Origin of the sequence: Luteibacter flocculans (assembly GCF_023612255.1) — a bacterium.
In the GTDB taxonomy this organism is placed as follows: Bacteria; Pseudomonadota; Gammaproteobacteria; order Xanthomonadales; family Rhodanobacteraceae; genus Luteibacter; species Luteibacter flocculans.
In genome coordinates, this window is the sequence record NZ_CP063231.1 from 2,458,384 (window position 1) to 2,516,054 (window position 57,671).

Below are 57,671 nucleotides of genomic sequence, written 5' to 3' on the forward strand. Positions count from 1 at the left end.
GAATCGCCCGAGTGCACGCCGGCTTCCTCGATGTGCTCCATGATGCCGCCGACGAGCACGTTGCCCTCGGCGTCGGCGACGATGTCCACGTCCACCTCGACCGCGTGGTCGAGGAAGCGATCGAGCAGCACCGGCGACTCGTTGGACACCTGCACGGCCTCGCGGATGTAGCGCGACAGATCGGCATCGGCGTAGACGATTTCCATGGCGCGACCGCCGAGCACGTAGCTCGGACGGACGACCAGCGGGTAGCCGATCTCGCGGGCGAGCGCGAGCGCCTCGTCCGCGTTGCGCGCGGTACGGTTCGGCGGCTGCTTCAGCTCGAGCTTCTGGATCATCTTCTGGAAGCGCTCGCGATCCTCGGCGAGGTCGATCGAGTCGGCGCTGGTACCGATCACGGGCACGCCTGCCGCTTCCAGCGCGCGCGCCAGCTTGAGCGGCGTCTGGCCGCCGTACTGCACGATCACGCCCTTCGGCTTTTCGAGATCGACGATTTCCAGCACGTCTTCAAGCGTCAGCGGCTCGAAGTACAGGCGATCGGACGTGTCGTAGTCGGTCGAAACGGTTTCCGGGTTGCAGTTGACCATGATGGTCTCGAAACCATCCTCGCGCAGGGCGAGCGCCGCGTGCACGCAGCAGTAGTCGAACTCGATGCCCTGGCCGATGCGGTTCGGACCGCCACCCAGCACGACGATCTTGTCGCGGTTGGTCGGGTTGGCCTCGCACTCTTCCTCGTAGGTCGAGTACATGTACGCCGTGGTGGTCGCGAACTCGGCGGCGCAGGAATCCACGCGCTTGTAGACCGGACGCACGCCGAGCGTGCGGCGCAGGTGGCGCACGGCGCCCTCGTCGGTACCGACCAGTTCGGCCAGGCGCGCATCGGAGAAGCCCATGCGCTTGAGTTCGCGCATGCGCGGCTCGTCCAGCGCCGTGAGACCCTGGCGCTGCACTTCGCCCTCGGTCATCACGATGTCCTCGAACGCGGCGAGGAACCATGGATCGATGTGCGTGAGATCGTGCACTTCTTCCAGCGACAAGCCGGCTCGGAACGCATCGGCCACATGGAAGACGCGGTCCGGACGCGGCTCGCGCAGTTCGCGCTTGAGCGTGAGGAAGCCTTCCTCGCTGCCGATGTCCAGGCCCGTCGGATTCAAGCCGGTCTTGCCGATCTCAAGACCGCGCAAGGCCTTCTGCATCGACTCGTGGAAGGTACGACCCATCGCCATCACCTCGCCCACCGACTTCATCTGCGTGGTGAGGCGTGCGTCAGCGGCCGGGAATTTCTCGAAGGCGAAGCGCGGGATCTTCGTCACGACGTAATCGATGGACGGTTCGAACGACGCCGGCGTGAGACCGCCGGTGATGTCGTTCTTGAGTTCGTCCAGCGTGTAGCCGACGGCGAGCTTGGCTGCGACCTTCGCGATCGGGAAACCGGTAGCCTTCGAGGCCAGCGCCGACGAGCGCGACACGCGCGGGTTCATCTCGATGACGACGACGCGACCGTCTTCGGCGTTGATGCCGAACTGCACGTTGGAACCGCCGGTGTCCACGCCGATCTTGCGCAGCACCGCAATGGACGCGTTACGCAGGCGCTGGTATTCCTTGTCGGTGAGCGTCTGTGCCGGCGCGACGGTGATCGAGTCGCCGGTGTGCACGCCCATCGGATCGAAGTTCTCGATCGAGCACACGATGATGCAGTTGTCCGCCTTGTCGCGGACGACTTCCATCTCGAATTCCTTCCAGCCGAGCACCGACTCTTCGACCAGCACTTCGTGCACGGGCGAGAGTTCGAGGCCGCGACCTACGATCTCGACGAATTCTTCCTTGTTGTAGGCGATGCCGCCGCCCGAACCACCGAGCGTGAAGCTCGGACGGATGATGGTCGGGAAGCCCACCGTCGTCTGGATTTCGAGCGCCTGCTCCATGGAGCGCGCCACTTCCGCCTTGGGGCATTCCAGGCCGATCTCGGCCATCGCCTTGCGGAACAGGTCGCGGTCTTCCGCCATGCGGATGGCGTCGCGCGTGGCACCGATCAGCTCGACGCCGTACTTCTCGAGCACGCCGTTGTCGGCCAGGTCGAGCGCGCAATTCAGGCCGGTCTGGCCGCCCATCGTCGGCAGCACCGCATCCGGGCGCTCCTTGGCGATGATGCGCTCCACCGTCTGCCAGTTGATCGGCTCGATGTAGACGGCATGCGCCGTCTCGGGGTCGGTCATGATCGTCGCCGGGTTCGAATTGACCAGGACGACGCGGTAGCCCTCTTCCTTGAGCGCCTTGCACGCCTGCGCGCCGGAGTAGTCGAACTCGCAGGCCTGGCCGATGACGATCGGGCCGGCGCCGATGACGAGGATGGTCTTGATGTCGCTGCGCTTTGGCATGGTTTCTCTCGCGAATCGATGGCGGATGGATGGGCGGTGGCGGGCGTCAGGACGCCTGCTTCACCTTGTGCGCTTCCATCGCGGCAATGAACGTGTCGAACAGGTAGCCGACGTCTTCCGGGCCCGGGCTCGCTTCCGGGTGTCCCTGGAAGCAGAACGCGGGGCGGTCGGTCAGGGCGAAGCCCTGCAGCGAGCCGTCGAACAGCGAGGTGTGGGTGATGCGGACATTCGCCGGCAACGTGGCCGGATCGACCGCGAACCCGTGATTCTGCGAGCTGATGAGCACGCGGCCGGTGTCGTGATCCTTCACGGGGTGGTTCGCACCGTGATGGCCGAACTTCATCTTCAGCGTCTTCGCGCCGATCGCCAGCGCCATGATCTGGTGCCCGAGGCAGATGCCGAAGGTGGGGATCCTGGTATCTAGAATCTGGCGGGTCGACTCGATGGCGTAGTCGCACGCCGCCGGGTCACCCGGGCCGTTGGCGAGGAACACACCGTCAGGATTCATGGCGAGGACTTCGGACGCGGGCGTTTGCGCAGGCACGACCGTGATGTCGACACCGCGGCCGGCGAGCAGGCGCAGGATGTTCTGCTTGACGCCGAAGTCGTACGCCACCACGCGGAATTTCTTCGGCGCGTTGTAGAACGCCTGCTTGTCGAGGTCGTACACGCCCTCGTTCCACTGGTAGGTGGCCGTCGTGCTGACGACCTTGGCTAGGTCCATGCCGTTGAGGCCGGGGAACGCCTTGGCCTTGGCCACTGCGGCATCGGCTTCGATCGCCTCGCCCGCGACGATGCAGCCATTCAGCGCGCCCTTCTCGCGAAGGATGCGCGTGAGACGACGCGTGTCGATACCGGCGATGGCGACGATGCCATGACGCTGCAGGTACTGCGGCAGCGGTTCCACGCTGCGCCAGTTGCTGGCGAGGCGCGGCACGTCGCGAACGATGAGGCCCGCCGCGTGAACGCGGTCGGCTTCGACGTCGACGTCGTTGGTACCGGTATTGCCGATGTGCGGGTACGTCAGCGTGACGATCTGGCGGGAGTACGACGGGTCGGTCAGGATTTCCTGGTAACCGGTCATGGCGGTGTTGAACACCACCTCGCCAACCGTCTCACCGCGGGCACCGACAGAGTGGCCGTGAAAAATGCTGCCGTCTTCGAGAGCAAGCAGAGCAGGAGTACGCATGGGATGGCCGCCTTCAGGTGCAGCAAAGCCCGCAAGCCTGCGTGAAGCGGCTCGTGGGCCTTGGGGATAAGGATCGTAGGGCGGGTAAGAATGATAGGCGCGAAAGGCCTTACTGTCCACCTCATCCGATGAATGAACGCGTAGGAAAATGCCGCGAGGGAACGTGGTCCGACACGATACAATGCTCGGCAAGGTACCCCTGAACCGAGATCGCCTGCATGCTGCTCGACCCCGCCCGCCTGGAACGTCCCGACACAGACATCAGGCACGAGCCTTTCTCGTTCATGATCGCCCACGGGCAACTGCCGGACGAGGCGCGCAGCGACCTGGAGCGCGACTTCCCCCAGTACAGCAGCGCCGGGTTCTTTCCGTACGACGCCAGCGATTGCGGCCCGTCGGTGAACGAGCTGGTGGAACAGATGACCTCGCGCGCGTTTTCCGCCGCGATCGGCCGCCATCTGGGCATCGAAGGCCTGGAGAACTACCCCACCCTGGTCACGCTATGCCGGCTGCTCAACCGCCGCCACGGCACCATTCATACCGACAGCAAGTCCAAGATCGCCACGGCGCTGATCTATCTCAATCCGATGTGGCCGGACACCAGCGACGGCTGCCTGCGTTTCCTTCGCTCGATCAACGACATCGACGACATGGTTGCGCCGGAGTTGAAGCCGCTCTACGGCGAGTTCGCGGTCTTTCGCCGAGCGGAAAACTCCTTCCACGGCCATCTGCCGTACGAAGGCGAACGCCGGGTCATCCAGGTGGCCTGGCTCACCTCGGAAGAAGAAAAGGCCCGCAAGACCAAGCGCGGCAAGTTCTCGCGAGCCTTCAAGAAGATCTTCGGCAAGCTCGACCGTAAGGTCGGCGCCGACCGCGACCGCAACGCCTCTCACCCCGACTGAGCCGTATAGGAGCCGCATGGCGGTTCCTACGAAGCAGAGGTAGGAGACATCCTGGTAGCGATAAGCCAAAAGCACGGTGGGAGCCAGCCTGCTGGCGAAAAACCAACGAAGCGATGAAGCGGCGAGGCAAGATCCCATCGCCAGCAGGCTGGCTCCCACCCGCAGGTCCCGATCGCCAGCAGGCTGGCTTCCACCGGCAAGTTCTGGAGCGAAGTTGTGGGAGCCGCCATGGCGGCGAGAAGCCCACAGAGCGGCGACGCGGGAAACCTGCGGGAAGCGGTAAGGCAGGTTTCAGCGGTGAAACAAGCTTCCCTCGCCGCCATGGCGGCTCCTACAAGGGGAATGGCGGCCCCTAGGGGGATTGGTGAACCCTCACCGCCCCCCGAACCACCACGCCACGAACAGGGCGAACACACCGTAGAGCGCTCCGATTGGCATCAGCCAGCGGGCTTCGACCGCGCCCCGGCGGAACATGGCCCAGAGCACGATGATGGCGACAGCAGTGATGACGCCCGCCACCACCAGCGGCGTATCGAACAGCCACGGCGTGGCAAACAGCGCCAGCGAACTGGGAATAGTCGCCTGGATCATCATGGCGCCCGAGATGTTGGCCAGTGCCAGCCGCTCCTTGCCCTGACGTACCCAGATCAAAGCGTTCACCGTTTCGGGCAGTTCCGTCGCGACCGGACTCAGCACCAGCGCGACGATGTGTGGCGATAAGTTGAAGAAGGTACCGAGCGACTCCAACTGCCAGACGAAGGTGCGCGACGCGACCGCGATCACGAGCAGCGCCAGCCCGGTCTGCAATACCACCCAGCCCATCGCCGGATCGGCCTCGTGCCGGCGGAATGTGAGCGGTTCGAGTTCCTCGTCTTCCGGGCCGCTGGTGTCGTCGCGCATTTCCCGCCACACGTAGAAGGCATACGCGGCCAGGAACAGCACGCCCAGCCACGGCTTCCACGCGAAGGCCACTAGGCCGAGGCCCAGCTTCACGAGAAAGATCGCGAGGAACCAGGACTGATCACGGGCAAGCCGCCGGTGGTCCACACGAATCCGTGTGTCCTGTCGCTTCAGGCGCTTGCGACCTGCATATAAAGCGAATCCGACGACCGCATAGGCGATGGTAGCCAGCACCAGTGGGCCGCCGAGCGCCGCACCGACGCCGATGTCGCGGGCCTCGGGACTCTTCCCGAACATGACGGCCACAAAGGTCACGGCGCTTTCCGGCAAGGCCGTACCGAAGGCGGCCAGCACCGTACCGGTGGTGGTCGAGCCGAGGTTGAGCTTGCGCCCAAACCATTCGACACCGTTGACGAAGTATTCGCAGGCGAAATAGATGGCCCCGGCAGACACCAGGAACAGGAAGCACGTCAGCAGCATGATTGACTTACGGCCGGGCGAGCGCAAGAAACCGATGGCACAACGACACCGCTCGCCCGGCCGGGTGAGCATGTCGATGGCCAAAGGTCTCGCCGGGCCGACAGCGCACTCTCCATGCGCCGCTACCGTTCGCGCCATGGGGCCGAAAACGACCGCCAAGTCTGTTGACGCGAACTCCTCAGGGGGAACGAGGATGGCTACTCCCCAATGACATCGGCGCGGATGTTAACACGGCTTCGAGGTTCGGGTAGCCACCCGGCGGCGGCTGGCGACGGGAACCTGCTGGTGGGAGCCAGCCTGCTGGCGATGGAAGCTTGCCTCGCGGCTACACCGCTTCGTTGGCTTTTCGCCAGCAGGCTGGCTCCCACCCGTGCCCTTTCAGCTTTTCGCCAGCAGGCTGGCTCCCACCGGCACCTTTTGGCTTGTCGCCTCCGGGTTGGCTCCGACCTGTGCCTTTGGACTTTCGCCGCAACAGCGGCTCCGGCAGTCGGCATTACACCTTCGCTGCGATCACATCCTCGATAGTCCACGCGCCGGGCGCGCGGCCGGTGATCCAGGCGGCCGCTTCGAGCGCACCACGTGCGAAGATCGAGCGATCCGTGGCTCGGTGACCAAGCTCGATGCGCTCGCCCTGGCCCATCAGCAGTGCCTGATGCTCGCCGACGATGTCGCCGCCGCGCACTACCGCAAAACCGATCGTGCCAGCCTTGCGCGGACCAGTGCGCCCCTCGCGCGCATAGACGGCCAGTTCATCCAGCGTGGCGCCGCGTCCCGCAGCCGCCGCGTGGCCCAGCGCGAGCGCCGTGCCGGAGGGAGCGTCTTCCTTGCGATCGTGATGCGCCTCGACGATATCGAGGTCCCAGCCCGGCAGTGCCGCGGCCGCTTCGCGCAGCAGGCGCGTAAGCACGGCGACACCGAGGCTGAAATTCGCCGCGCGCAGCACCGCGATGCTTTCCCCGGCCTTGGCGAGGCGCTCCTCAATGGCCGGCGACAAGCCGGTAGTTCCGGTGACGAGGGCCGCGCCGCTCGCCTCGCAACGCTCGATTGCGGCGAGCAAGCCGTCCGGACCACTGAAGTCGATGACCACGTCCACATCGCCGTCGCCGGACCAGTCCGCGAAGCGCATGGGGGAAACGTCGCCATACACCGCTTTGCCCAAACGACCCGACGACGGCGAGACAATGGCACGCACAAGTTCGAAACGTTTGTCATCGCGCGCAAGGTCCAACAGTGCAAGCCCCATGCGGCCGGAGGCGCCGCTGATCGCGAGACGGACGGGTCGGGACATGTGTTGAACCTCTGAGGACTTCTGGACCGCGAATCCTAGACTACTGTGCAACCGTGTGGCAGTTGCCTGAGCGGTAAAGAGCCAGAGCAGGCTGGAACCAGCCTGCTGGCAAAAAGCCAAAAAGGTACGGTGGGAGCCAGCCTGCTGGCGAAAAGCTAAAAGGGCACGGGTGGGAGCCAGCCTGCTGGCGAAAGCCAAAACGGCACGGGTGGGAGCCAGCCTGCTGGCGAAAAGCCAACGAAGCGGTGTAGCAGCCAGGCAAGCTCCCATCGCCAGCAGGCTGGCTCCCACCGGCAAGCTCCCATCCACCAGGCTGGCTTCGACCAGTAGGCCCCATCACAACCAGGGTGGCTACCGAAGGCAGGGCCCGATCGCCGGTCTAGCCGGCTCCCACACGATCAGAGCGGCGAACCGCGACATCGGTCACGCGTCGGCTTACGACGTCACGCGCGACCAGAACTCTTTCACGCCATCCATGAACGTGTTGGAGCGCGGCGTGTGCTTCGCGGCGTCCTCGCCGACGAACGTAACTTCCAACTGCTGCAGCAGGTCGCGTTGCTCCTTGGTCAGGCGAACCGGCGTCTCGACGACCACGGTGCAAATGAGATCGCCCGTGCGCCCGCCGCGCACCGACTTCACGCCGCGCCCGCGCAGGCGGAACTGCTGACCTGTCTGCGTTTCCGGCGGCACGCTCACCGGCACCTCGCCTTCCAGCGTCGGCACCATCAGCTCCGTCCCAAGCGCGGCCTGAGCGAAGCGGATCGGCATCTCGCAGTACAGGTCGGAACCGTCGCGCTGGAAGATCGGATGCTCGCGCACGCGCACTTCTACGTAGAGATCTCCCGCCGGCGCACCAGCCGGACCGGCTTCGCCCTGCCCGGTAAGACGGATGCGATCGCCGTTATCCACGCCCGCCGGAATACGCACCGACAGGGTGCGTTCTTCTTCGAGGCGCCCTTCGCCGTGGCACTTCTTGCACGGCTTGTCGACCTTCTGACCGGAGCCGTGACAGGTCGGGCACGCCTGCTGGATGGAGAAGATGCCGTTCTGCATGCGCACACGGCCATGGCCGTTGCACGTCGTACAGGTGGAGACTTTGCCGTCTTCCGAACCCGTGCCGTTGCAATGGTGGCAGTTCACCTGGGTGGGAATGTCGATCTTCTTCTCGATGCCGAACACGGCTTCCTCGAGATCGAGATCCATCATGTAGCGCAGGTCGGCGCCACGGCGCGCACGCTGGCGACCGCCGCCACCGCCAAAGATGTCGCCAAAGATGTCGCCGAAGATATCCCCCACGTCGCCGAACCCGGCGCCATGGCCGCGGCCGAAGCCACCGCCTTCGAAGGCGGCGTGTCCGTACTGGTCGTACGCGGCGCGCTTCTGCGCGTCGGACAGGACGTCGTAGGCTTCCTTGGCTTCCTTGAATTTCTCGAGCGCCTCCGGTTCCGGATTGCGATCGGGGTGATACTTCATCGCGACGCGACGAAAGGTCTTCTTGAGGTCACCCTCGGTCACGGTGCGTTCGACACCGAGAATTTCGTAGTAGTCGCGCTTGCTGCTGCTCATTGCACGCTTGCTTTCCCTTGACGGACGATCGCGCCGACGGGTTTCCCCTCGGCGCGATCGATCGCTTCAACCGTTGGAAACACGCCACGGGCGTGAACCCGCGGCGTATCGCTTGCTCAACAAGGCGACTTACTTCTTGTCGTCCTTGACTTCGGTGAACTCGGCGTCGACCACGTCGTCCGGCTGGGCCGAACCGCCGCCCGGTGCCGACTGACCCGAAGCGTCCTGCGCACCGCCGGCCTGGGCCGCCGCGGCGAGCGACTGGGCGACCTGCTCGAGGTTGGCGATCTTGGCTTCGATGGCGCCCTTGTCGTCGCCGTCCTTCACCTTCTCCAGATCGGAGACGGCGCTGTCGATGCTGGCCAACTGCTCGGCCGGGATCTTGCCGCCGTGCTCCTTCAGCTGGCTGCGCGTGGCATGGACGAGCTGATCGGCCTTGTTGCGCACCTGCACGAGTTCGTGGAACTTGCGGTCGTCCTCGCGATTGGCTTCGGCGTCGGCCACCATGCGCTGGATCTCGTCGTCCGAGAGGCCGGAGCCGGCCTTGATCTCGATCTTCTGTTCCTTGCCGGTGTCCTTGTCCTTCGCCGACACATGCAGGATGCCGTTGGCGTCGATGTCAAAGGTGACCTCGATCTGCGGCGTGCCGCGCGGTGCCGGACGAATGCCCTGCAGATCGAACTTGCCGAGCGACTTGTTGGCGCTGGCGCGCTCGCGCTCGCCCTGCAGTACGTGCACGGTGACCGCGGTCTGGTTGTCGTCGGCGGTGGAGAACACCTGCGACGCCTTGGTCGGCACGGTGGTGTTCTTCTCGATCAGCTTGGTCATCACACCGCCCATCGTCTCGATACCGAGCGACAGCGGGGTCACGTCGAGCAGCAGCACGTCCTTCACCGAACCACCCAGCACGCCGCCCTGGATCGCGGCGCCCACGGCGACGGCTTCATCCGGGTTGACGTCCTTGCGCGCTTCCTTGCCGAAGAAGTCCTTCACGGCTTCCTGCACCTTCGGCATGCGGGTCTGACCACCGACGAGGATCACCTCGTTGATGTCCGACACACGCAGGCCGGCGTCGTTGAGCGCGGTGCGGCACGGATCGATCGTGCGCTTGACCAGGTCTTCCACCAGCGACTCGAGCTTGGCGCGGGTCAGCTTGATGTTGAGGTGCTTCGGACCCGAGGCGTCGGCAGTGACGTACGGCAGGTTCACGTCGGTCTGATGCGAGGACGAGAGTTCGATCTTCGCGCGCTCGGCGGCGTCCTTCAGACGCTGCAGCGCGAGCTGGTCCTGGCGCAGGTCGATGCCCTGCTCCTTCTTGAACTCTTCGACGAGATAGTCGATGACGCGGTTGTCGAAGTCTTCGCCACCCAGGAAGGTGTCGCCGTTGGTCGCCAGCACTTCGAACTGCTTCTCGCCGTCGACGTTGGCGATCTCGATGATCGACACGTCAAAGGTGCCGCCGCCGAGGTCGTACACGGCGATCTTGCGGTCGCCCGTGGCGGTCTTGTCGAGGCCATAGGCCAGCGCGGCCGCCGTCGGCTCGTTGATGATGCGCTTGACGTCGAGACCGGCGATCTTGCCGGCGTCCTTCGTGGCCTGACGCTGGCTGTCGTTGAAGTAGGCCGGCACAGTGATGACCGCTTCGGTCACCGGCTCGCCCAGGAAGTCCTCGGCCGTCTTCTTCATCTTCATGAGGACCTTCGCGGAGACTTCCTGCGGGGCCATCTTCTTGCCGTCAGCGGTCTGCACCCACGCGTCGCCGTTATCGTGCGCGACGATGCCGTAGGGGACGATCTTGATGTCCTTCTGGACTTCCGCGTCGGTGAACTTGCGGCCGATGAGGCGCTTCACCGCGTAGAAGGTGTTCTTGGGATTGGTGACGCTCTGACGCTTGGCCGGCGCGCCGACCAGAACCTCGTTGTCCTTGGTGAACGCGACGATGGACGGCGTAGTGCGATCGCCCTCCGCGTTCTCGATGACGCGCGCGGTCGAACCTTCCATCACTGCAACGCAGGAGTTGGTCGTACCGAGGTCGATGCCGATGATCTTGGCCATTGAAGTTGCTCCGGAATGCTAAGCGGCCCCCGCGGCCGCGACTGTTGTGAAAGTGGGGCTCTGCCCCATTGATTCAATGCCTGGTGAGACGCCCCGGCGGCCTCGAGACCGCACCGCGCGGGGTTTTCGTTCAGTTGTCGCGCACCACGGCGACGAGCGCCGGACGCAGCAGACGATCGTTGAGCACGAAGCCCTTCTGCACCACGGCCACGACGGTGCCCGGCGCATGCTCGTTCGACTCGACCGAGCTGATGGCCTGGTGGTGGTCCGGGTTGAACGGCTGATGCAGCGGATCGACCACGCTCAGGCCGTTGGCCTGGGTGACCTTCTCCAACTGCTTGAGTGTGAGTTCGAGGCCTTCGCGCAAGGTCTTCGCATCGGCCGATTCATTGGCCAGGCCCAGAACGATGCCGTCGTAGACCGGGAGCAGGTCGCCGAGCAACTTCTCGTTGGCGAAACGGCGAGCCTGATCGAGGTCACGCTGCAGGCGGCGGCGCTGGTTCTCAATTTCGGCGCGCTCGCGCAGCACCGTCTCGCGCGCCTGCGCCAGCTCGTTCTCGAGGGCGCCCAGCTTCGCGGTAAGGGCGTCGAGGTCGGCGTTCACGCCGTGCTCCGCCGTACCATCCTGCGCCGGATCCGGCACATGGGGATCGTTGTTCTGCATGCTTGCTCCAAATGTCAGCCAACCGGCCCGCTCGATCGAGGGGCCGAACATTCGCGGGAAATTAGTAAACCCGCCTCCCGGGGCGGTTTATGAGGTCGCCGCGGCGCGATTCAAGGCGTCGCTGAGCAATCCGGCCGTGGCTTGGACCACGGGGATCACCCGCTCATATGCCATACGCGTCGGTCCAATAACTCCGACAGCGCCGAGCATGCGGCCGTTGGTGCCGTAGGTGGCGGTGACGATGCTGCAGCCGTCCAGGGCCGAGAATCCGGATTCCTCTCCGATGAACAGGCGCACGCCGGGCGCCTTGACGCACATTTCCATCAACTGAAGCAGATCGCGCTTCTGCTGGAAGGCGTCGAAGAGGTCGCGCAGCCGGTCGATATCGGCCAGTTCGGCGTACCCCATGAGGTTGGTCTGGCCGCTGACCAGCACGTCGTCGGCGTCTTCGTCCGGGGCGAACGAAGCCGTGGCCAGTTCCACCACGCTGGCAAGCATGCGATTGAGTTCGCCGCCTGCCTCGCGCAATTCGCTGGCTAGGTGCGCGCGGATGTCCGCCAGCCGGAAGCCGGCGAACTGCGCGTTGAGGTAATTGGCCGCCTGCTCAAGTTCGCTGGCGCCGATCGGACGCGCAAGCTGGATCACCCGGTTCTGCACCTGGTTGTCCGAGAACACCAGGATCACCAGTACGCGGGCATCCGGCAGGGAAACGAAGTCGATATGGCGCAGGGGGAAATCGCCCTGGCGCGGCACGGTGACCACGCCAGCGAAATGGGTCATCGCCGAAAGCAGGTTCGAGACGTTGCCCAGGAGATCGCGCGTGGTGGTCTGGTGCGGCGGCAGGCTGCCCTGCAGGCGCGCCATCTCGTCGCGTGGCAGCGGCTTGAGTTCGAGCAGGCTGTCCACGAAAAGACGCAGGCCGCGCGGCGTAGGCACCCGACCGGCCGAGGTATGCGGCGATGCGACCAGCCCGGCCTCCTCGAGGTCGGCCATGATGTTCCGGATGGTGGCTGGGCTCACTTCCAGACCCGACGAACGCGCCAGCGTGCGTGAGCCGACTGGCTCGCCATCCGAAAGGTATTGGGAAATCAGGGTCCGCAGCAGCCGGCGCGCGCGAGCATCGATGTCGTGACCGGTAAACGGATTCATGCGCCTGACTGGATGAAGAAAGGGGGCGGTTGCTGCCGCTATCAATAAGGTCTTGCCGCCCCGCTTGCAAGTCTCGGCTCCTGCGACTCCGCTCCCGCTACAATCGCGGCGTTTCCCTCCGCCACGCCGGTGCCCATGCTCACCTCGCTCTACGTCCGCCAGTTCGCCGTCGTCGAAGAAGCCGAGGTCGCCTTCGGCCCCGGCCTCACCGTGGTCAGCGGCGAGACCGGTGCCGGCAAGTCGCTGCTGGTGGATGCGCTGATGCTCCTGGCCGGTGCCCGGGCCGACAGCGGCATGGTGCGCGCCGGTTCCGACCGCGCCGAACTGGCAGCCGAGTTCGATCTTGCAGGTCTTCCGGAAGCCACCGCCTGGCTGCGCCAGGAGGAACTGGACGACGGCGATACCTGCCAGTTGCGCCGCGTGATCCGTACCGAGGGCAGCTCACGCGGCTGGATCAACGGGCGCCCGGCCAGCCTCGCGCAGATGTCGGCCCTGGCCGCGTTGATCGTGGAGATACACGGCCAGCACGAGCACCAGGCCCTGCTCTCGCGCCAGCATCAGATGGCCCTGCTGGACGCGTATGCCGGCAACGAGGAGCGTCTGGCTCGCGTGCGTGACACGGCCCGCGCCTGGCGCGACACCGTGGCACGCATCCGCACCTTGAGCGGCGGCGACGATCGGGATCGCCAGATCGAACTCCTTGCTCACGAACTGGAAGAACTGGATCGCTGGGCGCTCGCGCCAGCCGCCCTGGAAGAGCTGGAAACGCAGCACCGCCGCCTCGCCAATGCCGGCCGTCTCGCCGAGGGCGCCAACGGCGTGGTGGAAATGCTCGACGGCGAGAGCGAATTCGCCATCGGTCGTGCCCTGCTCCGAGCGCATGCCGAGCTGTCCCGGCTGGCCGAACTGGACGCCACACTGGCACCGACGCTCGAACTGCTGGACAGCGCCCAGATTCAGGTGGGCGAAGCCGTCGATGGACTGGGTCGGTACGCACAGGACGTCGAACTCGACCCCGAACGGCTGGCCGAAGTGGACACGCATCTCAGCCACCTGCACGAACTCTCGCGTCGCTATCGTCTGCCGATCGAGGAGTTGACGGCCAAGGCCGACGAACTCCGCGAGCGCCTTGCCGAACTGGAAGGCGCCGGCGATGCGCTGGATCGCCTCGGCAAGGAACGCGACCGCCTGCGCAAGGCATACGACGAGGCGGCGTCCGATTTGTCGGCCGCGCGCCGCGATGCCGCGGCACGGCTAGGCCAGGCAGTGGCCGGCCTGATGGGTGAGCTGGGCATGTCGGGCGGCCGGCTTGAGGTAACGCTCGAGCCCGCCGAAGGCGACGATCCTGATCCGCAGGGCCGCGAGCGCTGCGAACTGCTGGTCAGCGCCAACCCAGGCCAGCCGCCCCGCCCGCTGCGCAAGGTGGCCTCCGGCGGCGAGCTGGCACGCATCAGCCTCGCCATCGAGGTCGCCACGCTCGGCAACGACAACATCGGCTGCATGATCTTCGACGAAGTCGACACCGGCATCGGCGGCGCCGTGGCCGAAGTAGTCGGCCAGAAACTGCGGGCGCTCGGCGAACGCGTGCAGGTGATGTGCGTTACCCACCTGCCGCAGGTAGCGGCACAGGGACACGCGCATCTTCGCGTGGCGAAGGAAAGCGACGGCGAAGCCACGCGCACGCGCATCCACGCACTCGACGCGAACGGGCGACGCGACGAACTGAGCCGCATGCTCGGCGGCGTTGAAATCACGAAAGAGACGCGCGCCCACGCCAAGAAGATGCTCGACCGCGCGCAGGGGTAAGCCCATCCACGAGTGGGCTAGCCCCACCCTTGTGAGAGCCGCCATGGCGGCGAAGGGGCTTACTGGTGGGAGCCAGCCTGCTGGCGATGGGAGCTTGCCTCGCTGCTACACCGCTCCGTTGGCTTTTCGCCAGCAGGCTGGCTCCTACCTGCACCTTTTGGCTCATTGCCACCAGGGTGGCTCCTACCTTTGCTTCGTAGGTTCGCGCCGCTAAAGGGCTCCCACACAGCGGCCTCAGGTCCGGATGAGGCCCCGCTCCTGAGCCATCCGATAGAGGTCCAGCTCGGACCCTGCGTTGAGCTTGTTCATGACCGCGGCACGATGGATGTAGATCGTCTTCTGGCCGATGCCCAGCTCCGCGGCTACCTGTTTCGGCGCGCGACCGGCAGCCAGAAGCAGGAACACTTCCCGCTCGCGGGCGGTGAGCCGGTTGAACGGGTCAAGATCTGTCGACGGTCGACCCGAACGCCGCTGGCGCAGGTCGGAGCTCAAGTATTGCTCGCCACTGAGCACCGAACGCACGGCCGCCACGAGCTCCTCCGGCGCCACGCCCTTGGTGACGTAGCCCCGTGCACCGCGCCGCAAGGCTTCGGATACGTAAGGCTCGCCGTCGTGCATGCTCAGCACTACGATCTTCATGCCCGGCGAAATGCTGCCCAGATGCTCGATCAACGGCAGGCCACTGCCATCGGGAAGCGTTAGATCCACGGCCACGAGGTCGGGCCGGTGCTGGGTCACCGCCTCTACCGCCTCATCGGCGTTACGTGCTTCGGCGACGACGTCCAGGTCGGGTTCCAGCTCGATGAGCCGTTTGAAACCCTCACGGACAATAGCGTGGTCATCTACTAGGACGATTCTTGGCATGGAGAGAATGTAGCAGGCTCCGGACGCGGGCGTACGGGCGATGAGGGCCACGACGCCCGCCATCGCCCGTGTAACATTCCGGCATGCGACTACAACCCCGCTTCGCCGGCCCCCTCTTTGCCCTTGCCTACGCTGTTGCGTGGGTCATGCTGTGGCCGACGGAGCAGCCTTATTGGGTGCTGCCCTTCGGCCTGCGTTTCGGTGCGCTGCTGTTGATGCGAACGCGCGACTGGGCGTGGATTCTCGGTGCGGAAATCGTCGCCAGCGCCTTCTGCGAGTGGCGCAGCGGCCTGCCTATCGGCGGCGCTGGTTTCGTGCTGGGCGACGCTCCCGAACCCCTCACCGTAGCGGCCTGCCTGTGGCTGTTGCGTCGGGCGCACCTGCACGCCAGCCTCAGTACGCCGGAAGACGTGGCGCGTCTGCTGCTGTCGGCCATGGTCACGGCCACGGTCGCCACCGCGGGCAACGCCGCGATGATGGCCTCCATGCACCCCGCCGCCCCGGTGGAAATGCTTGGCACCACCTTCGGTAGCGATCTACTTGGCAATTACCTGGGCGTGCTGCTGGTCGTGCCGGTGATGGTGCTGGTCTTCCGCGAGCGCCCCACGCAAGCCTCCATGGCAGAGCTGCTGCTCGATGGCTTGTTGGTGATGCTGCCCTCGCTGGCCATTCTGATCACCCTGGCGGAGTACTCGCCGCAACCACAGTTCGCCCGCGTGCTTTCCCTCGCGCCCGTGCTGTTCTTCGCGTTCCGCCATGGCTGGCGCGGTGCCGGTCTGGCGATGCTGATCACCAGCGTGGGTCTCAATGTCACCGAGGACATGATCGGTCGCGGCGCGCCCACGGCCGCGGCCCACCTGTTCCTCGCCGTCGCCGGCACGGGCACGCTGATGCTCGGCGCCGCCACCGATGCGCTACGCCGCAGCAGCGAGCGCGTGGCGCAACAGAACACCCACCTGGCGGCCGCGAACCAGCGCCTCGATCAACTGGCCCGCCAGCTACGCGACGCGGCGCGCGGCAATCTGCAGGCCGAAGAAAACCTGCGTCGGCACATGGCCGCCGAACTGCACGACGAACTGGGCCAGAACCTCACGGCCATCCAGACCCACCTCAAGCTGGCACAGAGCCGGCTCGGCAGTGCGGGCATGGAGGACATCGGCACGTCGATCAACGGCATCCTCGGCCACATGCGCAAGGCGCTGCACCGCATGCTCGACAGCCTGCGGCCTTCGGTTCTGGACGAGTTCGGCCTGCTGCGCGCGCTGGACGAAGGCCCGATCCGCGACATGCTGACCGCCGCCGGCATCACCTACGTGACCGACCTCCGTGGCGAGCCTCGTCTGCTGGACGAGGACACCCTTACCGCGATCTACCGCGTGGTGCAGGAAAGCGCGACCAACGTGGTTCGCCATTCCGGGGCCAGCCGGATGACACTGCGCCTACGCATCGGCCTGCGCGACAGTGGCCCCGTGGCGATCCTGGACATCCGCGACAACGGCACCGGGCTTTCGTCCGCGCCGCCCGCCCGTCATCGCAGCGATGGCGGCGGGCGTGGACTGCAAGGCATGAGCGACCGCATCACCGCACTTGGCGGTCTCTTCCGCATTCGGCCGGAGCCTGTAGGACTTCACCTACGCGTGCTGCTGCGCAGCACAAGTATCGGATCCGGCATAGGAAATTTTCCAATAGCCGGAGAGTGAACACATCGTTACGATCTCATTATCGATGTGGGGGAGCCGCCGTCGAGAGACGGTGAGCCCAGGTCGGTCGTGGGGACGATCGACCTGATGAGGCGACAGGATGTTGCCTCGCCGGTGCAACATGGTGGTCGGTGGATCTGCGAGCAACTCGCGTTTCACGAGCCATGAAAACACCGGATCAAGCCGTCGGTGGGCAGGAGCCCACCGGCGGCGTTTTTATTTGGGCGCTCGCCTGCCCTCCGACCTGGCGACCAGACATAAAAAAGGCCCCCGACGGGAGCCTCTTACGCGAAGATATCGGGACTCAGCGCTTCTTCTTGGGCCGGACGTAAAGCACCAGGCTGTGGTCTTCGATGACGTAACCGTGACGCTCGGCGATCTCATGCTGGAGGCGCTCGATCTCCTCACTGATGAACTCGATGACCTTTCCGCTGTCCACGTCGATCATGTGGTCATGATGCTTGCCGCGGTCCAGCTCGTAGACGGCCTGCCCACCCTCGAAGTTGTGCTTCATGACGATGCCGGCGGCTTCGAACTGGGTCAGTACCCGATACACCGTGGCAAGCCCGATGTCCTCCTGGTGCGACAGCAGGCGCTTGTAGATGTCTTCGGCGGTCAGGTGGCGCTCGTCCGCCTCCTCGAAAATCTGCAGGATCCGCATGCGCGGATGGGTGACTTTCAGGCCCGCCTTGCGGAGCTCTTTGGTTTCCTGGTCCATGTCGAGACCCCTCGCGGTGCCATAAGGCGCTTAGTGTATCATCACAGGCTTCACGATCCGGACGTTACTACGCATGCATAAGCTCATCCGCACGCTGGGTTTGGCCATGATGGCAACCGCCATCGCGGGCTGTGGCCTCGTCTATACCCCCGACGTGCAGCAGGGCAACCTGCTCGACAAGAAGAACGTCGATCAGTTGCAGCCGGGCATGACCAAGCGTCAGGTCCTTGTGCTGCTCGGCACGCCGTCGGTCGCCTCGCCGTTCGATCAGGATCGCTGGGACTACGTCTCGACCTTCTCGCATCGCGGCCGCCCCATGACGACCCGCACCCTGACCCTCACCTTCAACAACGACACGCTGGTGCGCACCGAAGGCGATTTCTTCGCCCAGGATGCCAAGCAGCTGCTGAAGGACTCCGAGAAGTACAAGGCCAACCCGACGGGCGGCGCCGAGGGCGACAAGAACACCAGCGGCAAGAAGAGCGACGACGACGGCGGCTTCAGCGTCGGCGGTTCGTCGGACGACAGCCCCGCCAGCAAGCGGTAATGGCTCAGGCGCCGCGTGACGCGCGGCGCCGTCGGGCTTCCATCGGATCGAGCGTCAGCGGGCGGTAAAGCTCGACGCGATCGCCCTCCTCCAGCACCCGCTCCGGGGCCACCTTCTTCGCGAAGATGCCGATCCGTGTGGGATCAGGCATGACACCGGCAGGCAAAGCGGGCGCGGCCTGCTGCACGGCCTGCCAGGCCGTCGTGCCCTCGGGCACACCGAGTTTCAGGACCACCTGCCCTTCCGGCCCGGCATACGCGACCTCGACGCCGATCTCAGCCATACTGGCGCCTCGCTTCGTCGCAGAAATCGTCGACCATGCGGTTGGCGAGTTGCTGGAAGCCCATTTTCAGCACCGAGCCGCCCAGGCCGGCGTAGTCGAAGTCCAGATCCAGCGAGATCTTGCAGCCGACGTCGCCCAGGGCCTGGAACGAAAAAACGCCATCGAGCGAACGGAACGGCCCTTCCACGAACTTCATGGTCAGGCGTTCCGGCCGCTGCATGGTGTTGCGGGTGGTGAAATGCTGCTTCAACCCGGCGAACTTGAGATCCAGCCGGGCCACCAGCACGTTCTCGTCGCGCTCCACCACCGTGGCGGCGTCACACCAGCCGAAGCGCTTTGGGTATGCTTCCACATCGTTGACAAGGTCGAACATCTGCGCGGGCGTGAACGGCACGATCGCACTGCGGCGGATTTCAATCACGTTAGACCTCGTCTTATTTCGTCGGCGCATGGACACGCCGGCCTTGTATCAGGGACTCGATAGACCGATTTTAACGGACATGGCAAAAGCGAAGGCAAAGGACACGGAAAAGGAAGGCGGCGGCACCATCGCGCTGAACAAGCGCGCGCGCCACGAATATCACATCGACCAGCGCTTCGAGGCCGGCATGGCCCTGCAGGGCTGGGAGCTGAAGTCCCTGCGCGCCGGCCGCATCAACTTCGGCGAAGGCTGCTACGCGATCATCCAGCAAGGCGAGGTCTTCCTCGTCGGCGCACAGATTCCGCCCCTGATCAGCGCCTCCACGCACGTGGTGGCCAACGATCGGCGCACGCGCAAGCTGCTGCTCCACCGCGAGGAAATCGACCGTCTGATCGGCGCCGTGGAACGCAAGGGTTACACCCTCGTCCCCACCGCCATCTACTGGAAGCGGAACAAGGTGAAGTGCGAAATCGGCCTGGCCAAGGGTAAGCAGGAGCACGACAAGCGCCACGCCGAGAAGGAACGCGAGTGGGCGGTCGACAAGCAACGCGCGATGCGCGCCCACAACCGCGCCGGCTGACTGAATGGCTGCCGCCCGCCCATTGTGACAGGGGGTTGGCGCCCCTATACTGCGGGTAGGTAGTTACACAACGTTTTCCCCGGGGGTGTTCTGGCTTCGACGGGGGTAGTGCGATTGCCTGGTGCATGCCGAGGGGGCAGCTTTCCTCGTTAATCCAGCAGCAAACTTATAGTTGCCAACGACGACAACTACGCTCTCGCCGCTTAAGGCGTAAGCCCCGAACCGACTTGTGCTCGTGCTCGTCGGTGTAGGGTCACTATCACGAGATCGTCAATGGCTGTCGCCTCTCAGCCTACGACTAGATCTAACAGGCTGGTTTGTCGGCGCGCTTAGCACGCCGTGCTGTCGGCAAACGAGATCCAACGGTGAGCTAAGCATGTAGATCCGGGGATTAAACGCCTTCGGACGCGGGTTCGACTCCCGCCACCTCCACCAATCAAGCAGCGGATCAACGGTAAAACGTTGATCCGTTTTGCTTTCTGGGTGCTGGAAACCTCGCTGATCGGTCCCTTCAAAGGTACTGTTTGAGGTACTGGTATGCCGAAAGCGTTCCTGCAAACCCGGTCGAGCGGCTGACCTGCTCCCACTGAGCCGTACCACATGAAGCTGTAAAGTCCGTCAACCACGACGACGGATATGAAGAAGAGTCGTTTCACCACAGAGCAGATCATTGGCTTCATCTGAAGCCAGAGCAATCCCTTGCGAGCGCTCCGGATGCTTGGGCGACTGAATACTGCGCCCCCAAAGGCAGCGGCCAACTGTTACAGCATAGACGGCATGAGCCCGTCCAGCCTCACCGCTGTGCCGAAGTCACGTCCCCACACCGGTCCAACTCGATGATGCTGCCGTCCGCTCCGCCGTAGGTCATCCCCTCTAACGCAACGGCGTCTCCCAAATGCAAAGCGCCGTTCGCCAGGCTCAGCACTATCTCGTCCCCGCCGATCGTTTTGATGGTTACCGGGTGCGATGCGTCAACGATCTGCCGAGCGCCCACTTGGCCCATCGGGAAGTAGGACGCGAGCGTCACCTTGTTTCCGCTTTTCAGAATCGTCAGGTCACCTTTGACTGCATGATTGAGCACGTAGCTTCGGGCCTCCTCGACGTGGGAAAGGTGCGTCATTCGGCTGTGCTGTTCGGGTGTACAGCGTGAGTCACGTGCCACAAGAAAGGTGGTTGTGCCTTGCCCAAAGTCTGCCGATGTCAGGCCACTCATCCTGAATACCTCCGCAAAGCCGGCCGTTCGATCGCCGGTCCGAATCATGTCAAACACCGACGGTGGCATGGGTGCATTGGCATGGCAGACCGCCGTAACACCGAGCACCATTCCGAAGACCACTAGAGAATTCATTTTACTCAGCATGTCCGTTCGCCCTAGAGTTGAAAAAAAGGAGCGGAAAGCCGCCCCTTTTCGGTTAACGCGTTCCGCCACCGGAATGGTAGTTGTCGAGGAAGACTTGTTGGTATGTCCGACCGGCGCCTTGGTTAAACAACCGGATGGTCTGATTACCCCTCACCGACTCCATGAATGCTGTTTGTTGCTTCGCATTGACGACGATTTGACTGAGATTGGCTTCTTTGAGCGTGGCGAAATAAAGGCAACGAAGAATGCCGTAAACGACCACCCCGCAGGCGATAATCAAGGCCAGCTTTACGCTATAGAAAAAGAGCAAGGCAAGGGTAATGGCTGCCATCAGACCATCAATCAGGCCGCACACGAATTGCGTGGTCAATGTTTCCGGCCCTGAGTGTGGATCAGTCAAATGGATGATGTTTTTATACGACTCGAAGAACTTGGCGAGCGCGTCTGCATCCTCGGTCCATCCAACAGTGGCAAGTCGACGCTTGCCGATGCGATCGGCCGCGTTCGCCAGTTGCCGGTGATACACCTGGATCAGCTCCACCATCTTCCTGGAACCGCGTGGCAGCCCCGTCCGAACGACGAGTTCCAGCAGCTTCACGACCAAGCCATTGCTTCTGAGCGATGGGTCATCGATGGCAATTACTCCGCGTGCTTGCCGGAGCGACTGGCTCGATCGACCGGATTGGTGCTGCTGGATGTTTCCACGCTCACCAGTCTTGGCCGTTACTTGCGACGGGCGCGCGGTGACCGGGCACGGATCGGCGGTTTGCCTGGAGCGAGCGACAACGTCACGCTGTCGATGCTGCACCATATCGCCATCGTCTCGCCGCGTAACCGGAAGAGATATCGTGTGCTCTTCGATTCCGCAGACGTGCCCAAGGTGTTTCTTGGTTCGGTCAATGCCATTGCACGTGCATACGCGGACTGGCAACTTGTTTTGCATGACGCGCCGCGCGCGGGCTAGCAACAGGACAGTAGGAACACGGCAGCAGCCGTCAAGCAATGTGGTAATCCGCTGCCTTTGAATCAATGCACCGGCTGCAAAGCATGACGCCCGGCCAAGGGCCGGGCGTCTGCATATTCACTTAGCGATCGCAGCTGCCGTGAGCTTCTCCGCTTCGACGTGGGGCGATGTGTCGCTCCACGTCGGGCTACCCAAAGCCAATCCCCTCAGAACTCGCGCCACTGCCCCGAGGCGAGAGCGGGCTGGGCCGAGGGCGCCATCGCCATCAGCGGCTCGCGGGGCACAGACACCGGAGCTGCCTTCACGGGCTGCGGCGACGGCTTCGACGACGCACGGGCTGCGGCAGCCGCCGAGTCCGCGAGTTTGAAGAAGGCCACCTGACGCGTCAGTTCCTGGGCAAGCTCCAGTGCCTGGCGGCTGGCGGCGCTGGCTTCTTCTACCAACGCAGCGTTCTGCTGGGTCACGTCGTCGAGGGAGGCTACGGCGACGTTGACCTGCTCGACACCTGCCGACTGTTCCTGCGACGCGGCCGAGATTTCGCTGACGATGTCGGCGACCTTGGTCGCGCTGTTGCCGATGGTAACCAGCGCCTGCCCGGTGCGATTGACCAGATCCGAGCCGGTGCTCACCCGCTGCACCGTGGTACCGATCAGGCTCTTGATGTCCTTGGCGGCGGCCGCGCTGCGCTGCGCGAGGTTGCGGACCTCGGCGGCCACGACCGCAAAGCCGCGACCCTGCTCACCCGCACGCGCCGCTTCCACGGCCGCGTTCAAGGCCAGCAGGTTGGTCTGGAAGGCGATTTCGTCGATCAACACAGCGATCTCGCCAATGTTCCGGCTGGCCTCGGAGATCTGCTTCATCGCTTCCACGGCCTCGTCGGCTACCGCGCCACCGTTCTTGGCGTCGGTGCGCAGGCCCTGGGAGATCTGCTGGGCAAGCGCCGCACCCGATGCATTCTGTTTGACCGCGGACGACATCTCTTCCATCGATGCCGCGGTTTCCTCCAGCGAGGACGCCTGCTCCTGGGTGCGGTTGGAAAGATCGTCGTTACCCGCCGAGATATCGCGTGCTGCGTGCTCAACCTGCACCGCGTTCTCGCGCACCGCGCCGACGATGCGAGCGAGATTCTCGTCCATGGCGTGGAGCGCATTGAGCATGCGTCCCAGGTCGTCGTTGCGCGTGACCGACACCGACTCGCCCAGGTGACCCGCTGCGATGCGTGCCGTCACGGCCGAGGCATGTTCCAGCGGTGCGAGGATACTGCGCACGAGCGCGGTCGCCACGCCGAGGATCGCAAGCAGGGCGAGCAGACCGCCGCCCAGGAGGATACCGTCGGTACGCGCACGCGTCGTGGCGGCCTGAGCCGAACGCTCGTCAAGTAGCGCCGTCTCGGCACCGACGAACTTTCCCAGCAGTTCACGCATCTCGTCCATCCGGGCCTTGCCCTTGCCCTCGCGCTCGTACGCCAGTGCTTCCGCGCTCGATCCGCTGTTCTCCGGCTGCTTCTTCTGCAGGGCGACGACCGGATCGATCGCATCGGTCGTCCAACTGCGATAGACCGCATCGATATCCGCGAGGCGTTTCTGCTGCTCAGCATTGTCGATCGTGAGTTGGCGCAGCTTGGAAAGGGCATCCGCATAGGCGGCCTGTCCCGCAATCATCGGCGCCAGCGAGGCCTCCTTGCCCGTGATCAGGTAGCCGCGCTCACCGGTTTCGATGTTGACCAGGGCGCCCAGGAGCGTTCCCTCTACCCGCAGCACCTCGTTCGAGTGCAGGTCCATGCGGGTGCTCCGCTCCATGGTCTGCAGTGCAGCGTAGACGAGTCCGACGAGCACGATTACTACCATGGCGATGGCGGCGAAACCGCCGAAGATCAGCTTGTTGCGTGAAGCCAGTTTGATGAATTGCATGGTGCCTCCTGGGCAGAGAAGGCGCGAGCTGCCGCCGTTTTCAGGAGCGGGCGCTTTTGCCGAAATGCCGGGAAGCACGGGTCGTGATGACCGTAGGATCACCTGAGGACGGATGTACTGACCGGTTACCTACACATTTTCGGCAAATTCAGTCAAAACTTGAGTTCGGCGAATAATGTCCCCCTCTTCGGCTATTTATGCTGCAAGACGCAGACAACGAAGGTTGGGCAGTTGTAGACCGACCATGGAACGCGCCGGGTCGAAAAGCCGACAGCGGACGTGGGAACCGATAACCGCGCCATCCGTTGACCTCAGCGGGAGGCGACCCACGCCACCTCCCGCTGAGCCCCGCCCCTTATTGCTTGCTACGGCGGGTTGGCTCCACCACCGGCAGGCTGTCTTTCACCGACAACAACTGATCCCGCGGCAGGGTGATGCTGGCCGTCCCGGCAATGGCATCCGACGCACCGCCCACGGAGACCGTATAGCTGCCGCGGTCGATACGCCACGTATTGACCGACGTATCGAACCAGGCGAAAGCACGTGCGTTCAACGGCACCGTGACCTGACGGGTTTCGCCCGGATTCAAGGTAACGCGCGCGAAGCCCTTCAGTTCCTTCTTCGGGCGGGAAACAGGCGGCGCGTCCTCGCCCACATAAACCTGCGCCACCTCGGTACCTTCGCGCTGGCTCGTGTTGGTGATCGTGAACTGAGCCCGGGCCACGATCTGGCGGTCGTCCAGATAGGGCACGTTCCCGAAAGTCACATGCACCGGGCCGTAGGTAAACGTGGAGTACGACAACCCGTGACCGAACGCGAATTCAGGAGTAATGCCCTTTGCCTCGAAGCCGCGATACCCATTGAGCAGGCCCTCGGAATAAACGATTTCCTTGTTCGCCGTGCTGTTCTGCGGGAACGGGTAGTTGGCGTACGTCGGATTGTCCTTCTCGTCGCGCTCGATCGTGATCGGCAGCTTGCCCGAAGGATTCACCTTGCCGAACAGGATTTCACCGATCGCCGCACCGCCCTCCTCGCCCGCGTACCAGGGATAAAGCACGCTGGCCACCTTATCGACCCAAGCCCGCATGCTGACACCGCCTCCCGCATGCATCACGACCGTGGTGCGAGGGTTCGCCGCGGCAACGTTGGCGATCAACTCGTCCTGGGCCTCGGGGAGGATGAACGGTCGATCGAAACCCTCGCCTTCGTATTCGGAACCCAGACCACCCACGACGACAACGGCATCGTACTGGCCCAGATCCGTCGTCGGGACGAGCGACGCCCAACTGAACTGCACACCCTGAAATCCGCCCAGCGTGCCGAAGTAGTTTGGCTTGCGCTCGTACTGGATGCTCACGTCGTAGGTTTGGCCCGCCTGAAGGCGAATCGTGCCGTACGAGGGGATGGTCGGTGGAATCGACGGCGTGATGACGGTGCCTGCGCCGTTGTTGACGATCTCCTGCCCGTCGATCTGGACGCGCACTGCACCGTCGGCCCTCACCTTGAAGACATGATCGCCCGTCGTGGTCGGAGTGATCTTTCCAGACCAAACGGCCGCATCCGGCATGGCGCTACCGAACGGTGAGCCGCCGTTGTTCCAGTCGAGATTGATCAGACGGTCGTCGCGGGTGACAGTCTGGCCGTTCGAGGAATACGCACCGGTGAAGCCACCCACGCTCGGAGTCAATCCAGGATCGAGGGACATCCGGTCGATGTAATCGACCTGACTGCCCTGGGGTGCAGCCGCGCGAATGCCGTCGATGTCATTGACGTATTCATTCGGGTTGATGTTGGCGCTGCCAAACCCGGACGGCGGTGCTGTGACCGAGCGGTAACCGATGACCGCCACCTTCAGCGGATGATCGCTGGCCAGGGGCAGATTGTTGTGGTCGTTCTTCAGCAATACGGTGCCTTCACGCGCGATGTCTCGTGCCATCGCCTGACTCTGCGCGCGCTGCTCGGGCGTCTGCGTGTTGTCCATGGAAACCGTGTTATCCGTGAAGCCAAACAACGCAATCTGCCGCACGATGCGGCGCACCTTGTCGTCGATCACCGACTGGGGAATCGTGCCGTTGTCGATAAGCGGCTGGAGCGTCGTCGCATTCATGAACTTCCCGTTGGGCATGTCCAGATCGGTACCACCCAGCGCGCCCTTGGTGCCATCCTGCAACGCGTTGTAATCGGACTCGATGAAGCCCTTGAAGCCCCACTGCTGTTTGACGATCTCGTTGTTGAGATGCGCGTTCTCGCAGGCGAGCGGACCGTTGACACCATTGAAAGCGCACATGATGTTTGCGGGCTTGCCAGCCTTGACCGCCGACTCGAAGGGAACGAGGTATAGCTCGCGCAACGTCCGCTCATCGACCGAGATGTTCACCGCAAGGCGATTGTTTTCCTCGTCATTGGCGACCAGGTGCTTCAGCGTGGCCCAGACGCCCTGGTCCTGGATACCGTCTATGACCTGCGGAACCAACGCGGCGCCCAGATAGGGATCCTCACCGGACATGTATTCGAACGCACGTCCTGCGTACGGCGTCCGGTACATGTTCACGCCCGGGCCGAGGACGTTCTGGAAGCCGAGCTGGCGCGCGTCACGCCCAAGCGATGAGCCGAACTGCTTTGCGAGATGGGTATCCCACGACGACGCGAGTGCTTGCCCCGCCGGGTAACTCACACCTGCTGGCGACGAAAGCCGCACGCCCAGCGACGCATCGGTCGCGTAGATCTGCGGCAGCCCCAGTCTCGTGAGCGGTTTGATGTCCCAGGCGCCGGTGCCGCCGATGTAGTCCAGCTTTTCCTGCAAGGTCATCTTTCTGACGATGCGGTCGGCGATCTGGTCGGCCAGCCAGTCCTGGAGAAAGTCCGGAGCGTGACCGCGCACGGCGGGAATGCCCTGTAGCGAGCGCTGAGCCGGATGTAACGCTGGCGCAGCACCGCGGGTCTGTTGGGCTGACACCGGGGCGGCCACTGTCGAGGTCAAGGCGGCCGTGAGGCACGTGGCCAAGGTCAGTTTTTTCATTAAGCGTCTCCGAAAGCGCTTTTCACGGATTCCCCCCGTTATCGAAGCGTTGTCGGTTGACGCTCACCATTATGCTGCACAGCAGCATGCCATGGCTGTGATGGGATTCTCACAACGGTTGGATGGCTCAGAGTTGCAGAGCATTGAGCCACGCTGCGCATCGCATGTGCTTGAGAGCAAGTGCCGTCGATCACATCGCAACATCACATGTTGATACGATCCGAACGATACCGATCACCCCTAGACCTCCCCCATGCCCCGCGATCGATCCGAAGGCTGGAACGACATTGCCGACCAGTACCTCGCGGCGCGGTCCAGTATTGGCGCAGACCTGGTGCGCGCATGGGCGCGGGAAAACCTGCCACCATCGGCGTCGGTGCTAGATGTGGGCTGCGGGTCGGGCGTACCCATCGCGCAGGTGCTGATTGAAGATGGATTCAACGTCTTCGGGATCGATGCCTCACCCAACTTGGTCGCTGCGTTTCATGCGCGCTTTCCCGATACGCCCGTGGCCTGCGAAGCCGCGCAGGAGAGCGTGTTCTTCCGCCGATCATTCGGCGGCGCTGTTTCCATCGGCCTGATCTTTCTTCTTGGAGAAGACGACCAGCGGGAGGTACTGCGCCGCATTGGAGATGCACTGGAACCCGGCGGTCGTCTTCTTTTCAGTGCACCGCGGGAAATCTGCCAATGGGATGACCTGCTGACGTGCCGGCCTTCACGTTCGCTGGGCGAGGACGCGTATGTCGCCCATCTGCAAATGTTGGGTCTTCGCGTTGTCGGATGCCTGAACGACGAGGGTGGCAACAATTACTTCGACGTGGTGAAGAACGCCGTGCGCGTTGGGCCGCCCTGAGGCGACGGTCCTCGCGGAGGGATGACGTCGCCCTTAGGCCGCGCCCAAACCGCAAGCTCTTTCGATTCGCCTGCTGATGCCCGCAGGATGGCATCGTCAACCGTGACGACAGATTCATGAGAGGTCCATTCGAGCCGCGACTCAATACCGCTCCGAAAGATGCTTATGATGAGAGGAAAGCTGTAGTACCTACCAGGCACCGCCTCTCTGAAGCCCCGAGGTCACAATGACTCCGCCTCTCGCCACCACCGCACCGTCGAACCAGCCCCCATCCGGTCTGATTCGCCATCAGCTCGCCCTGGTACGAACGGTCACCTGGCTGGTCCTCATCATCAACGTTTGCCTGGGCACCTACAGCTTCCACTACAACATCACTGTCGATCCCCCGTTCGCCTTCACCCACCTTGTTCGAGACGTCGGGCTTGGCATCGCATGCATCGCGGCGCTGGTCTTTCTGCCGCGCAACTTCGGCTACGCCTGTCGTGCTCTGTTGGCGGGGCTTATCTTCTATCTGGCGTGGCATTACGTATCGAACGACATGCGCGATCTGCCGAGCGCACTCCTGCCTCTGCTGATCATGATCATCGCCGCGTATACGATGGGGCGGCGCGCCCTTTGGTGGGTGACGGGCATGATCGTCGCCGCGGTGCTGGGCTCGGTGGTCAATCAGTTCTTGTTCGATGGGCTCGAGTCGATACGCGAGCCGACCTATATCGTCGCCCTATGCAAGCAGTTGTTCCAGGTGCCTCTCGCCGCTTGCCTGGTCGATCGGACGATCGTGGTGCTGCATAACGCGATGGAAGCGGCCGACCTTCGGCGAGCGGAATCCGAAGAGTTGCACCGGCAACTTGCCGACCAAATGAATCACACCATGGACTTGCAGCAGCGCTTGAACCGCACTGCGGCACACGATGCTGCCGTATCGGTATCGGCCGCCATTTCCCATGATTTCGGCAATCTACTCAATGCCATCGAAGGTTACGCAAACCTCGCGTGGGAGTCCGTCGTGACCATGGATACGCCACTGACCCGAGCCTTGGATGGCATCGAGCGTGCCGTGGAAAAGGCGCTTCGGCTGAATCGCCAGGTGATGGACATGATGCGCAACGAAGCGCGAGAGCCTTATCCGATCAACCTCGACGCGGCCATGGTGGAAATCGCGCCGCTCCTGAAGGTCACGGTCGGGAAACAGATCAATGTCGAGGTGGATATGGAGAACGTGCCACCGGTCCTTTTCGACGAGCCCCAACTGGCGCTGATTCTCCTGAATCTCGCCGCCAATGCGCGCGACGCCATGGAAGGCCGCGGTACGCTTTCATTGCGCGCACAAGAACGGGACGATGCCGTGGTCGTGACCATTTCGGATACAGGCCCCGGTATGGACACCGACAAAGCCAAGCACGCATTTCAGCCGTTCTGGACCACGAAGCAGCAAGGCAAAGGCACGGGACTCGGATTATTCAGTGCACGGCAAATGGCTGAATCGATGCACGCACGCCTGGCCCTCTGTGCGAATGCAGGCAACGGCGCGCAATTCGAACTGGCCTTGCAGCGCGCCTGACGAACCACCTGAGAAGCGCCGCATCACGACTCCACCAGGACGTATCCGGCGCCGCGGACCGTGACGATCTCCAGGTGAGGACGCTCGCTACGGATCAGCTTTCGACGAAGGCGGTGGATGAGAACCTCGATCCGATGCGGATCGAAATCCTCCACGTCGGTAGTGAGTGATTCGATCAGTAACTCCCGGTCAACGGGGTTGCCCTGCCCTTGCCGCAGCCGCTGAACGACGATGCGTTCCGCTTGAGTCAAGGCAAGCACTTCTCCCATGGGACCGGAGACATACCAGCCGTCCGTCGCCGGAGCCGCCATCGCCGCTGGACCGGCTGATGCTGCGCGAGGTGTCCAGCTTCGACGGAGCACGGCGTGCAATGCCGAGGCCAGCAAGCCGACAGTGACGGGCTTCATCAGATAAAGATCGGTGCCCAACTGATACGCCGAGAGGCCAGCGGACTCGATCGGCATGGCGCTTAACGCGATGATTCCCGCCTGAGAGCCTTCGCTGCGCAGCCCTTGGATGATGCGCAGACCGCTATCGTCGGGCAGATTGATATCGACAACCATCAGGTCGAATGCCTGGCTGGCTCGTTTGAGATGAAACTCTTCGGCTGTCGCGCACGTGGTTACCTCGAAGCCGTAGCACGCCAAGCCGGGCCCGAGAATCTCCTTGCGCAGATCGTCGTCGTCCTCGACCAAGGCAACTCGCGCCAACACTGGTCACCCCCACCACGTCCCCTGCACACGGGGCCTACCGTAGCGCGGATTTGCCGATTATGCGAGTCGTGCCGGTCTGTGCTCAGCGCCTTGCCAGCCAGAGAGAACGGCCCGTCGGAGCCTGGCACCGACGGGCCGCTGGCCTTACTGCACCGACATGGCCATGACCGAGAACGACGTCGTAGGACCGATACCCGTAACCCGCATGTAGTAAGTTCCTGCGGCGGGCGCGGAAATCGTCACCGACTCGTTGTTCCCCACGTGTGCTGAACTGTAAGGTCCGGTAGTCGTGACGGGAACCGTGTCCTTGCCGACGACCAGGGAGACATCCCCGCTCCCCCCCATGGTCCGGAAAGTCGCCACGCGTGTTTTGGCGGGTACGACGAACTTGTAGACGATCTCGCTGGCGTTATACCCCACGTCCCTGCGTACCACGACGCCATTGACCAGCGGAATGGCACTCTGCGCCGGGCTGCTGTTGGGATCGAGTGCCTTGGTGACTGCGGCAAAGGTATCGAGAATGCCGATCCCGTAGGACTGCCCGTTCGACTGCGGGAAGCCACGGGTCGTCGAGGTCAGATAGTCCTTGACCAGATTCGGCGTGAGCACGGGCAGACCGGCTTTCTTGCGCGCCGCGATCATGAGCGCCGCTGCACCGGCCACCTCGGGCGTGGCCTGCGAGGTTCCGGCCATGGAACCGTACGTCGGCCCCTCCGGAACAGTCGTACCTGCATTGATGGCCGACCAGGCAAAGCCCGCCGCTACGGGCGTACCCGTCGAGGCATCGTTCGGATACACGCCGCCACCGGGCGCCGACAACGACACGTTGGCGCCGTAGTTGGAGTAAAAGGCGGGCTTGCCGGTGATGCCGTTCGACGCGACGGTGACCACACCAGGGCAGTTGGCCGGGCTGGTGGTGCTCGCATCCTGAGCGCTGTTACCCGCGGCCACGATCACCGTGGCGCCGAGGCTCATCGCTGTATTGATGGCTTTTCCGAGGTCGGTGGACGCGCTGCACGCTCCCTCGCCACCCAGGCTCATGTTGATGACCTGCGCAGGGAACGCATTGTCATCCAACCCGTCGACGTGGCCACCCGCCGCCCAGACGATGGCGTCCGCGATATCGGAGGTCGCGCCGCCACAGTGACCCAGTGCGCGAATAGGCAACACCTTTGCCTTGCCGGCCACGCCGGCCATGCCCACGCCGTTGTCCGTCAGCTCGGCGATATTGCCCATCACATGGGTGCCATGCCATGAGCTGGGTTCGGGCAGGATCGCCACGTTGTCGACGCAGCCTCCGTTGCTGGCCAGGTATTTGCTGTCGGTGGTCCAATCACCTAAATCCCAGGCGCCTTTCGCTCGACCGTCCGTCGCACGCCCGGACACGAGCGCGTCGGAAATGAAGTCGTAGCTCTGGTCCGTCAGCGAGGTGTCGAGGTCGGGGTGAGACGTGGCGCCGGTGTCGATCACCGCCACCACGACGCCCTCACCCTGCGACAGGCTCCATGCCTTGGCGGCGTTCGAGCCGCCCTTGTTCGCGAAGGCCTGGGTGTCACGGCCGATCGTCTCCGGCGTGCCGTCGCCCGCGCGGAAATGCCATTGGTAGGAAAAATTCGGGTCGTTGGGCGTACCCGTCGATACGTCTTCCAGACGGTAATCGCGGAACGGATAAAGCCGCACATCCGGCTCAATGGACTCCACCGCCGGATTGGCCGCCGCTTCGCGCATCAGTGCCATCGCAGACGGGCCATCCAATGCCTTGCTGGCACGCACGACATAACCGCCCACCGATGTCTTCCGCTTGAACGAGAAACCCGCGGTGCGCAGCGCATTGGTCTGAATGGCGGACATGGCCGTCGACGAACGCATGAGCGATGAACTCGCCGCATAGATGTCCTGCGCCGCGGCAGCTCCATTCGGCGCCATGCCCGGTTTGTAATGCACGATGAAGCCATCGATGCGCTGCCCGGAGGACAGCGCCATGCTGGCAACTTTTGCGTCGATGCTCTGCGCCAGCGCGCAAGGCGCTGCGCAAGCCAGCAGCGCGCCGACGATCCACATCTTGTTAGCTGGGTACTTCATGTCTAGCCCCTTTGGAATTGATGTTGTGCAAGCGATGCGTATCAGGCCCGTCACCAGCCGAAGCTGACGCCCACGGTGCCGCTGCTTTCGCCGCCACCTGCCAATGCACCACCGACGATGATGGCGCCGCGCCCCGGAAGCCGATGCGCATAACCCACGGCCAACGCGCCCTCACCTCGATAACCACCCGCTGCGGCGCTCACCCTGTTATCCGTGCCTTCGGCGGCCGCAATTGCACCCGCCATACCGCTCATCGCCGAACCCATCGCGCCCACGCGGGCCACACGGGTATCCAACGCACCGAAGCGCTGCTCAACCCGATTTTCAAAGGCATTGAAGTCGGTCCGACTCACCGCGTTGGCCACGCGTGTATCGGTGTAGCCGTTGGCGCTGGACAACGTCTTCGCATCACCAGCATCGGCGTACGACTGCGCCGTTTGCACAGCCTGCGTCGTGGCCGCATCCATCTGCTGACGGTTGACCGCATCCGTGGGCGCCTGGCCCGCCGCCACATTCGTGATGCGACGCTGCGTGGTGGCATTGCCGACCGATACCGTGTTGGCCTGGTCTGCGACCGAGCCCGCACCGAGCGCCACGGCGCCGGTTGCGGTCACTGCTGCCCCTTGGCCCAACGCCGTACCCGAAGCGCTTTGCACGGAAGACGAAGCGCCGACGGCAACCGAGTTCTGTGCTGAAGCCGCGATGGTGGCGTTGGCGCCAACCGCGGTGCTCTGATCCGCACCCACATTCGCTCCGCCACCCACTGCGGTATCGCCAGGGCCGAACGCCAGCGAATGAGAGCCGACCGCCGTCGCCATCTGTCCGCCAGCGCGCGACGCGTCACCCACCGATACCGACGACGTGGCGACTGCAGCGGCTCCCTGCCCCACGGCTATGCCTCCTGCCACGGAAGGCGCGACACCGTGCGAGAGCGAATTCACTGCTGTGTCGAGCGCGCCAATCGCACCGGCAATCGAGGTGTAATCCTGGCCGAGCACCGACACCTTGAAGCCACCCAGGTGACCTGTGAGATCGACGATCGTGCCGCCACCGATGATGTTTGCCAGGGTGGACAGGCCCTGATTGAACTGGCCGCCGTTGATCGCCTGACGGCTTGTCGAAACCAGGGACCCGTCCGCGACGTTGTCGATCACGGTGCCCGACGCTCCGCCCAGGATTACCTTTGCCTTCGTGCTGTCGTCGTAGGTCACGGCGCCGTTGGCGAGGTCGCCCACGTTTCCTGCTACTGCACGCAACTGCGCAAGATTCACGGCGTCGGTGTCGTGATCGCCCGCCGCCACGTTCGTGATTTGACGCTCCCCGCCACTGCTGCCGACCGAGACGGTGTTGTCGCGATCCGCGATGGAACCTGCGCCCAAGGCGACGCTGTTGTTGACGATCTTCGGATCGCCCGACGAGAAGATGCTGTTGCCCACCTTGGCACCCTGCCCCAAAGCAACGGAGTTGCTGCCGAAGACTTCCGAATTCGAGCCGATGGCTACGTCATTGGAGAATGGGACCGCTGGCTGGTCATCCACGGGAAGACCCGAATGCCAGACGAAGGCCTGATGGCCGATGGCGACGCTGTCGTCTGCTTGAGCCCCGGTGCCATAGCCGATCGCGGTCGCGTAAGCCCCCGCCACCAGATTGCCGTAACCCAGTGCGACGCCGCTGTCTGCATAGACCGAATTGAAAGTGCCGACCGCCGTGCCTCGCATCACACTGACCGTATTGCCTGCACCGAGTGCGGTAGCCCAATCGTCAGTGGCTGCAGCGCGATCGCCAACGGCCGTTGCGTCGTAGCCGGTGGCAGTCGTCTTGTAACCCATGGCAATCGAACGAATGCCGGAGGCGGAAGCCATCGTGCCTACGGCCGTGGATGCGTACTCCGTCGCTTGGGCGCCCGATCCGAAGGCGCTGGCAAGACGCGCCGTGGCCTCCGTCGCCTGCAGATTCACGCCATCGAATCCCTCGCCCAACTCGTCGTACAGCACATCCACCACACCGCCCACCGCGACGGCGGAGCGATCGCTCGCGTACGAGCCGGCGCCCACCGCGCCAGCATAAATGCCGGTGGCCCGGGCACCCGCGCCGACTGCCATGGACGCCACACCCGATGCCTGCGTGTTCGATGTACCGGTGAAGATGGCGGTGCCGTCTGCCGTCTCGTTTCGTCCGCCGATCGCCAGGGACGCAACGCCGCTGGCACTGGCGTTGCCGCCGAGCGCTACCGCGTTCACATCAGTCGCAGAGGCGCCGTAGCCACCCGCGAGTGTGAGGTTGCCGGCAGCGACAGCCTCGCTACCGAGACTCGTTGCGCCGTTTCCTTGCGAAAGCGCTGCGGCACCGAACGCCGCCGATTCCGAACCGGATGCCCACGCGGCCCGACCTAGCGCGACCGCACCATCGCCATCGGTCACGGCGGGTGCGCCGTCGCCATTGGCATCGCCCACGCTCAAGAATGTGCTTGACGTGTGGGTCGCATCAGTCAGTTGTGCGAGGTTGACCGCGTCGGTGGCAAACGTGCCGGCCGCGACGTTGGTGATCTGACGCTCGGCGCCGCTGGCACCGACCGATACGGTATTGCTCCGATCGGCTACCGAACCGGCACCCAGCGCCACGGCGTTGGCTGCTAGGGCCTGTGCCGCCGTGCCCAGCGACAAGGCGCTCGCGGCCGTTGCGACTGCCGAAGCACCCACCGCCATCGCACCATCACTGTTGGTGAGTGCGTTGACGCCAAGAGCGGTGGCGTTCAAGCCGTTGGCGATCGCACCACCGCCGAATGCTGCGGCGTGGTCGCCATTCGCGAGAGCGGAATCACCGAAGGCAGTGCTTCCGTCGCCAATAGCAGAGGCGTTATGTCCGCAAGCCGTGCCGTCCGCCGCCACTGCCGTGCCTGCGGCGGCACCTTGGCTGTCACTGCAGACCGTTTGCGCATGGCCTGACATGCTGTAGCCCAGGCCGGCACAAATGGCTGCACTCAATACTTTTGCACGCCACATGGCGGCACGCGTCCGCTCGTTATGGCTGGCGACACACGTCGTCTTCGTCCCCATCTTTTACCCACCCCAATGTTGTCCCCTGAAGCGGCGACATTCACCGAACTGAAGTGTGGTTGTCACGCACACTACATCTCACAACCTCACCGATTCGGTGAGGTTGTGGTCGATGCAGGCATGACATTCGGCCCAGCGATGGCTCCCATGCGCAGAGCATCGTGAGCGAGGATTTGAAGCGAAGTCGCTGCAGCGGCGTCGACGCGATTACAGATTGAGCAAGCAACATGTGGCACAGCGAAAGCACAGCGATGCGAGTGACGCGATTGACAGGTCGGTACGGCTCAAGCCGCCAGTAGCCACAGAGGTCGCCGACGGCGGGAGACGCCGTCTCGCGCCGCTGAAACGCTGGGATCCGTTCAGCAATTAAAAGAAAAACGCACTTTATCGTCCGCACCGTCCGGGTAGCCCACCGAAATGACGTAGCGATGTGATCCAGGCCGTGAATGCGTCGCCATGCAATTACTGTCAAAGCATTAAATCATTGCCTCGCTCCAATAGCTTTTTTCCCTGGCGTTCGCCGAAGATTTAAGTCCCAAGTACTCCCGTTCGCGGCCTACCGTCTTCACTTACCTTATCTTTGGCTTTCTCCTTTTTCATCAGCGAGATAGCCCTAAAGTTTGCCGTTTTTGCGGCGATAACTCCGTAGGCACTAACGAAACGCGACGGGGAAAGAAAATGGCCAGCAATGCAAGTGCAAATGCCGCTCAAGAAGTGAATGACCTCAAGGCCACGAGCGATGCATTGCACCGCGTTCAGGCCATTATCGAATTCGACCTGCAGGGGAACATTCTTGCGGCGAACCAAAACTTTCTTAATACGCTCGGCTACACGGCCGACCAGGTGATCGGACAGCATCACCGCATGTTCTGCGAGCCGGCCTTCGTCGCCGCGGACGAATACCAACAACTCTGGGAGCGGCTTGGCGCGGGACATCCGGAGGTCGGCGAATTCAAGCGCATCGCCGCGGACGGCCGCGAGGTTTGGCTCAGCGCCTCGTATAACCCGGTGTTCGACCGCGATGGCAAGCCTTACAAGATCGTCAAGTTCGCGACCGATATCAGCACCCTGATCGATAAGACCGCCGAGCTGGATGGGAAGATGACGGCGCTCGACAAGTCGCAGGCCGTAATCGAATTCGATCCCAGCGGCCATGTCATTTCCGCCAACGCGAACTTCCTCGCGGTAGTCGGCTACTCGCTCGACGAGCTGGTCGGCCAGCATCACCGCAAGCTCTGCGACGACGCCTATACCGCCAGCGCCGAGTACGCCGAGTTCTGGGAACGGCTGCGTCGCGGTGAATTCGATCGCGGCCGTTATCGCCGTGTCGCCAAGGGCGGTCGCCGGGTCTGGCTGCAGGCGAGCTACAACCCGATCTACGACGGCAATGGGCGTCTGCGGAAGATCGTCAAGTTTGCTGCGGACATTACCTTCCAGGGCGAACTGGAAGAACTGGTGAAGCGCCGCGCCGCGGACTTCTCCACCGCCTCCACCCAGATCGCCCAGCAGTCCAATGAGATGGCCGCCGGTGCGCAGCTGCTCGGCGCGACCGTGGAGGAGATGAACGCCACCATCGAGGAGCTGACGGCATCCATCAGTTCGATCGCCAGCAATTCGCAGAACGCCGATCGGCTGGCCAAGGACACCCAGCAGGAAGCCGAGCGCGGCGCGAAGGCGCTTGGCAAGTCCATCGAAGCGATGGAGCTGATCAACAAGTCGTCGGAAGACATCGGTGACATCAGTAAGGTCATCGGCGAGATCGCCAGCCAGACCAACCTCCTCGCCTTCAACGCAGCGATCGAAGCGGCACGTGCCGGCGAACATGGCCTCGGCTTCTCCGTCGTCGCCGATGAGGTACGCAAGCTTGCCGAGCGGTCGTCGCAGGCCTCCAAGGAAATCTCGAAGCTGATCAACGAGTCCGCAAAGCGCGCATCCCAGGGTAGCCTGATCGCCAAGGAAGCCTCCGAGGCGTTCGACAAGATCCTGTTCGGCGTCGTCAGCACCACGCAGGCGATGTCGGAGATTTCGTGCGGTGCCGAAGAGCAAGCCGTTGCCGCGCGCGAGGTCGCCAGCGCCGTGCAGCACATTGCCGAGGAGACCGAAAAGACAGCCTCCACCTGCGACAGCATCGCTCGCGCCTGCGGCTCGCTGATGGAAGGCGCCGTGGAACTGAACACCACCGTCAACGACTTCGCGACCTGACCCGCCATGTTCGATCGGGAAGCCGCCGTCGATCCCTCCATTCGCGAGGCGCTGTTCGCGCAGGTACGCCTGCACACCGGCATCGTGATGGCCGAGCGGAAGTGGACGATGCTGCACGGGAGGCTTCGTCGGCGCCTTCAGGAGCTTCAGCTCTCGGGCTACGAAGCCTACCTGGCCCTCTTGGGCAGGTCGAAGCACGAAGTCGGCTGTTTCATCGATCTGGTCACGACCAACGAGACGTCGTTCTTTCGTACTCCGCGTATCTGGCAGTACCTCGAGGAACATTTTTTTCCTCGATGGCACGCGGCGCATTCTGGCGCCACGATGCAGATCTGGTCGGCGGCCGCGTCCACGGGCGAAGAGGGCTACTCGTTGGCGATGCTCGCCAACGAGTTTCGCCAGAAGCACCCGGACTTCAGCTACCGCATTCTCGCCACGGATATCTCGCGAGCGGTGCTCGACGTCGCCGCCGCAGGGAGCTACGCAGGCCGGAACGCCAAGGGGCTGCAGGCGAGTCGCCCTGAGATGGTCGAGCGTTACTTCGTGCCCGAGGGCGACGGATATACCGCTCGCCCTGCACTGAAGGCACACCTGACGTTTCGCCCCCATAACCTTTATCAGGATCTGACCGAACCGACGCGCTTCGATCTCGTCCTTCTGCGCAATGTGTTGATCTACTTCGATGAACCGGGCCAAGAGGCGGTCGTGGAGCGCGTAAGGCGCGCGATGGCACCTGAGTCCACCCTGATCATCGGGGAGTCGGAGTCGCTGCACCGCATCCGCAGCGGCTTCACGTACGAGCAGCCGCTGATCTATCGAAATACGAAGACAGCATGATGAGCACGTTGGATGTCTACGTGGGTATGTGTGAGGTGCGATCGGGCAAGGGCGCGCAGATCCTGCGCAGCACCTTGGGCTCATGCGTGGGCATCGGCATTCTTTGGCCACAGCGTGGCGTATGTGCGCTCGCCCACTGCCTGCTTCCTGAATCCGCCGTCCCCTCGACGCAACTCTCCGCAAAGTACGTCACCGATGCGATCCCCTCGTTGCTGGCATCGATCGGTGCCACGGCGGATCACTACTCGGAACTGGACGCCGTGGTCGCAGGCGGTGCCTTCATGATGCCGCACACGCGGCCCATCCTTCACGGCGGCATCGGCGAAAGCAACGCCCTGACAGCACAACGTCTGTTGGCCGAAGCGGGCATTCGCGTGATTCACACGGAAACCGGCGGTCACGTCGGCAGGCAGCTGAGCATCCACTGCGATACGCAACGCTTCGTTGTCCGCAGTTTCGAACGCGTCATTTAGAGGAATTCACCGTGGAAATGCCTTCGCTAGATATCGCCCCCGGCGCCCAGGCCAACGTGCAACTGTTCGGCACCTTCCATCTGGGCGAGTTCGAACTGGCCTTGCCGATCGACGTCCTGCAGGAAGTGGTGAGCTTCCCCTCAGGCATGACGCAGATCCCTCTCGCACCGGACTATGTCCTCGGTCTGTTCCTGCTCCGTGACATGATGATTCCGGTCATGGACCTGGCCCGGTTCCTTGGTCAGCCTGCCGTTGGCGACCAGGCGAATCGTCGCGTCGCTATCATCAAAGCCGACCAGAGCCTGCTCGGCGTAACCTTCGACCATACCGGTGAGATGCTCCGCCTCGCCAGCAGCCAGATCGTGCGCTTCGATAGCGGCGCGAACGCCAGCGCCCTGATCGCCGGGGCCTTTCACTTCGACCAGCGCATCATCCAAGTGCTGTCTGCGGAAGCACTCGTTCGCCTCCCCGGCGTTCCGCAGGCCAACAGCGCCCTGCTCGCTCTGCAGGCGCGCCAACGCAGCGCCTTGCGCAAGGTCAGCAAGGTCATTTCGTTCCATGTGACCGGTCGTCACATGGCGCTAGCCATGGATGCCATCCATGAAATCGTACGAGTCCCGGAGCTGGAACATTCGGTGCTGGCCGATTCCGTCTGCCGCGGCTGGTTCAACCTGCGCGACCGGCCGGTGCCGGTGCTGGATGTGTCCAGCTTCCTGGGGCTCGAAGCCTCGTCTTTGGCTTCACCCGACGCATCCGACGTTGAGGACATGCGCCGCATCGTCGTGCTTCGTGACAAGGGTTTCTACCTTGGTCTGCTCGTCGACGACATCGACAGCATCGTGGCGCACACAGAGGCGCAGCTGCTGCCCATGCCACCGACACGCGGACAGATCGGCTTGTTCGCCAACGTCATCAGCCGACGCGACACCGGCGAAGGCGACCTGATCCTGATCAGCACCAGCGCGCTCTTTGCCAACCCCTACATGGCGCACCTCGCGAAGGGCCACCATGACCTGTACCTCGTGACCGACGAGGAGGAACGCTCCAGTGACGCCCGCCGCAAGACTCAACGGGAAACCTGGCTGACCTTCGATCTCGATCGCCCCATGGCGGTGCGACTCGACCAGGTCTGCGAGGTCATCGGTGCACACGATCCCCTCGTCAGCCCGCCCGGATCTTCGCCGTACGTGTGCGGGGTGCTCAACACCGGCCACGCGCTGATCACCGTGATCGACCTGCGCCACGTGTACGGCATGGAGCCATTCGTCGAGACGGAAGACACCCGCATCCTCGTCGTGGAACATGCAGGGCACAAATACGGCCTGGTCGTCGACGCCGTGCGTAGCATCACCAGCATCGAACCGTCCAACAAGCTGTTGGTCCCGGCCCTGATCGCTCTTCATTTGAATGACGAACTGCGGCAGGACATGCATGAAGTCGCCGAGATACCCGGGGAGACGACGCTGTTGCTGCTCGACGTCGCCTCGCTGCTACGACGTCTGGCAGAGGAGGGGGAAACCCAGAATGCGCCTGACATCGGCATGCCGGGCACGCTCTCAGCCGTTCACGACCTCGGCGCCGCAGTCGCCGTATCGTGACCAATCCCAACGACGTAAGCGTTTACTTAGGTTTGTCTCACCCCTACCGAGACGCAAAGGTTTGTAAAGACTGACAATTTAGCCCTAAAGAACCGCCCGGCCGGGCCGTTAATTGGACTCCCATATCCCTACGGTCTCTCCGCGTGAATCTTTTCAAGTCGACCCAGGCGCGCTACACGGTGGCGGTCGCTGCCTATTTTCTTGTCCTGGTGGCACTGACTCTCGTCGTCATCCGCCTGTTCGTCAGCCCGGACCTCCGCGCGACCGAGGCCAAGCTGGTCGAATGGAACGTGGACGAGATCGGTAGCGTCATTACCAACAAGCTGCACCAGGTGGAAGCGCAGCAGCGCAGCATCACGCAAACGGTGGCCCTGATGGACAGCGCGTCCATCGATCGCCTCCAGCCCGGACTGGTCGATCAGTATGGCGACGCCGACGTGTTTGGCGGCGGCATCTGGCCCCTGCCGTTCAAGCGCGAAGCAACCAAGGAACGCGACAGCACCTTCTTCGCGCGCGACGCCAGCGGCAAGCTGGCCGTCAACACGCACTGGAACCAGCCGGACGCGCTGAAGTACTGGGAACAGAGCTGGTACAAGAACGGCCTGACCGCACCGCGCGGGCATTGCCTGTGGGCCAATGCATACAAGGACGATGCCAGCGCCCAGCCGCGCACGAACTGCGCCATGGCCATCTACAAGGGCGACGAGATCTTTGGCGTCTCGACCATCGACGTCACTCTCGGCTTCTTCAACCGTCTTGTCGCCGACATGGAAAAGAAGGTTCAGGGCCAGATCCTGATTGTCGAGCCGAACGGCACCATCGTCAGCAACAGCACGTACATCAAGGACGATATCGTTCTCAAGAAGCTCGCCGACCTCGCCGGAAGCTCGACGATGATCGCCCAGGTGAAGGACGCCCTGCCCGGCCTGGCGAAAGCCCGACAGATCGAGCATGACTACGATGCCGACGGCGAAGCACACACGCTCTTCCTGAAGCCGATCGCCGGCACGCCGTGGGTGCTTGCCACCAGCCTGCCCACTCGCCTGCTCACCGAGAACAGCTCGCGCATTCTCACCAAGCTGGCGTCCGTGCAGGTGCCGCTCGCCTTGCTGCTGCTTGCTGCCCTGGTGCTGGGTATACGCGCCCTGATGCGCCAGCTCGCCACGCTCAAGGCCAACATCGATGACCTGAATTCGGGCGATGCAGACCTTACCCGTCGTCTCGCCCACGGCAACGGCAGCGAATACAACGGCGTGGTGGAAAGCTTCAACAGCTTCGTGGCACGCCTGCAGGGCATGATGCGACAGGTGCGCGACAGCTCCTCGGCTATTTCCTCAGCCGCTACGCAGATCGCCAGCGGCAACCTCGATCTTTCGCAGCGCACGGAAGAACAGGCCAGTTCGCTCGAAGAGACCGCCGCGTCGATGGAAGAACTGACCGCCACGGTTCGCCAGAATGCGGAGAATGCGCGCCAGGCCAACACGCTGGCCCGCGAAGCGGCAGCGGCGGCGCATGGTGGCAGCGGCACGGTCGCGGAGGTGGTCACCACGATGGATGCCATCACGAAGTCGTCGGCGCGCATTGCCGACATCGTCGGTGTCATCGACGGCATCGCCTTCCAGACCAACCTGCTGGCACTCAACGCCGCGGTGGAAGCGGCTCGTGCCGGTGAGCAGGGGCGTGGTTTTGCGGTGGTGGCGGGCGAAGTGCGCAGCCTGGCTCAGAGTTCCGCCAAGGCGGCGCGCGACATCAAGGCACTGATCGCCGAATCGGTGGACGATGTGGAGCGCGGCTCAGAACTCGTCCGCGTGGCGGGTGAGCGCATCGGCGAGCTGACGGGCAGCGTCGCGCACGTCGCCACCTTCATGGAAGAGATCATGGCCGCCAGCCACGAGCAGAGCCAGGGCATCGAGCAGGTCAACGGTGTGGTAACGCAGCTCGACGACATGACGCAGCAGAACGCCGCACTGGTGGAAGAAGCGGCCGCCGCAGCCAAGGCACTGGAAGACCAGACCCGCACGCTCGAGTCCGTGGTCAGCGGCTTCAAGCTCTGAGCCTATCCGCGGGCAAGGGAGTGAGGGTTGCCTCTCGCCGCTGTAGCGGCTCCTACAACGAAGCGCGCTTTCCGCACGACGGGGCACGCCTCTTGTAGAAGCCGCTATAGCGGCGAGCACAATTCGACGGAGCGTTCCCGCAAAGGGAAATCGTAGCGTCTACGTTCCGCGCGGCCGCTAAGGCAACATGCGCGCGAAGCGCGCTGCCCCACCCTGTCGCGTAGCAGGCAAGGCGGGCGATGGGGCCAGCATCGGCAGCCCTTCGCCACAGAAGATGGCATGCAATGCGCCCAGCAGCATGCGCACGCGCTCATCGGCAATCGAATAGTAGATGGACCGCGACTGGCGCCGCGTCGTCACAAGCTTCGCCTGGCGCAGTTCACCGAGTTGCTGGGAAAGGCCCGGCTGACGGATGCCGAGATCTCGCTCGATGTCGCCTACCGCACATTCGCCCTGCGCGATATGGCAAAGCAGCAGCAGACGCGTAGGTGCGCTCAACAGACGCAGCAACTCTGCCACGTCGGGTACGGCGGCCTTCATCGCTTCCAGCGTGGCGTCGGTGCTCAAGGACACGGTCGCCACCGGAAATACCATGACTCGCCATCGCGAGGCTGGATCGCAGACGCCTTCGATGCGTCCGTTTCCACACGTTCGAGAACGGGCGATCCCGGGCGCCAGCCTTCCGGCGTCGCAACGGCATGCCGGTCGCTGGTCTGTAGCGCTGCCACCAGGCGGAGCAGCTCAGGCACGGATCGCCCCACCTCCATCGGGTACCAGTTCATCGCGCGAATGACGCCTTCCGGATCGATCACATAGGTGATGCGCGCCGTCGCGCTATCGGTGGCATCCGGAGCGAGCATGCCGTAGCCCTGCGCGATGGCCATCGAAGGATCTTCGATGATGGGAAAGTCGATGGCCACGCCCCACCGCTCCTTGATGTCGCGAATCCAGGCGAGATGCGAGTAAAGGCCGTCGATGGACAGCGCCAGCAATGCGCAATCCAACGCCTCGAACTCGGCGGCGGCCTGCGCGAAGGCCATGAACTCGCTCGTGCACACCGGGGTGAAGTCGGCCGGGTGGGAAAACAACACCAACCAGCGCCCGCGGTAATCCGAAAGCGACACGTCGCCCTGCGTGGTCCGGGCGCGGAAATCGGGTGCGTGCTCGTTGAGGCGTAGCGGGCGCGGAGCTTGAAAAGCGGCGTTCAAAGGGCTCTCCATCAACGAAATCTGAGCAGCAGCCATACCGGCTGAAAGGCATAGTTACATACATACATAAATCATGTAAATATATATCCCATCCCAACCCGGTGACTTGTCATGACGCCCTACGCAGGCGACGCCCCCCTTCAACGCGCCATTCGCACCTCGCAAGGCGCCATGGACACCCCGGCCTTGGCACCCATCGTCACCTCATTCTTCGACCCGGCCACGTTTACGGTCAGCCATCTTGTGCAGGATCCAACGAGCGATGCCTGCGCCATCGTGGACAGCGTCCTCGATTTCGATGCGCCCAGCGGGCGCACCGACACACGCACGGCGGAACAGATCGTGGCGGCGATCAAGGAGCGCCAGCTCAAGGTCACCTGGATCCTGGAGACCCACGCACACGCCGACCACCTGACCGCGGCGCCCTGGTTACGCCAGCACTTGGGTGGAACGCTCGCCATCGGGGCGCAAATCACCGCCGTACAACGGACCTTCGGCGACATCTTCAACGAGGACGATCGCTTTGCCCGCGACGGACGGCAATTCGATCACCTGTTCATCGACGGCGAAACGTTTTCCATCGGCGGGCTGCAGGCGGTGGCTCTGCACGTACCGGGACACACACCGGCGTGCATGGCCTATGTCATCGGTGACACCGTGTTCGTCGGCGACACGCTGTTCATGCCGGACTACGGGAGCGCGCGCTGCGATTTTCCGGGCGGCGATGCACGCACGCTGTATCGCTCGATTAAGCGGTTGATGTCGCTACCGGACGCCACGCGCGTCTTTCTGTGTCACGACTACAAGGCGCCGGGGCGCGACGATTATGCGTGGGAAACCACCATCCTCGCCGAGCGCACCGGCAACGTGCACGTACGTGAAGGCATCGATGCAGACACCTTCGTACGCATGCGCGAAGCCAGGGACGCCACCCTGCCGATGCCGCGCCTGCTGCTTCCGTCCGTTCAAGTGAACATGCGCGCAGGCAACCTGCCGGAACCGGAAGGCAATGGCGTGCGCTATCTCAAGCTTCCGCTGGATCTGCTGTGATGATCGCAACACTCGCCCATCTGCCTTGGTACTGGCCCGTACTCGGCGGCCTCTGCATCGGCACCGCTGCCGGCATGCTCCTGCTTTTCAATGGCCGGATACTCGGGGTGTCAGGCATGACGGCCGCGTCGCTCGGCTGGGCCGACGGGCACGATCGAACGGCTACCCGTCTGTTTCTCGTCGCATCGATGGCCGGGGCTGGACTGACGTACCTGATGCTGCACCGACCTGCCGTCGAACCCACCGCGAACATGGCAGTCCTTATCGTTGGCGGCTTGTTGGTGGGCTACGGCACACGACTCGGCTCCGGTTGCACCAGCGGCCACGGCGTCTGTGGCCTTGCACGATTGTCGCCACGTTCGATAGCGGCGACAGGTGTCTTCATGTGCTCGGCCGCCATCACGGTCTACGTCGTGCGTCACATCCTGGGGTATGCGTCATGACGCGATTCGTCAGCATGTTGGCGGGGCTTTTGTTCGGCGTTGGCCTGGCGCTTTCGGACATGGTCAATCCCCAGCGCGTGCAAGCCTTTCTCGACGTTGCCGGGGCATGGGATCCCTCGCTCGCCTTGGTGATGATATCGGCGCTGATCCCTTCGACCTTGGCGTGGCAGATTCGCCGTCGCCGGTCCCGCCCCGTGTTCGACCAACAATTTCACGTTCCGACATCGCGTCGCATCGATACCGCGTTGCTGTCGGGCGCCGCGCTCTTCGGTATGGGCTGGGGTCTGGTCGGTCTGTGCCCTGGCCCTGCACTCGCCGATCTCGTCATCGTCCCCTGGCCTACCCTGGTGTTCGTGGTCGCCATGATCGCGGGGATGGGCGTGCATCGGTTGCTTCGCCCACGCCCGTCGTGAAGGATTGCGCGAGGGTTCCGTCGCTATCCGGCATCGCCCGCGCGATACCGGATAGCCACGCGTGCCATGCAAGGTCTCAGGCGAACGATGCAATAACCTCAGCCTTGCGAGCTTCCATCTGTGCACCGAGTTCGGCGAGTTCTTCCTTGGATAGAAGCTCCTTGGCGTCCTTGAACATCTCTTTTTCTTCCTCATCTGCGTGGTGCTCGATCAGTTCCTTGAGCACCTTGGCCCGGCCGGAAAACTCCACGCTGCCAGGGTCGGTATTCAGCAGATCGGGCAGGACGAGGTCTTCGGCAGCGCGATGTTCTTCGAGGGCTTCGAAGTACATCTTTGCTTCGTCCTTGCGGCCGGCGGCCTTGAAGGCCGGGTAGAAGATTTCTTCTTCGATCGTCGTGTGCGCTTTCAGGTTGACCTGAATCTCGTGAAGCAGCGTGGCACGCTTCTTCGTGGCGCGCTCGCTGGTCTCTTCCAGTTGCGTCAGAAGTTCCTTGACGAGCTTGTGGTCGGTCTTGAGAAGTTTGATGGCATCCATCGATGTGTCCTGGCAGCGGCTGGGACGCCTACCATCAGTGGACCACCGTGAAATTCCTGCGAGAGATATGCACGCGCCGGCATCGCATACTCAACACACGGCGGGATGCCGTGCGGAAAAACGCGTGGGCAAATCCTTTATTCGGAAGCTCTCCACGATGTGATCGATGAACACCCGGGTTTTCTGTGGCAGCAGATGCTGCGCAGGGTAATACAGCGACAGGTTCCCGCCCTCGACCCACCACTCGGGTAGCACGCGTACGACCGCCGCACGCTCGAACCACGGCAACGCCGACTGCACCGCAACGAGCGCCACGCCCATGCCGAGCGCGGCGGCGTGGCACGCCGCGTCGGGATCGTCGAAGACGACGCGCCGGTCGAGCGCAATGGCGACTTCACCGCCCTCCCTCCGTGTGAGCACCCAGTCCCTGATCCGGCCCGTCTGCGGCGAACGGATAAGAATGCCTTCCCGGCCAGCCAGGTCGTCCGGCGTGACGATCGGCGGCCCACGACCGAGGAAGTCGGGCGACGCGATCAGGATGCGCTGCGCTGGCGCCAATGCCCGAGCGACCACGCCCGGCTTGAGGTCGAAACCGCCGCCGATGGCGACATCGAATCCGTCGGCGATGAGGTCGACCGGTCGGTTGTCGAATCGCCAGTCCGGCCTTACCGCGGGAAACGCCTGCAGGAAGCTGTCGAGCATCGGCACGATGAACTCGCGCCCGAAGGCGTAAGGCAAGGCCACACGCAATACGCCCGCCGGCCCGCCGGTACGTGCCCGTGCACTGGCCATCGCACCGTCGAGTTGATCGATACTGCCCTGCACGTCCCGCAGAAAGGCTTCACCTGCCTCGGTGAGCGACAGCCGCCGGGTGGTTCGCTGGAACAGGCGGACGCCCAGCTCCGTCTCGAGCCGAGCCACATTTTTGCCGACCGCGGCCGGGGTGAGACCGAGCACACGCGCCGCGGAAGCAAAGCTCCCCGACTCCGCGCTGCGGATGAAGCAAGCGATACCGTTGAGCGTATCCATGGGCACACACTCTAAACCGGTTGGATCGAATGTAACTACCGCGAAGGCGCTACCGGCTGAGGACACGGCGGCCTACATTGGCTGGGCAAGCTTATCCATCCACAGGAGATCCTCATGAACGACCTCAACTCGATCCAGGGCAAGAGCGCGCTGGTACTCGGCGGCTCACGCGGCATCGGTGCTGCGATTGCCCGCCGGCTCGCGGCGGGTGGCGCCGCCGTTGCCCTCACCTACGTACAGGGCGCCTCGGCTGCCGATGCCATCGTGGCGGACATCACCAAGGCCGGCGGTCGCGCGCTCGCCATCCAGGCCGACAGTGCAGACGATGCGGCAGTCGAAGCGGCGATCGCCAAGACGGTCGAGACCTTCGGCAGCCTCGACATTCTGGTCAACAGTGCCGGCGTACTCGCCATCGCACCGATTACGGAATTCACCACGGAAGACATCGATCGCACGATCGCGGTGAACATCCGCGCCGCCGTGATCGCCAGCCGCGCCGCCGCGCGCGTCATGGGCAAGGGCGGGCGCATCATCCACATCGGCAGCACCAACGCCGAGCGCATGCCGTTCTCCGGTGGCGCCGTCTACGCGATGAGCAAGTCCGCTTTGCAGGGCCTGACCCAGGGCCTGGCGCGCGATCTCGGCCCGGCGGGGATCACCGTCAACGTCGTCCAGCCGGGCCCGGTGGACACGGACATGAATCCCGCGAACGGACCGATGGCGGCAGGCATGATTCCGTACCTCGCCATCGGCCGCTACGGTCATCCCGAGGAAGTCGCCAGCTTCGTGGCGTATCTGGCGGGACCGGAAGCCGGCAACATCACCGGCGCGAGCCTCATGATCGACGGCGGTTTCGCGGCGTGAACCACGACCGCCGAGCGCAGGCGCTCGGCGGTATTGCCAGGGGTACGGCTCAACCGCCTGCCGGCGGTTCCCACAGCTCCACCTTGTTGCCCTCGGGGTCCATGACCCAGCCGAACTTGCCGAATTCGGAGTCGTCGGTCTTGTCCAGTACGTCGCAGCCTTCGTCGCGCAGCGCGCGCAGCAAGGCATCGAGGTCGTCCACGCGGTAATTGATCATGAAAGCGGACTTGCTCGGCGCGAAGTGGTCGCCGCGTGCTCCGATCGACCAGGCCGTCGTGCCACCGACCGGTTCACCCGCATCGTTCGTCCATCGAAAGGCCGCGCCGCCCCAGGTCTGCACATCGATGCCGAGGTGCGTCTTGTACCAGTTGCGCAGCGCGGCAGGATCTTCCGCCTGAAAAAAAATGCCGCCGATGCCAGTGACTCGCTTCATGCCCATCTCCCTCATGACGGTGTTACGGTGATGACGCCAGGGTATGGCCGCCCGCCCTGCCTCCCACCCGATCCGGCGTGGACGTCGCGACTCGAAACCCGGCTGAATCTACTCCACCTTCGCCGTAAAAGTCCGTCTCGATTGACCGAGAGCACAGCAAGAAGGGGCGCGTTTCCGCGCCCCTTCCGAGCATTGCCATTCAAGCTCCAAGCCCACCAGAGCAGGCCGATCAAGCAGCCGCTTGCTGGTCCGTGATCTGGCGCACCGAGCCGTTGTGTTCCAGGGTGCCGGCCGATCCGATCGGAATCTGGCGTGGCCGCATGGCATCCGGCACTTCGCGCTTGAGGTCGATGGAGAGCAAGCCATCAGCCAGGCGCGCACCGGTCACGTGGACGTGCTCGGCCAGTTCGAAGCGGCGCTGGAACGAACGCGTAGCGATGCCGCGATGCAGGTATTCGCCCTCGGGCTCACCCTTGCGCTCGCCGCTCACCAACAGCAGGTTGCCCTGCGTGGTGATGTTGAGATCGCTTTCGCGGAAGCCGGCGACCGCCATGGTCACCCGGTAGCGGTCCTCGTCCAACTTGATCGAATCGAACGGCGGGTAGTTGTCCGAGGCCTGATTGCGCGAAGCAGCCTCAAGCAGGTCGAACACGCGGTCGAAGCCGACACTCGAACGATGCAGCGGAGCAAAATCAAGAAGGGTTCGCATAGCCATATCCTCTTTCGTAGCAATACGGAATGGTCTCCAGGCCGCCCCACAGGCGAGCGGCGGGCCGGCCCCGAAGCGGCCGGCGTGCCTAATTTATGAAGCCGAAAACAGATTTCAAGCCCTGCGATTCAGAAATCGTTTAGCCGTCCAAACGACCGATCGTCCGAGACGGCATATTCGGGCATCGGTCGCCCGTCGTGGGGCCAGAACCATGGGCTCCCACATCGGACTCGGGTGCGGAGCGCTTGCGACTGACGGCACGCTGGAAATCCGAACTGCGTCACAGAGGCTCGTGCCGCGGCCTATCGAACTTCCCGTATGCTCGCCGCCCAGGGGCCGTGTCGTTCGAGGATGCGCCGGTGCAGCGGTGTTCCGCCTGCATCGACGTCGACCGTTGCCCGTTCGTGTCCAGAACCCGAGGCAACGTCGTGACGAACTCATCGAAGAAGATCGTGCAGCACGTGCGTCCCACGCATTTCACCTCGGCCGTCGCGACCGGCGTCGCCGTCACCGGTCCGACGGACGATGGCTTCGTCCACTTGCACTTCTACCGCGAGACGCAGCGGATTACCCACGACGACGTACCCAGCCGATCGCATGCACCGAACGAGGTCGAACTCGCGTGGGGACACGCCGAACCGAGCATCCACCTGGTACGCGAAGAAGTGGCTGTCATTTCCGTGCCAGTGAGCCGACTCCCCTTCATCGGCACCGTACTCAACAAGGCCGTGCGCTTCGTTGCGAGCCTGCTCAATGCGTCCAGGCCGTCCCGTAACGCGGCCCATCCGACAGGGGCTGCGCCCGCTTCCGACACGTTATCGACGCGCCCCCGCGTCCCTGCGTGAGCCGAGACCGCTGCTCGGACGAGGTCGCGGATGTGAGGTCCAGGACACGCCCGCCCATCAACCGATCTTCTCCGTCGCCATGGACGAGCGGTGGCGTTTTCGCGCGTGAAGAAAAAGCCACGCAAAGTCAGGCCGGTCCCTGGCGGTCGTTCTCGGCCTCGATCTGCTGCAGATCCAGATCGCGCTCGATGTAGTGCAGCAACTCGTCGTGGATGCGACCGGACCGATGCAAGCGCAGCAGCTCTGCTCGGCCGGCCGCCACGGCGGCGAGCACCACGTCGTAATGCGCGCGTCGGCCGCCTTCCATCGCCTGCGGTGCCGCGCTGTAGCGTTCGCTGACCGACAGGCGATAGGTGTACTGCTCCAGCAGGCGCGGATGGATCAGCGTACCGTCCGTGTCGTACGCATACGCCTTGACCACTTCCAACTGGGCACGGTCGATCAGCAGCGACGCCTCGGCCTCGTTGAGATGGGTGGACTCCGTATGCTCGCCGCCATTCAGACCCAACCAGCGAATGAGCGGCCCCATGGTGCCGCCCTGAACCAGCACGGTCACCAGGATCACCGCAAAGGCCGCGGCCAGTGTCAGGTCACGGCCTGGCATCGACTCCGGCAACGACAGCGCGATCGCCAGTGTCACCACGCCGCGCATGCCCGCCCAGCTCAACAGGAACGACGCCTTCGCCGAGGCCGGCAACGGACGCCGGCCCACCATCCTGGCGAGCGGCACGCGGAGATAATCCGTGGCGTAGATCCAGAGGAAGCGCGACAGGACCACCGCCGCCACCACGGCGAGAATGGGCACACCCAGGGTCGCCACCGTCTGCTCCAATCCGCCAAGCCGCTCGATGACGCCGCGCAGCGAGAACCCGATCAGGATGAAGACCAGCGCCTCCAGCAGGAAGATCAGCACCTGCCAGAACGCCAGGCTGCGCACGCGGACGTTCGCGGAGAACACGTCGTGCTGATACCAGCCGAAGATGATGCCGCAGGTCACCACGGACATGACGCCGGAGACGTGCACGGCTTCACCGCCGATATAGGCCGCCCACGGCGACAGGCACGCGGCGGTGATGGCAAGGAACACGTGATCGATGTGCCGCAGGGCAAAGATCAAGGCCGCGCCCACCAGCAGGCCAACCGCGATGCCACCGAGCGCCAGTCCGGCAAAGCTCATCAACGCGCCCTGCGCACTGAACGCGCCGGTCAGCGCCGCCGCAACCGCAAAGCGGAACAGCACCAGGCCGGTGGCATCGTTGAGCAGGCTCTCGCCTTCCAGCAGCACCATCAGTCGACGAGGGAGGCGTACCTTGCCGAGCACCGCCTTTGCCGCGACGGCATCGGGCGGCGAGACCACCGCGCCGAGAGCGAAGCACGCGGCCCAGGGCAGCGACGGCAGCACCCAATGGACCGTGACGCCCACCGCCAGCGTCGTGAACACCACGGCGCCGACCGCGAGCCAAAGGATGCCGCCGAGATACTTTCGGAACTCCGACCACACGGTGTAGAACGCGCCATCCATGAGCAGCGGCGGCAGGAACACCATCAGCACCAGCTCGGGGTCGAAACTCACGGCCGGAATGCCCGGCAGGAAGGCAATGCCAACGCCTCCGGCGAGCAGCGCGGCGGCTGACGGCAGGCGAAGCTTTCGCGCAATCAGCTCTAACGCGAGGATCGCCACGAGCAACAGCAATACGAATTTGAACAGTTCGGTCGAAGCCATGCGTCCCCCGGGATAACGGATCATCTTAGCGGGCGCGACGGCGCTGCCGAACTCCACGCACCTCGCATCGTGCGCCGCCCCCTGCCGGAAGTCATGCATTTACCTAACGTGACGCTTTTGCAAGACTCGATGAACCGTCCCTTAAAACAGGCCTCCCCAATGCGAGCCAAGCGCCCTGCCCTTCACCTTGTCAGGACCGCGCTGTCGGTCGGCCTGTCGTCCCTTTGCCTCGCGCTCGTCGCTGCGCCGGTGGCCGCACAGAGCACGCTGACCCGCGAGCAGCAGGCCACGATCGCGAAGCGGAACGACCTCGAGAAGCAGCTGAGCGACATCGCGGTCGTCGACCGCAAGGTCATGGTGAAGATGCGCGACGGCAAACGCATGGCGGCGGACATCTACCGCCCGAAGAACGCCAGCGGCAAGGTGCCCACGATCTTCGTGCGTACGCCCTACAACTTCAACTTCTGGGACGTGAAGCTCGGCGCACCGCGTGACATGAGCCGCGAACTCGACGCCGTAAAGCGGGGCTACGCGTACGTCGAGATGAACGAGCGTGGCCATTACTTCTCCGAGGGCAACTACGACATTCTCGGCGCGCCGTTGTCGGATGGCGTGGACGCGGTGCGCTGGATCACCTCCCAGCCCTGGTCGAGCGGCAAGGTCGGCACCACGGGCTGTTCTTCCACGGCGGAATGGCAGATGGCCGTGGTGGCGCAGCACGAGCCGGGTCTCGCCACCTTCAACGTGCAGGGGTTCGGCGCCGGCGTGGGGCGTGTGGGCCCGTACTACGAGCAGGGCAACTGGTACCGCGGCGGCGCGATGCAGATGCTCTTCATTGCGTGGCTCTACAAGGAACAGAACCAGCTTCGCCCGATGTTCCCTGCGAACCTGTCGCAGGCCGACCTGATCCGCGCGTCCAAGATGTTCGACCTCGATTCGCAGCCGCCGGAAGTGAACTGGGACAAGGCCTTCTGGACGTTGCCGGAGAAGGACATCATGAAGGCCGCCGACGGCCCGAAGGGCATCTTCGCCGATGCCATGGATGTGCCCACGGGCGGCAACATGATTGCGCGCACCCCGAACAGCCCCGCCTGGTACAAGGGCGGGCTGTGGCACGACGACATGAAGATCGACAAGCCCGGCCTGTGGTTCATGAGCTGGTTCGACGTTTCGGTGTCGCCCAACCTTGCGGCGTACAACCACGTGCGCGCCACCGCGCCCAAGGCGGTGGCCGACCAGCAGTACGCGATCATTGCCCCGGTGCTGCACTGCGCGTTCACCCGCGCCACCGAGCACACGATGATCGGCGATCTCGACGTAGGCGATGCACGCTTCGACTACGACAGCCTCGTATTCGGCTGGTTCGACAAGTTCCTGAAGGGCGTGGACAGCCCGGTGGTCGATAAGCAGCCCAAGGTCATGTACTACGTAATGGGCGAGAACAAGTGGCACGAGTCGCCGACGTGGCCCCCCGCGGGCGCACAGACCCGCGATCTGTATTTCACCAGCGGCGGCAAGGCCAACACACTCTACGGCGACGGCAAGCTTGTCGATAGCGCGGGTGGCACCGACCAGCCGGATCGCTTCATCTACGACCCCGCCAATCCGGTCACGACATTGGGTGGTGGCGGTTGCTGCCAGGGCACGGCGGTGAAGTTCGGTTCGTTCGACCAGAACACGCAGCTCGCCCGCAACGACATCCTCGTGTACGACTCAGAGCCCTTCACGCAGGGCACCGAAGTCAGCGGACCGATCACGGTGACCTTGTATGTGTCGTCCGATGCGAAGGACACCGACTTCACCTTCAAGGTGATGGACGTCTACCCCGACGGGCGCGCCTTCAACCTCACGGAGAACATCCAGCGCATGCGTTACCGCGAGGGCTACGACAAACCGCCGGTGTGGATGAAGGACGGCGAGGTGTACAAGGTGACGTTCCAGCCGATCGACACCAGCAATTTCTTCTTCCCCGGGCACAAGCTGCGCGTGGCGGTGTCGAGCAGCAACTTCCCGCGCTTCGACCGTAACCTCAACACCGGCGGCAACAATTACGATGAGGCCAAGGGTGTGATCGCACACAATGCCGTGCATCACGATGCGGCACATCCGTCGAAGATCACGATCACCGTGGTGCCGCGCGCGCAGCCCTAGGGCCGCAGCAATGAAGGTGACGGCGGCGCTCAGGCCGGAGCGCAGCCCGCCGTCACCTTTATGTCGGCGGGAGTCACGCAGAGGGCGAAGCCGGCAGGAAGTCGATCGACGAGGCGTTCCTCATGCACCGCCAGGGTGAGCGTGCGGACCAGTCGGTCGCCATCGAACACCGCGTAGTGACAGTGGCCCGTAGTGCTTGCGGCACAAGCGAAGCGGGCGCGACCCATCCGCACCTCGGTACGGCTGTCGAGCGTCACGATGCCATTCTCGCGGTTCGTGGTCGCAAGCGTGCGGTTCTGGGCGTCCGTGCAGCCCGCCAGATTCATGAAGCAATAGACGATGGAAAGGAAGATGCGCATGGAAGTCTCCTCGATCACATGGCGCGGAACAGGGTCATGAACGTCTGGCTGACCGCCAGCGTTTCGGGGCGCCCGCGCAGGCGCAGGCAGCCCTTGCCCGAGTCGTCGCGTTCCACCGAGGCCACCTGCCGCAGGTTGACGATCGTGGAACGATGAATTTGGCGAAATGTCTTCGGATCGAGCTGGCGCAGCAGGTCGCGGATCGGACGCGACAGCAAGGCATCCCCTTCTGCCGTCGCTACGAGCGTGTACTTGTTCTCCGCGCGGAAATAAATCACATCCTCGACGAGGATCAGGCGCGTCGCGCGTCCGGTGCTCGCGGTGATCCAGGTCAGCGGCTCGTCGAGCGAGGCATCGATACGCTCAGCGAGATCGCGGGCGACCTGCGCCGTGCGGCCAGCATGGCGCGACGCGTCGCCGATCCTCGCGCGAAGCCGCGTCACCGTCTGCGCCAGCCGCTCGGCCGTGACCGGTTTCAACAGGTAATCCACCGCACCGCGCTCGAAAGCATCGACGGCGTATTGATCGTAGGCCGTGATGAACACCACCAACGTTTCGGGACTCACCTCCGCGGCCGCCGCGGCCACCGCCATACCGCTGAGACCCGGCATGCGGATGTCGAGAAACGCGACATCCGGACGGTGCTGCGCGATGGCATCGAGCGCCGCGCCACCGTCTTCGGCGAGTTCCAGCACGTCCAGTTCGGGCCACGCGGCCGCCAGTTCGCGCTGGAGCGCCGCGGCGAGCAGCTTCTCGTCTTCGGCCACGATGCAACGGGGCGCCTTCTTATCCATGCGCGGGCGCTCCCACCAGCGGCAGCGTGATCGTGGCGGCGACGCCGTGCGGGAAGTTGTTGCCGATGGCGAACGTCGCCGCACTGCCGTACATGAGGCGAAGACGCTCGCGCAGGTTCTTCAGCCCGATCCCGGTGCCCGCGCCGTCGCTGCGGAAACCCAGACCATCGTCCGCCACCGTGACCGAAAGGCCCGAGCCGTCGATGCCTGCGCGAATCCAGATGCCGCCACCGCCCGGCTTCGGTTCCAGCCCGTGCTTGATGGCGTTTTCGACGAGGGTCTGCAGCATCATCGTGGGCATGGGCGCCTTCAAGGCGTCTTGCGGCACGTCGGTATGCACCGCCAGCCGCTCACCCATCCGCAGGCGCATGATCTCCAGCCATGCCGTCGAACGTTCCAGTTCCTCGCCGAGCGTCGATAGCGAGCCGTCCGTACGTGGCAACGAGCGACGCAGATAATCGATAAGGTGGCCGAGCATCCGATCGGCCCGCGCCGGATCGGTACGCACCAGCTCCTGGGCGCTCGCCAAGGTGTTGTAGAGGAAATGCGGTTCCACCTGGGCCTGCAGGAGACCGAGTTGCGCCGCCGTCAGTTCCTTCTCCATCGCCGTCTGGCGGGCGTCGGCACGCTCGCGGTTACGCTTGTCGGACAGTCGCTGCGTCATGGCACGAACGATTGTCTCGGCGTATTCCAGCGACGCGCCGCCATCGGGGTTGAACCAATCCGTCCAGGCGCCTCGATCGGGTTCGCAGACGAACATCACGCTGCACGATCCATCGGCAGGTGTGATGGTCGCGGAAACCGTCGTCTCGCGATCGAGCCAGGCGAAGCCCCAGCGACGGCGACGGCGCGACGGATCGACAGGTGGACGGATCACGGCGCGACATTGCAGTCCGCCACGCGTGCCGCTCACATCGGTGGCATGAGGCAGCTCCCGGATGACCTCTTCCACGAGCGCGAACGCCTCGTCGGCCGGATAAGGCACTTCGACACGGCGACGCTGCCGGTTCGACAAGGTTTCGCCGTCGACCCGGCCGGCAATCGTGCGCACCCGATACAAGTGGGTGACGCCGCGGCCGAGCGCCACGAACAGGCCGATGAACCACACGAGCGTGAACAGGAACGGGAAGTCGCGGTCGTTCGTGCTCGACCACGCCGCGAGCAGCACGCAAAGCGCCGCGAACCATGCCACTCCGATGCGCCCGAGAAATTTGAGGCTCGCCATCCCATTCGCTCCCAACGTTATTGCCGGCGAGCATACGACGCGACCTCGCGGCGCTGGCCGCCTTTCCGACGAAACGCGGTATAGGGCGACGAAATAGGGTCGAGCCGGCATCGAGGGCTTGCGCGGCGCAGCATGACCTGGCGGTCCCCATGCGCCATGCTCGGGAAACCGGCTTCGCGGTGGGGACCGCAGGCCACGACAAAGGGGTTAATGCATGGCGTTGCTGCTCGTCGTTTTCGCTGTCGTCGTACTCGCGCTCTTCCTCGGTATCCGCACGTTGCCGAAGCACCATCCCGCCAACTGGCTTCTCGGCATCGTCGGCGGTGCCTGCCTGGTACTGGCCTGGTATGCGATCTTCCGTCCCATGCTGCTCGCTTCCGGCGGCGGCGATCCTTCCCTGGCCGCGCTTGGCCTGACTGCTGCGGGCATCGTGTCCTGCGTCCTCGGTATCGTCTGCCTCGGCGTCTGCGTGTGGCGCGACCCGGCGCGGTTCTGGATGCTGTCGATCGTCTTCATCGGCGTGATCGGCGCCACGCAGGTCACGGCGCTGGGCTGACGCACGGCGACCGCGCGGGCGCGCTCACTCAGCCCGCGCGGTCCGCCACGAAATCCGTCGGTACGTGCACGCCGCGGCGCGCGATCTTTTCGGTCATGATCGTGTGCCGCATCATCAGGCCCGACACGAGATACGCCGTGGTGCATGCGGCCAGCAATGGCAACAAGGCATGCGGCTGCATCGTCGTTTCGAAGACGAAGACCGCCGAGGTCATCAATGCGCGCGACGCCCCAGCGAACAGGGCGGCCATGCCGATAAGCGCCGCCATGTGCGGATCGACGTGCAACAGCGGCCATGCCGACAATGCCACCCCGCACACACCACCCAGCGCACCGCCGATGGTGAACAAGGGCGCCAGCGTGCCGCCCGAGGTGCCGCTGCCAAGCGCGACGGACCACGACAGCAGTTTTGCGAACGCCAGCAACGCCATGGCGGCAAGGCCCAATCGCCCGGAAATGACCGCGGTGATGTTGTCGTAGCCCACGCCCAGCGTGGCAGGCATGACGTAGCCGACCGCGCCGACCACCAGACCGCCCAGCGCGGGCCACCACATCCAGTGGATGGGCAGGCGCTCGAACGCGTCCTCGATGCCGTAGGTCAGCCGCGTCACCAACACGCCGGCCACGCCCATCAGCAACCCAAGCAACGCGTAGACGACCAACGCCATCGGCGTGACGGCGGCAAGCGCAGGCATCGGGAACACCGGCCCCGGCCCCTCCAGCGCGAAACGCACGCCCGTGCCCGTAACCGCGGCGAGCGCCACCGGCAGGAGCGACCTCGCACGGCGTTCGAACAGCAGCAGCTCGATGCTGAGCAACACCGCGGCGACCGGCGCGCTGAACACGGCAGCCATGCCCGCGGCGGCGCCAGCGGCAAGCAGCGTCTTGCGCTCGTCGGCACTCACGGGAAGCCGCTGACCCAGCAAGGAACCGAGCGCACCGCCCGTGGCGATAATCGGACCTTCGGCGCCAAACGGGCCGCCGGTGCCGATGGCGATGGCCGAGGACACGGGCTTCAGCCAGGTCATGCGTGCGGGGATGCGGCTCTCGTTGGTGAGCACCTGCTCCATCGCCTCGGGAATGCCGTGACCTCGGATGGCGCGTGAGCCCCAGCGTGCCATGGCACCGACGATCACGCCGCCGATGACCGGCACCACGATGAC

The 57,671-nt window shown here is 64.0% G+C and carries 50 protein-coding genes, 1 other RNA gene and 1 riboswitch (2 of these 52 only partly in view); of the genes, 21 read left to right on the plus strand and 30 right to left on the minus strand.

Translation table 11 applies throughout. From position 1 onward, the window contains the following. Together carB and carA are read right to left on the minus strand one after the other, a co-directional pair. Positions 1-2,378 carry the 5' portion of a carbamoyl-phosphate synthase large subunit gene (carB, locus tag IM816_RS10425; RefSeq protein ID WP_250338032.1) on the minus strand. The gene continues 850 nt to the left of window position 1, outside the view, so the window shows 2,378 of its 3,228 coding nt (coding positions 1-2,378); the start codon lies at positions 2,376-2,378; its stop codon lies beyond the left edge, outside the window. Positions 2,379-2,424: 46 nt separating this feature from the next. Next, entirely contained in the window at positions 2,425-3,567 is a 1,143-nt protein-coding gene (gene carA, locus IM816_RS10430; protein WP_250338033.1) for a glutamine-hydrolyzing carbamoyl-phosphate synthase small subunit, read from the minus strand. 218 nt (positions 3,568-3,785) lie between these two features. Here carA and IM816_RS10435 point away from each other — a divergent pair, with 218 nt between their 5' ends. Next, the gene (locus tag IM816_RS10435; protein WP_250338034.1) at positions 3,786-4,469 is read left to right on the plus strand and encodes a 2OG-Fe(II) oxygenase family protein; all 684 of its coding nucleotides are present in this window, start codon (positions 3,786-3,788) and stop codon (positions 4,467-4,469) included. 372 nt (positions 4,470-4,841) lie between these two features. On the opposite strand, the gene IM816_RS10440 is transcribed toward IM816_RS10435, so the two are convergent. The 6 genes from IM816_RS10440 to hrcA all read right to left on the minus strand — a co-directional run bounded on the left by IM816_RS10440 (position 4,842) and on the right by hrcA (position 12,571). Beyond that, positions 4,842-5,849, minus strand: a complete 1,008-nt coding sequence (locus tag IM816_RS10440) for a sodium:calcium antiporter (RefSeq protein ID WP_250338035.1) — start codon at positions 5,847-5,849, stop codon at positions 4,842-4,844. A 15-nt stretch (positions 5,850-5,864) separates the two neighbouring features. Further along, positions 5,865-6,067, minus strand: a riboswitch (yybP-ykoY riboswitch). Between the two features lie 275 nt (positions 6,068-6,342). Continuing rightward, positions 6,343-7,137 (minus strand): 4-hydroxy-tetrahydrodipicolinate reductase, encoded by a 795-nt coding sequence (gene dapB, locus IM816_RS10445; RefSeq protein WP_250338036.1) that lies wholly within the window; start codon positions 7,135-7,137, stop codon positions 6,343-6,345. Between the two features lie 435 nt (positions 7,138-7,572). Beyond that, positions 7,573-8,703 carry a molecular chaperone DnaJ gene (dnaJ, locus tag IM816_RS10450; protein WP_250338037.1) on the minus strand — a complete coding sequence of 377 codons (1,131 nt, stop codon included), beginning with the start codon at positions 8,701-8,703 and terminating at the stop codon, positions 7,573-7,575. 129 nt (positions 8,704-8,832) lie between these two features. Further along, a complete protein-coding gene (gene dnaK / locus IM816_RS10455) occupies positions 8,833-10,758 on the minus strand; it encodes a molecular chaperone DnaK (RefSeq protein ID WP_072321211.1) in 1,926 nt (641 codons plus the stop codon). A gap of 130 nt (positions 10,759-10,888) precedes the next feature. Further along, positions 10,889-11,422: a nucleotide exchange factor GrpE gene (gene grpE / locus IM816_RS10460; protein WP_072321212.1), complete on the minus strand. Its 534-nt coding sequence runs from the start codon at positions 11,420-11,422 to the stop codon at positions 10,889-10,891. An 87-nt stretch (positions 11,423-11,509) separates the two neighbouring features. Beyond that, complete coding sequence (gene hrcA, locus IM816_RS10465) at positions 11,510-12,571, minus strand: heat-inducible transcriptional repressor HrcA (protein ID WP_072321213.1); 1,062 nt, start codon at positions 12,569-12,571, stop codon at positions 11,510-11,512. 135 nt (positions 12,572-12,706) lie between these two features. Between hrcA and recN the strand changes: the two genes are divergently transcribed. After that, entirely contained in the window at positions 12,707-14,377 is a 1,671-nt protein-coding gene (gene recN / locus IM816_RS10470) for a DNA repair protein RecN (protein ID WP_250338038.1), read from the plus strand. A 234-nt stretch (positions 14,378-14,611) separates the two neighbouring features. Here the strand turns inward: recN and IM816_RS10475 are convergent, their stop codons facing one another. Continuing rightward, positions 14,612-15,241 carry a response regulator transcription factor gene (locus IM816_RS10475; RefSeq protein WP_072322242.1) on the minus strand — a complete coding sequence of 210 codons (630 nt, stop codon included), beginning with the start codon at positions 15,239-15,241 and terminating at the stop codon, positions 14,612-14,614. A gap of 83 nt (positions 15,242-15,324) precedes the next feature. Between IM816_RS10475 and IM816_RS10480 the strand changes: the two genes are divergently transcribed. After that, positions 15,325-16,941: an MASE1 domain-containing sensor histidine kinase gene (locus IM816_RS10480; RefSeq protein WP_072321215.1), complete on the plus strand. Its 1,617-nt coding sequence runs from the start codon at positions 15,325-15,327 to the stop codon at positions 16,939-16,941. Between the two features lie 304 nt (positions 16,942-17,245). On the opposite strand, the gene fur is transcribed toward IM816_RS10480, so the two are convergent. Then, a complete protein-coding gene (gene fur, locus IM816_RS10485; RefSeq protein WP_072321216.1) occupies positions 17,246-17,659 on the minus strand; it encodes a ferric iron uptake transcriptional regulator in 414 nt (137 codons plus the stop codon). Between the two features lie 73 nt (positions 17,660-17,732). Here fur and IM816_RS10490 point away from each other — a divergent pair, with 73 nt between their 5' ends. Beyond that, positions 17,733-18,206: an outer membrane protein assembly factor BamE gene (locus IM816_RS10490; RefSeq protein ID WP_072321217.1), complete on the plus strand. Its 474-nt coding sequence runs from the start codon at positions 17,733-17,735 to the stop codon at positions 18,204-18,206. Positions 18,207-18,210: 4 nt separating this feature from the next. Here the strand turns inward: IM816_RS10490 and IM816_RS10495 are convergent, their stop codons facing one another. Both IM816_RS10495 and IM816_RS10500 read right to left on the minus strand, forming a co-directional pair. Then, complete coding sequence (locus IM816_RS10495) at positions 18,211-18,489, minus strand: RnfH family protein (protein WP_250338039.1); 279 nt, start codon at positions 18,487-18,489, stop codon at positions 18,211-18,213. Further along, positions 18,482-18,910, minus strand: a complete 429-nt coding sequence (locus IM816_RS10500; protein WP_083527299.1) for a type II toxin-antitoxin system RatA family toxin — start codon at positions 18,908-18,910, stop codon at positions 18,482-18,484. The genes IM816_RS10495 and IM816_RS10500 overlap by 8 nt, the downstream gene beginning before the upstream one ends. A gap of 79 nt (positions 18,911-18,989) precedes the next feature. On the opposite strand from IM816_RS10500, the gene smpB reads away from it, so the two are divergent. Beyond that, complete coding sequence (smpB, locus tag IM816_RS10505; protein WP_072321220.1) at positions 18,990-19,490, plus strand: SsrA-binding protein SmpB; 501 nt, start codon at positions 18,990-18,992, stop codon at positions 19,488-19,490. 81 nt (positions 19,491-19,571) lie between these two features. Further along, positions 19,572-19,925: a transfer-messenger RNA gene (gene ssrA, locus IM816_RS10510) on the plus strand. A 358-nt stretch (positions 19,926-20,283) separates the two neighbouring features. Here ssrA and IM816_RS10515 read toward each other — a convergent pair. After that, the gene (locus tag IM816_RS10515) at positions 20,284-20,850 is read right to left on the minus strand and encodes a hypothetical protein (protein ID WP_250338040.1); all 567 of its coding nucleotides are present in this window, start codon (positions 20,848-20,850) and stop codon (positions 20,284-20,286) included. Between the two features lie 52 nt (positions 20,851-20,902). After that, positions 20,903-21,448: an ABC transporter transmembrane domain-containing protein gene (locus IM816_RS10520; RefSeq protein ID WP_250338041.1), complete on the minus strand. Its 546-nt coding sequence runs from the start codon at positions 21,446-21,448 to the stop codon at positions 20,903-20,905. Positions 21,449-21,532: 84 nt separating this feature from the next. On the opposite strand from IM816_RS10520, the gene IM816_RS10525 reads away from it, so the two are divergent. Next, positions 21,533-21,814, plus strand: coding sequence for a hypothetical protein (locus IM816_RS10525; protein ID WP_250338042.1), 282 nt, complete (start codon positions 21,533-21,535; stop codon positions 21,812-21,814). Positions 21,815-22,020: 206 nt separating this feature from the next. Here the strand turns inward: IM816_RS10525 and IM816_RS10530 are convergent, their stop codons facing one another. After that, positions 22,021-23,724 (minus strand): methyl-accepting chemotaxis protein, encoded by a 1,704-nt coding sequence (locus IM816_RS10530; RefSeq protein WP_250338043.1) that lies wholly within the window; start codon positions 23,722-23,724, stop codon positions 22,021-22,023. A 355-nt stretch (positions 23,725-24,079) separates the two neighbouring features. Beyond that, positions 24,080-26,743, minus strand: a complete 2,664-nt coding sequence (locus IM816_RS10535; protein WP_250338044.1) for a beta-glucosidase family protein — start codon at positions 26,741-26,743, stop codon at positions 24,080-24,082. Between the two features lie 253 nt (positions 26,744-26,996). Between IM816_RS10535 and IM816_RS10540 the strand changes: the two genes are divergently transcribed. Continuing rightward, positions 26,997-27,596: a class I SAM-dependent methyltransferase gene (locus IM816_RS10540; protein WP_250338045.1), complete on the plus strand. Its 600-nt coding sequence runs from the start codon at positions 26,997-26,999 to the stop codon at positions 27,594-27,596. A 226-nt stretch (positions 27,597-27,822) separates the two neighbouring features. Beyond that, positions 27,823-29,157 (plus strand): sensor histidine kinase, encoded by a 1,335-nt coding sequence (locus IM816_RS10545; protein ID WP_250338046.1) that lies wholly within the window; start codon positions 27,823-27,825, stop codon positions 29,155-29,157. 23 nt (positions 29,158-29,180) lie between these two features. On the opposite strand, the gene IM816_RS10550 is transcribed toward IM816_RS10545, so the two are convergent. The 3 genes from IM816_RS10550 to IM816_RS10560 form a co-directional block, all read right to left on the minus strand. Beyond that, complete coding sequence (locus IM816_RS10550) at positions 29,181-29,852, minus strand: response regulator transcription factor (RefSeq protein WP_250338047.1); 672 nt, start codon at positions 29,850-29,852, stop codon at positions 29,181-29,183. 162 nt (positions 29,853-30,014) lie between these two features. Beyond that, complete coding sequence (locus IM816_RS10555) at positions 30,015-31,952, minus strand: S8 family serine peptidase (RefSeq protein WP_250338048.1); 1,938 nt, start codon at positions 31,950-31,952, stop codon at positions 30,015-30,017. 50 nt (positions 31,953-32,002) lie between these two features. Then, positions 32,003-34,954 carry a YadA-like family protein gene (locus IM816_RS10560; RefSeq protein WP_250338049.1) on the minus strand — a complete coding sequence of 984 codons (2,952 nt, stop codon included), beginning with the start codon at positions 34,952-34,954 and terminating at the stop codon, positions 32,003-32,005. 732 nt (positions 34,955-35,686) lie between these two features. Here IM816_RS10560 and IM816_RS10565 point away from each other — a divergent pair. The 5 genes from IM816_RS10565 to IM816_RS18755 all read left to right on the plus strand — a co-directional run bounded on the left by IM816_RS10565 (position 35,687) and on the right by IM816_RS18755 (position 42,172). Beyond that, positions 35,687-37,210, plus strand: a complete 1,524-nt coding sequence (locus IM816_RS10565; RefSeq protein WP_250338050.1) for a methyl-accepting chemotaxis protein — start codon at positions 35,687-35,689, stop codon at positions 37,208-37,210. Positions 37,211-37,216: 6 nt separating this feature from the next. Continuing rightward, a complete protein-coding gene (locus tag IM816_RS10570; protein ID WP_250338051.1) occupies positions 37,217-38,047 on the plus strand; it encodes a CheR family methyltransferase in 831 nt (276 codons plus the stop codon). Further along, positions 38,044-38,520 carry a chemotaxis protein CheD gene (locus tag IM816_RS10575; protein WP_250338052.1) on the plus strand — a complete coding sequence of 159 codons (477 nt, stop codon included), beginning with the start codon at positions 38,044-38,046 and terminating at the stop codon, positions 38,518-38,520. The genes IM816_RS10570 and IM816_RS10575 overlap by 4 nt, the downstream gene beginning before the upstream one ends. Before the next feature lie 17 nt (positions 38,521-38,537). Then, entirely contained in the window at positions 38,538-40,118 is a 1,581-nt protein-coding gene (locus IM816_RS10580; RefSeq protein ID WP_250340740.1) for a chemotaxis protein CheW, read from the plus strand. A 143-nt stretch (positions 40,119-40,261) separates the two neighbouring features. After that, entirely contained in the window at positions 40,262-42,172 is a 1,911-nt protein-coding gene (locus IM816_RS18755; RefSeq protein WP_305884047.1) for a methyl-accepting chemotaxis protein, read from the plus strand. A gap of 177 nt (positions 42,173-42,349) precedes the next feature. Here IM816_RS18755 and IM816_RS10595 read toward each other — a convergent pair whose 3' ends face one another. Both IM816_RS10595 and IM816_RS10600 read right to left on the minus strand, forming a co-directional pair. Then, positions 42,350-42,712 carry an ArsR/SmtB family transcription factor gene (locus IM816_RS10595; RefSeq protein WP_250340741.1) on the minus strand — a complete coding sequence of 121 codons (363 nt, stop codon included), beginning with the start codon at positions 42,710-42,712 and terminating at the stop codon, positions 42,350-42,352. Between the two features lie 23 nt (positions 42,713-42,735). Then, positions 42,736-43,380 (minus strand): peroxiredoxin, encoded by a 645-nt coding sequence (locus tag IM816_RS10600; RefSeq protein WP_250338053.1) that lies wholly within the window; start codon positions 43,378-43,380, stop codon positions 42,736-42,738. Positions 43,381-43,551: 171 nt separating this feature from the next. Here IM816_RS10600 and IM816_RS10605 point away from each other — a divergent pair, with 171 nt between their 5' ends. Genes IM816_RS10605 through IM816_RS10615 form a run of 3 tightly spaced genes read left to right on the plus strand, consistent with a single transcriptional unit; the run spans position 43,552 to position 45,286 of the window. Then, complete coding sequence (locus tag IM816_RS10605) at positions 43,552-44,430, plus strand: MBL fold metallo-hydrolase (RefSeq protein WP_250340742.1); 879 nt, start codon at positions 43,552-43,554, stop codon at positions 44,428-44,430. Beyond that, complete coding sequence (locus tag IM816_RS10610; RefSeq protein WP_250338054.1) at positions 44,430-44,873, plus strand: YeeE/YedE family protein; 444 nt, start codon at positions 44,430-44,432, stop codon at positions 44,871-44,873. Before IM816_RS10605 ends, IM816_RS10610 begins: the two co-directional genes overlap by 1 nt. Next, entirely contained in the window at positions 44,870-45,286 is a 417-nt protein-coding gene (locus IM816_RS10615) for a YeeE/YedE family protein (RefSeq protein WP_250338055.1), read from the plus strand. Before IM816_RS10610 ends, IM816_RS10615 begins: the two co-directional genes overlap by 4 nt. 76 nt (positions 45,287-45,362) lie before the next feature. Here the strand turns inward: IM816_RS10615 and IM816_RS10620 are convergent, their stop codons facing one another. Continuing rightward, positions 45,363-45,821 carry a PA2171 family ribosome-binding persister protein gene (locus tag IM816_RS10620; RefSeq protein ID WP_250338056.1) on the minus strand — a complete coding sequence of 153 codons (459 nt, stop codon included), beginning with the start codon at positions 45,819-45,821 and terminating at the stop codon, positions 45,363-45,365. A gap of 90 nt (positions 45,822-45,911) precedes the next feature. Further along, complete coding sequence (locus tag IM816_RS10625) at positions 45,912-46,850, minus strand: LysR family transcriptional regulator (protein ID WP_250338057.1); 939 nt, start codon at positions 46,848-46,850, stop codon at positions 45,912-45,914. A gap of 114 nt (positions 46,851-46,964) precedes the next feature. On the opposite strand from IM816_RS10625, the gene IM816_RS10630 reads away from it, so the two are divergent. Further along, entirely contained in the window at positions 46,965-47,714 is a 750-nt protein-coding gene (locus IM816_RS10630) for an SDR family oxidoreductase (protein WP_250338058.1), read from the plus strand. Between the two features lie 49 nt (positions 47,715-47,763). On the opposite strand, the gene IM816_RS10635 is transcribed toward IM816_RS10630, so the two are convergent. Together IM816_RS10635 and IM816_RS10640 are read right to left on the minus strand one after the other, a co-directional pair. Next, the gene (locus IM816_RS10635; protein ID WP_250338059.1) at positions 47,764-48,147 is read right to left on the minus strand and encodes a VOC family protein; all 384 of its coding nucleotides are present in this window, start codon (positions 48,145-48,147) and stop codon (positions 47,764-47,766) included. A 229-nt stretch (positions 48,148-48,376) separates the two neighbouring features. Then, positions 48,377-48,856 (minus strand): Hsp20 family protein, encoded by a 480-nt coding sequence (locus IM816_RS10640; RefSeq protein ID WP_250338060.1) that lies wholly within the window; start codon positions 48,854-48,856, stop codon positions 48,377-48,379. Positions 48,857-49,284: 428 nt separating this feature from the next. Between IM816_RS10640 and IM816_RS10645 the strand changes: the two genes are divergently transcribed. Next, positions 49,285-49,701: a hypothetical protein gene (locus IM816_RS10645; protein ID WP_250338061.1), complete on the plus strand. Its 417-nt coding sequence runs from the start codon at positions 49,285-49,287 to the stop codon at positions 49,699-49,701. Positions 49,702-49,828: 127 nt separating this feature from the next. Here IM816_RS10645 and IM816_RS10650 read toward each other — a convergent pair whose 3' ends face one another. Then, complete coding sequence (locus IM816_RS10650) at positions 49,829-51,424, minus strand: Na+/H+ antiporter (protein ID WP_250338062.1); 1,596 nt, start codon at positions 51,422-51,424, stop codon at positions 49,829-49,831. A gap of 159 nt (positions 51,425-51,583) precedes the next feature. On the opposite strand from IM816_RS10650, the gene IM816_RS10655 reads away from it, so the two are divergent. Next, positions 51,584-53,575 (plus strand): CocE/NonD family hydrolase, encoded by a 1,992-nt coding sequence (locus tag IM816_RS10655; RefSeq protein WP_250338063.1) that lies wholly within the window; start codon positions 51,584-51,586, stop codon positions 53,573-53,575. Between the two features lie 29 nt (positions 53,576-53,604). Here the strand turns inward: IM816_RS10655 and IM816_RS10660 are convergent, their stop codons facing one another. From IM816_RS10660 to IM816_RS10670, 3 genes are read right to left on the minus strand one after another with little or no spacing between them, the layout of a single operon-like run. Beyond that, complete coding sequence (locus IM816_RS10660; protein ID WP_250338064.1) at positions 53,605-53,934, minus strand: hypothetical protein; 330 nt, start codon at positions 53,932-53,934, stop codon at positions 53,605-53,607. Positions 53,935-53,948: 14 nt separating this feature from the next. Continuing rightward, positions 53,949-54,728, minus strand: a complete 780-nt coding sequence (locus IM816_RS10665) for a LytR/AlgR family response regulator transcription factor (RefSeq protein ID WP_250338065.1) — start codon at positions 54,726-54,728, stop codon at positions 53,949-53,951. Further along, entirely contained in the window at positions 54,721-55,953 is a 1,233-nt protein-coding gene (locus IM816_RS10670; RefSeq protein ID WP_250338066.1) for a sensor histidine kinase, read from the minus strand. The genes IM816_RS10665 and IM816_RS10670 overlap by 8 nt, the downstream gene beginning before the upstream one ends. A gap of 214 nt (positions 55,954-56,167) precedes the next feature. Here IM816_RS10670 and IM816_RS10675 point away from each other — a divergent pair, with 214 nt between their 5' ends. Further along, positions 56,168-56,509 carry a hypothetical protein gene (locus tag IM816_RS10675; RefSeq protein WP_072321262.1) on the plus strand — a complete coding sequence of 114 codons (342 nt, stop codon included), beginning with the start codon at positions 56,168-56,170 and terminating at the stop codon, positions 56,507-56,509. 28 nt (positions 56,510-56,537) lie between these two features. On the opposite strand, the gene IM816_RS10680 is transcribed toward IM816_RS10675, so the two are convergent. Continuing rightward, positions 56,538-57,671 carry the 3' portion of a chloride channel protein gene (locus tag IM816_RS10680; RefSeq protein ID WP_345779946.1) on the minus strand. The gene runs 276 nt beyond the window's last position, so 1,134 of the gene's 1,410 nt are visible here — the last part of the coding sequence; its start codon lies off the right edge, out of view — the gene reads right to left on this strand; it ends in the stop codon at positions 56,538-56,540.

Coding starts and splice junctions, on each gene's coding strand:
- dapB (WP_250338036.1), bottom strand. CDS start 7,137: ATGTCCCGACCCGTCCGTCTCGCGATCAGCGGCGCCTCCGGCCGCATG.
- dnaK (WP_072321211.1), bottom strand. CDS start 10,758: ATGGCCAAGATCATCGGCATCGACCTCGGTACGACCAACTCCTGCGTT.
- IM816_RS10535 (WP_250338044.1), bottom strand. CDS start 26,743: ATGAAAAAACTGACCTTGGCCACGTGCCTCACGGCCGCCTTGACCTCG.
- IM816_RS10660 (WP_250338064.1), bottom strand. CDS start 53,934: ATGCGCATCTTCCTTTCCATCGTCTATTGCTTCATGAATCTGGCGGGC.
- IM816_RS10545 (WP_250338046.1), top strand. CDS start 27,823: ATGACTCCGCCTCTCGCCACCACCGCACCGTCGAACCAGCCCCCATCC.
- IM816_RS10555 (WP_250338048.1), bottom strand. CDS start 31,952: ATGAAGTACCCAGCTAACAAGATGTGGATCGTCGGCGCGCTGCTGGCT.
- IM816_RS10625 (WP_250338057.1), bottom strand. CDS start 46,850: ATGGATACGCTCAACGGTATCGCTTGCTTCATCCGCAGCGCGGAGTCG.
- IM816_RS10595 (WP_250340741.1), bottom strand. CDS start 42,712: ATGAAGGCCGCCGTACCCGACGTGGCAGAGTTGCTGCGTCTGTTGAGC.
- IM816_RS10605 (WP_250340742.1), top strand. CDS start 43,552: ATGGACACCCCGGCCTTGGCACCCATCGTCACCTCATTCTTCGACCCG.
- grpE (WP_072321212.1), bottom strand. CDS start 11,422: ATGCAGAACAACGATCCCCATGTGCCGGATCCGGCGCAGGATGGTACG.
- IM816_RS10560 (WP_250338049.1), bottom strand. CDS start 34,954: ATGTGGCGTGCAAAAGTATTGAGTGCAGCCATTTGTGCCGGCCTGGGC.
- IM816_RS10670 (WP_250338066.1), bottom strand. CDS start 55,953: ATGGCGAGCCTCAAATTTCTCGGGCGCATCGGAGTGGCATGGTTCGCG.
- IM816_RS10640 (WP_250338060.1), bottom strand. CDS start 48,856: ATGCGAACCCTTCTTGATTTTGCTCCGCTGCATCGTTCGAGTGTCGGC.
- IM816_RS10620 (WP_250338056.1), bottom strand. CDS start 45,821: ATGGATGCCATCAAACTTCTCAAGACCGACCACAAGCTCGTCAAGGAA.
- IM816_RS10615 (WP_250338055.1), top strand. CDS start 44,870: ATGACGCGATTCGTCAGCATGTTGGCGGGGCTTTTGTTCGGCGTTGGC.
- IM816_RS10515 (WP_250338040.1), bottom strand. CDS start 20,850: ATGCTGAGTAAAATGAATTCTCTAGTGGTCTTCGGAATGGTGCTCGGT.
- IM816_RS10540 (WP_250338045.1), top strand. CDS start 26,997: ATGCCCCGCGATCGATCCGAAGGCTGGAACGACATTGCCGACCAGTAC.
- IM816_RS10630 (WP_250338058.1), top strand. CDS start 46,965: ATGAACGACCTCAACTCGATCCAGGGCAAGAGCGCGCTGGTACTCGGC.
- IM816_RS10435 (WP_250338034.1), top strand. CDS start 3,786: ATGCTGCTCGACCCCGCCCGCCTGGAACGTCCCGACACAGACATCAGG.
- IM816_RS10635 (WP_250338059.1), bottom strand. CDS start 48,147: ATGAAGCGAGTCACTGGCATCGGCGGCATTTTTTTTCAGGCGGAAGAT.
- IM816_RS10480 (WP_072321215.1), top strand. CDS start 15,325: ATGCGACTACAACCCCGCTTCGCCGGCCCCCTCTTTGCCCTTGCCTAC.
- dnaJ (WP_250338037.1), bottom strand. CDS start 8,703: ATGAGCAGCAGCAAGCGCGACTACTACGAAATTCTCGGTGTCGAACGC.
- IM816_RS10675 (WP_072321262.1), top strand. CDS start 56,168: ATGGCGTTGCTGCTCGTCGTTTTCGCTGTCGTCGTACTCGCGCTCTTC.
- smpB (WP_072321220.1), top strand. CDS start 18,990: ATGGCAAAAGCGAAGGCAAAGGACACGGAAAAGGAAGGCGGCGGCACC.
- IM816_RS10490 (WP_072321217.1), top strand. CDS start 17,733: ATGCATAAGCTCATCCGCACGCTGGGTTTGGCCATGATGGCAACCGCC.
- recN (WP_250338038.1), top strand. CDS start 12,707: ATGCTCACCTCGCTCTACGTCCGCCAGTTCGCCGTCGTCGAAGAAGCC.
- IM816_RS10530 (WP_250338043.1), bottom strand. CDS start 23,724: ATGCAATTCATCAAACTGGCTTCACGCAACAAGCTGATCTTCGGCGGT.
- IM816_RS10475 (WP_072322242.1), bottom strand. CDS start 15,241: ATGCCAAGAATCGTCCTAGTAGATGACCACGCTATTGTCCGTGAGGGT.
- IM816_RS10565 (WP_250338050.1), top strand. CDS start 35,687: ATGGCCAGCAATGCAAGTGCAAATGCCGCTCAAGAAGTGAATGACCTC.
- IM816_RS10495 (WP_250338039.1), bottom strand. CDS start 18,489: ATGGCTGAGATCGGCGTCGAGGTCGCGTATGCCGGGCCGGAAGGGCAG.
- IM816_RS10665 (WP_250338065.1), bottom strand. CDS start 54,728: ATGGATAAGAAGGCGCCCCGTTGCATCGTGGCCGAAGACGAGAAGCTG.
- IM816_RS10575 (WP_250338052.1), top strand. CDS start 38,044: ATGATGAGCACGTTGGATGTCTACGTGGGTATGTGTGAGGTGCGATCG.
- carA (WP_250338033.1), bottom strand. CDS start 3,567: ATGCGTACTCCTGCTCTGCTTGCTCTCGAAGACGGCAGCATTTTTCAC.
- IM816_RS10655 (WP_250338063.1), top strand. CDS start 51,584: ATGCGAGCCAAGCGCCCTGCCCTTCACCTTGTCAGGACCGCGCTGTCG.
- fur (WP_072321216.1), bottom strand. CDS start 17,659: ATGGACCAGGAAACCAAAGAGCTCCGCAAGGCGGGCCTGAAAGTCACC.
- IM816_RS10610 (WP_250338054.1), top strand. CDS start 44,430: ATGATCGCAACACTCGCCCATCTGCCTTGGTACTGGCCCGTACTCGGC.
- IM816_RS10440 (WP_250338035.1), bottom strand. CDS start 5,849: ATGCTGCTGACGTGCTTCCTGTTCCTGGTGTCTGCCGGGGCCATCTAT.
- IM816_RS10580 (WP_250340740.1), top strand. CDS start 38,538: ATGCCTTCGCTAGATATCGCCCCCGGCGCCCAGGCCAACGTGCAACTG.
- IM816_RS10650 (WP_250338062.1), bottom strand. CDS start 51,424: ATGGCTTCGACCGAACTGTTCAAATTCGTATTGCTGTTGCTCGTGGCG.
- hrcA (WP_072321213.1), bottom strand. CDS start 12,571: ATGAATCCGTTTACCGGTCACGACATCGATGCTCGCGCGCGCCGGCTG.
- IM816_RS10570 (WP_250338051.1), top strand. CDS start 37,217: ATGTTCGATCGGGAAGCCGCCGTCGATCCCTCCATTCGCGAGGCGCTG.